The organism is Hydrogenovibrio sp., assembly GCF_965140365.1.
Classification (GTDB): domain Bacteria; phylum Pseudomonadota; class Gammaproteobacteria; order Thiomicrospirales; family Thiomicrospiraceae; genus Hydrogenovibrio.
Genome location: NZ_OZ223196.1, coordinates 980416 through 1038086, shown reverse-complemented (window position 1 = coordinate 1038086; position 57671 = coordinate 980416). Strand labels below are relative to the sequence as shown.

Here is a 57671-nt window from a genome sequence, read left to right as displayed (position 1 = left end):
CAGCAGCGCGGTGGCCATGGGCAAAAACGTGGAAATTTTCTTCACCTTTTACGGCATCAATTGCCTGTTGAAAGACACTTCCCGCCTCAAGGTTTCTCCTGTCGGCAATCCCGGCATGCCGTTGAAAAGCCCCATCGGCCCCAACTGGCTGCAAACCGTTGACTGGCGTTTTCTACCGGACATCGTCTGGTCTCTGCCCGGTATGACAACCACCGCTACCTGGATGTTTCACAAAACCATACAAAAACACGGCCAGCTGCCTTTCGATGAAATGCGCGCCCTCTGCCAAGAACTTGGCGTTAAGTTCACCGTCTGCCAGATGAGTATGGAATTGCTCGGCTACCGCCCGGAAGACCTCATTGACGGTTTAGAGTTTGCCGGTGCCGCCACCTACTTTGCACAAACCCCGCAAGAACAAAGTCTGTTCATCTAACGTTGAATTTCATTCATACTGGCTTGAATTAAATTTAATTGATAAACCACATCAAACCTTTTAATATTTGCCACTCAGGTGCGCGGCCATTCGCATGGATGGCGACGCGTTAAACGGGAAACTGGTGCGAAGATCACGTTTAAGTGGACTTTTAATCCAGTGCTGCCCCCGCAACGGTGATAGAGAAAACCAGACCCCATGCCATTGAAGCACTGCTTTGAGAAGGCGTCTGCGAATTGCTCTTCAGCCCGGATACCGGCCTGACAGTAAACGACAAAGATGTCACCAAACCGATTGCGGTGGGCAATACGGCAGGTATTTCAAGGCTTCGTTCGCAATGCTCCTTTAGCAACGACCCGTTATCTGTTTTTACGGCAATCCGTCTGATGCGGCCGCCGTAAACCGTTTTGCCTTCGTTATTAGAAGTCGCCATTCAAGAGACTTCTTAGCATCCAAACGAAGGAACTTTCCATGACCCCTAAACTAACATGCAAACTCAGTCCAATTTCCATTGGCCTAGCTTCCGTGCTATGCGCTGGCCAACTACAGGCCGCCGAAACTCAATCGCTCGATAAAATCATCGTGTCCGCCAACAACACCGACCAAAGTACCCATTCGGTCACGGCCAATTACGACGTCATCACCCGGCAGGAAATCGAAGAAAAACAATATAAAACCCTGGCCCAGGCCTTGAAAACCGTTCCAGGCGTCACAGTGAAAAGCAATGGCGGTTATGGCACTGCCACCTCCATTTTCATGCGCGGTCAAAGTAACAATGCCACCTTGATCATGGTGGACGGCATTGAAATGACCAATCCAATGGGCACCGGCGGGGCCATTATTTCCTCCTTGCTGTTGGGCGATGTGGAACGCATTGAAATCATCAAAGGTCCGCAATCCGGTGTATGGGGCGCCAATGCCTCGGCCGGCGTCATCAATATCGTCACCCGTAAAGCGCAAAACGTAGCGCAATTCAGCCTGGAAGGCGGCACTTACAATACCCAACGTTTAAACACAGTCTTGGGCGCTTCCAGCGACAAAGCCGATTTCCTCTTCACGCTTTCAGATCTTTCCACCGATGGCTTCTCCGCGGTACGCCCCTACCATCATTCCAACGACGGTTTGGAAGACGATGCTTTCCAACAAACCGACGTTTCCATGAAAATCGGTCTTAAACCGGTCAAGGGCCATCGCCTGGAAGCCTTTTTGAAAAACACCAGCTCTTCCAGCCAATACGACAGCAGCACCAATCCCGATGCGAGCGGCCCCTTTTATGAAAGCGACTACAGCAATACCATCAAAAAACTGAGCTACCGATACGAGCAAAACGCCCTCAACGCATCGGTCTACTGGCTGGAAAACGAAATCGACCAGTATAATGACGGTAAGCTCACCGAGTACGGTGCCAAGGGCCATTACGAATACGCCGCCAATCAACGCTTAGCGGCCAGCCTGACCTCCAAGGAATTCGAAGGCACCAACTCCTCCTCCGGCGACACCAGTCGTTATTACAATACCGGCGTAGCCCTGAACAACACCAATCAATTCAACGGCAACCGCCTGATCATTACCGAAGCCTTGCGTTACGACGAATTCAGCAAATTCGACAACAAAGTCACCGGGAAGGTCGGACTGAAAAACTACTTTACGCCGGACATTTATGCCAGCGCCAACGTCGGAACGGCCTATAATGCCCCAACGCTTTATCAAGTGACCTACGGTGCGACCCACGACTTGCAACCGGAAGAAACCGAAGCCTACGACATCACCTTAGGCGCTTACGGATTGGAAGTGACCTATTACCAAACCGAAACCAAAAATCTCATCAACTACGGCGGTACCTGGCCGAATGATTACTACGAGAACCTGTCCGGAAAATCGAAATTCAGCGGCGTGGAAGCCTCCTACCAAACTGATATCACCGCCATTCACACCGATTTAAAGCTCGGTTACACCTACCAGAGCGCCAAAAACGACGACGACCAATGGCTCAGCCACCGTCCGGAACAACAAGCGTCATTGCAAATCGACAACTACAGTTTGGCCGGGTTACACCTCGGCTGGGAAACCCGTTATATCGGCACCATGTACGACAAAGTGGATAAACAAGGCGCTCAAATCGGCGAATATTTCGTCACCGACCTCACCGCCGACTACGCTCTCAACACCCATTTCACCCTGTACGGAAAAGTCTTGAACCTGTTCAACGACGACTACACCAGTGCCGTCGCCAGCTACGAAAGTGACGGCACCACACCCGCCTATGTCTATGGCAATGGCGGCACACAAGTGTCGTTCGGTTTACGAGGGACTTTCTAACCGATGAACGCGCGTTGCTTGATGGTTCAAGGTTGCACCTCCGATGCCGGCAAAAGCACGCTGGTCGCCGGATTATGCCGCCTCTACGCCCGACGCGGCCATCACATCGCCCCGTTCAAACCACAAAACATGGCTTTGAACAGTGCCGTCACGGAAGACGGCGGCGAAGTTGGCCGGGCCCAAGCACTGCAAGCCCAAGCGGCCGGAGCGCCTTTATCAGTACACATGAACCCGATATTGCTGAAACCCAACAGCGATACCGGCGCTCAAGTCATTCTGCAAGGCCAAGCCATCGGCCAGCTCAACGCGCAAGACTATCATCGTTACAAACCCCGAGCCGCCAACGCGGTTTGGGATTCCTTTCAAAAGTTGTCCGACCAATACGACACTCTGTTTGTCGAAGGCGCCGGCAGCCCGGCCGAAATCAATCTTCGGCAAGGCGACATCGCCAATATGGGATTTGCCGAACAGGTGGATTGCCCGGTCATTCTCGTCGCCGACATCGACAAAGGCGGTGTTTTCGCCCACATCGTCGGGACACTGGCGTGTCTGACACCTTCTGAAAGGAAACGCATTCAAGGTTTTGTCATCAACCGCTTCCGCGGTGACATCACCCTATTACAAGACGGGCTCGACTGGCTCGAAAAACGCACCCGAAAACCGGTGCTTGGCGTCCTACCTTATCTGCACGACTTGAAGCTCGATGCCGAAGACGCCATCGCAGTGGCCGATGCCGCCGATACCCAATCCGCCAGGCCTGGTGATTTTCAAGATTCGACCCAACGCAAGTTCAAAATTATCTGCCCACTGTTGCCGCACATTTCCAATCATACCGATATGGACCCATTGCAATGGCACCCGGTCATCGACTTTCAGTGGGTCAAGCACAATGCTCCCATTCCCCCTGCCGACCTGATGATTCTACCCGGCAGCAAAAGCGTGGCATTTGACCTGGCCTGGCTCAAACAGCAAGGCTGGGAAAGCGCTCTGAAACGCCACCTTCGCTATGGCGGCAAAGTCATCGGTATTTGCGGCGGGTTGCAAATGCTGGGCTATAAAATCCACGACCCGGACCAACTGGAATCGTCTCAAGCCCAACTCTTCGGCTTTGGCTGCTTCCAGTACGAAACCACCTTAAAACCCCGTAAACAGTTGAAGCGCCACTCCGGCCATTTGAACTTCGGTTCGAACGCCCCGATTTCCGGTTATGAAATTCATCAGGGCGAAACCGATTTCAGCGGTTATGCGCCGGCCCTCAACTGGGCATACGGTCTACGGGACGGAGCCCTGTCCAAAGACAACCAAATCCTCACCACCTATTGCCACGGCTTATTCGACCACCCCGAAGGCCAAAAAAGCCTGTTAGAATGGGCAGGATTGCGCGACGCCGACGCCTTCCACCTGGACCAGCACAGGGAAACCCAACTGAACCGCTTGGCCGATACTCTGGAACAGCATTTGGACATTGAAAAAATCGACAGCATTTTAGGATCGACAGCATGACAAACGACGCCATATCCGATAAACAGAACCAATATCACAAAACCCGCATGGAGCGTAAAAAAGCTCAAATTGACGCCTCCATCGCCCGCGCACAGGATGAAAAAGGCGTATTGCTCGTCATCACCGGAAACGGCAAAGGCAAATCCACTTCCGCCTTCGGCATGGTCTCCCGTGCGCTCGGCCATGGCTTAAAGGTCGGCGTTTGCCAATTCCTCAAAAGCCGCACCGACACAGGAGAAGAAGCTTTTTTCAGCGCCCACCCTAACTGTGAATGGCATGTGCTGGGCGACGGATTCACCTGGGACACTCAAAACCGTAAACAGGATATTCAAACCTCTCAAAAAGGCTGGCAAGTGGCGACACGTATGCTCACCGACGCCCGTTATGATTTGGTGGTGTTGGACGAACTCACCTACTTGCTCAGCTACGACTACCTTGATAAAGATCTCGTATTGGATGCACTGCTCGCACGCCCGGAAAATCAACATTTAGTGGTTACCGGCCGTTCCGCCCTGGCGGAACTGCGAGACATCGCCGACACCGTGTCCGAGATTCGCGATGAAAAACACGCCTATACCGCCGGCATCAAAGCCCAAAAAGGCGTCGACTACTGATGCTTTCGCGCCACACGAGCTGGATTCACCTGCTGTTCGGCCTTCTGATTTATGGCCAGGCCTGGCCCATTTCAGCGGAGAACAGCGCGCGACGCATTATCTCCTTGGCGCCGCATTTGACGGAACAAGTTTACACCGCCGGAGCCGGTGACAAGCTGGTCGGCGTCATCGACTATTCCGATTACCCTGACGCCGCCAAAACACTGCCCTCGGTCGGGAATTTCGCGCACTTTAACATCGAAAAAATCGTCGCCCTCAAACCGGACCTGATTCTGGCTTGGCAATCCGGCAACCGCGAGAAAGATTTAGACAAACTGAAACAACTGGGCCTGAACGTCTGGACAACCGACACCCATCGCCTGGCCGACATTCCCCGCCAAATCCGCGCCATAGGACAACGCGCCGGAACCGAGTCTCAAGCAATGCCCGCTGCACAAGCATTGGAACAGACACTCGCCAAACTCAAATCTCGTTATCAAAATGCAGCGAAAATTCGCGTCTTCTACCAAATTTGGGCCAAGCCTTATATCACCATCAATCGCAAACAGTTTATCAGTCAAGGCATTGCACTTTGCCAAGGCCAAAATGTCTTTGGCGACCTGCCGGCCCTGTCGGGCGAAGTCAGTTTGGAAAGTATTTTAAAAGCCGATCCGCAAGTGATTCTGCTGGGTGGCTATCCAGAAAAACAAACCCTCTGGCAGCAGGCCTGGCAAAAAGTACCAGGCCTGGCGGCGGTTGAGAAGCATCAAATTTACCCGATGGTCAGCGATTGGCTACAACGCCCGACGGCGCGTTTTATCAACGCCTTACCGGCATTATGCCAAACATTGGACAAGGCGCGAGTCGCCTATGGATTGAAAGGGTCAAACTAAAAATCAGTGTTAAGGAACCTCTGTGTTAAAGAACCTCTGATTGAATCAGCTTGAACTTCTTTAAGAATTGGCTGACATTTGACCGAAAAAGAAATACAACATATAAGCGGCGTACATCACCACCATGACAATACTGAGCAGCGTGATGGGACGCATGCCTTCGTCCTTGATTTCAATGCCCTGCGCCGCCAGTTTTCGGCGTCGAAGATGGCGTTTAATCATCCAATAGATAAAGTAAATCACGCCCAATAAGGTGAGAATATTCAGTAACTTCCCCATGCGCCTTAAGCTCCGAAAACCATCGAAGCCATTTTGGCTCGCACGCGCACCAAGTCCGCTTCGGTATCCACCCCGACACCGGCATCGCATTCCGCATCCAAGACCAGAATGCGTTCGCCGTGCCAAAGCACTCGAAGCTGCTCCAGTTTTTCCACCTGCTCCAAAGCACATTCCGGCCATTCCACATACCGTTTTACAAACCCGGCACGATAGGCATACAAACCGATATGACGTTTATAAGCCCAGTTGGCAGGCAAGGTTTTCGGCTCGGCGCCAAAGGTATCGCGTGACCAAGGCATGGGCGCACGCGTGAAATTCAGCGCAAAATTCTGACAATCGCGAATCACCTTTACCGCGTGCGGGTCAAACACAGTTTCCACCTCTTCGATCGGCTCACAAAGCGTGGCCATCAAGGTATGCGGATGGCTTTCCAACCCGGCCGCCACTTGATGAATCAACGCTGGCGGCAACATCGGCTCATCCCCCTGAACATTGACGATAATCTCATTTTCCGACAAGCCCAACTGCGTCACCACTTCGGCAATGCGCTCGGTGCCGGACTGATGCCGGTCGGACGTCAAGCACACTTCCGCGCCAAAGGATTCACACGTCGCCTTGACCTGTTCACACTCGGTGGCGATCACCACGCGCTCGGCGCCGGATTTCTTAGCCTGCATCCAGGTCCAGGCAATCATTGGATGACCATTGATTTCCATCAAAGGTTTTCCGGGCAAGCGTGAAGATTCAAAACGGGCGGGAATAATGACAGTAAACGACATAGGTTGCGGCGAGTCTCTCAATAAAAAAGCGATTGGCTTTGGATTAACGTTTCAGTTTAATGTAGTGTTCTTTTTCTTCCGGCGTCAATTCGCGGGCTTCTTCTTCCAGCATAATGGGAATGCCGTCGCGAACCGGATACGCCAGATTGGCGGCGGTCGAAATCAACGCCTGCTTGTCCTTATCGAACTGCAAAGGGGTTTTGGTCACCGGGCAAACCAGTATGTCGAGTAATTTCGGATCCATAAAATTTCTTAGCCTCTTTTAAGCGTGAACAGTCGGCAGGAATGGTCGCATCGTTCAAATCGTAAAATCATAATGCCCCAGCCGTTGAAATAAACGGTGTGTAAAATCATCCGGGCATTTAGGGCGCAATTCGAGATACCACCAGTTCGCCTGTGCGAATGCCCGACATTTTACCGCATCTTTCTCAGTCATAAGCAAGGGTTTTGAACTTTCAAAAGATGCAAAATCATCCGGCTGGAAAGCGTGGTGGTCATCAAAGCCCTGCGTGTCGGCTCGAATCCCCAAATCCGCCAGCGTATTGAAAAAGCGTTCCGGCGAGCCGATCCCCGCCACCGCATTGACCCGGTCGCCCTTAAAGGCTTGCAAGGGCAAGGTCATTTCCGGTTTGGCCACCAAACGGAATTGATGCGGCACCAACTCCATCACCGTGCTGGTTTCAGCCTGAAGTTCGGCCGCATCGCCACCATTCCAGACCACATAATCGACTTGCCCCAAGCGTTTTTTCGGCTCCCGTAACGGCCCCGCCGGCAAACACAATCCATTGCCCAATAAACGTTGCGCGTCCATCAACACGATTTCAATGTCACGCGCCATGGCGAAATGCTGCAAGCCGTCGTCACTGATGATGACGTCCAGCTCGTGTTTCGATTCCAGCAGCGTAATCGCTTCCGGGCGATTCGGCGACACCGCAATCGGACATTGCAATGAATGCGCCAACAGCACCGGTTCGTCCCCGACCATCGCCGGATCGGAATGCTCAGTGACCCACTGCGGCCAATGGCGTGATTGACCGCCATAACCGCGACTAACGATGCCGTAACGGATGCCGTGCGCTTTCAGTTCACGCCCCAGCCATTGAATAAACGGCGTTTTACCGGTGCCGCCGACCACAATATTGCCGACCACGATCACCTGCGCGCGGCTACGACGAATCGGCGGTTTTCGGACAAATCGCGACAAACGATAGGCGGCCACGCCACAGGTCAACTTGCTTAACGGCCACAGTAGCGCTGTTTTCCACGATTGTGTCGGAGATTTCATCCAGAAGTCCGGCCAGCTCATTCTTACCTTTTCTCTCTTCTATCCATTGACTATTTTTCTCATTAATCGACTACAGCCCCTTTACAGCCCGGCTTTATCGCGCGTTTCGGCAAAGGCTTCGCACTCATTGCCATACCAACGCGGGTGGGCTTGCCGTGCGCTGTTTACAAAACGCAAAGGCGATGGGTGAAACCGTTCGGAATCGAGGGTTATTTTATACTGAATCGCGCCGCGACAGGCAGTATTTCGCCAGGGAATCCCCAGCTTTTCCAACCGGTTCAAGACCGTTTCACTTGGAAAATGAAACCGATTGGCAAAACCGCTGGAAAACACCGCCTCCTGCGGGGATACCGCTTTTAACCAGGCCTGGGATGTCGACGTTCGGCTGCCGTGGTGCCCGGCCACCAGCAAGTCCGCCTGCAATTCGTCTTCGTAGGCGGCCACCAGCGGTTTTTCCATGCGCTCGGTCAAGTCGCCCGGCACCAAGACCGTTCCCGCCCCATTGGTCACCCGCAACACACAAGACGCATCGTTATCATTCGTCGGTTGGGGCAAAAAATCCGCCGGTGACAAAATCTCAAAACGCACATCGGAAAACGACCAGGCCTGGCCGTTTCCGCAAGGTTGGAACACCCTTTGTTCCAGGCGATGATTCAACACCTTTGCCTGACCCGACACCGCTTCTTTTACGGCCACATCTTGCAATAAAGACGCCACGCCCCCGGCATGGTCCGAATCGGAATGGCTGACAATCAACAGATCCACCGTCGAACGGTTTTGTGACTTCAAATAAGGCAACAACGCCAGTTTTGCGCCGTCCATCTTGTCACTCCAGCGTGCGCCGGTATCGTACACCACGGTGGCGGTTTCCGTTTCAAACACCAGCGCCTGCCCTTGTCCGACGTCCAAAACCGTCACCCGAAACTCGCCGGGCGCCAACACCGGTTTGAACGGATGCCATAGAAAAACCGCTGTCAGCCCGACCAAAACCAAGCCTCCAAGCCATTTTCGAGCGCCGCCGGTACGGACGCTGACCGTCCAAAACAAAACGCCGTACAACAACACAACCTGCCAGGCCTGAAGTTGCCCCACAACCCAAAAACCAAAGGCGTCCGATAAATATTGCAACGCCCACCAAAGCGCGCTCCAAAGCTGGTCGTTCAGCCACATTAACGCATGCGCCGCAGTGTCTGACACAAAACTGACCAACACCGTCAAAAACAACAACGGCAGTCCGAGCAAGCTCACGAACGGCACCGCCAGCAAATTCGCTAAAAAGCTGCCCAACGCAATCTGATGATAATATCCGGCCAACGCCGGTGCCAAACCGACCGTCAACCCCAGTTGAATCCACAGCAGTTTTTGCCAGTTCGGTGCCCGTTGAACCCTTGGCCAGCGCAAAATAACAAAAATAATCGCCACTGCCATAAACGACAACCAGAACCCCTGGCTCAACACCGACGGCGGGTGCCACAACACAATCAAAAACGCCGCCAGCGCCAATGCCGACCAGGGTTGAAACTTACGACGAATCAACACAAATAACAGCACCGTCACCACCATCAGCCAGGCGCGCTGTGTCGGAATCGAAAACCCGGCCATCGCCATATAAACCGTGGCCATTAGAATGCCGCCCCAACTGGCGAACACAATTTTCGGCGTGAGCTGCCACCAGGTCCCATTCATCCAACGAACACCAACCCGCCAGACCCAGGCAAACAAAATAAACCCCAGGCCGGCCACAATAGCGACATGCAAGCCGGAAATGGCCATCAAGTGAATCGTGCCGGTTTGCTGCATCACACGCCAATCATCGGCACTAATATCACTTTTATCGCCATCAATCAAAGCTTGAAACACGCCTTGAAACGGTGAGCCGCCGAACAAATGCCGTAAATGATTCGCCAGATCGTTTCGCAACCCCAAGACACCGGCCTCGGAAAGCCGAACCGACGGGGTCCCCTTGTCCAATACATAGCCATAACCTTGTATGCCCTTTTGAAACAGATAGGTTTCGTAATCGAAAGCGCCAGGGTTGAGGCTGGCATGGCGCGGTTTCAACTTGATTTGAAATCGCCAGGTCTCGCCGCTTTTGGGCACCATCTCAGCGTCATACCAACTCAACTGAACGGTCGGTTGCCAAAAGGACCAGGCCTGGTCAAACTGGATATCCTGATTCGTCATATGCTGGAGCACAAATGAGAATTTGACGCGAGGCGGGCGGCCATTTTCATCCAACGAATGAACCTGTGGCAAATCAACCACTTTGCCCACAACGGTCATGGGTTTAAAATAAATGGAATTTGGTAATCTATCTGTCAAAAAAGAATGTAAAAATACCCAGATACAGCCCAAAATAACGCCTATAATAATAGGGCTAAAAACCGCTATAAGGACATGATTGACCGATTGTTTCAACGGTGCGAATCGTAAAACCATCCAACCAAACACCAGTCCTCCGGATAGCCAAACAAGCGACCAGCCACTCGGAAAGGTCCCTAGCTGATAAAAGGCATAGACACAACAGATAAAACCCAGTACAAAGTAACGAAACATATGCCGAAGAAGATATTTAAAAAATACGCACCCAATCCTGAAAAAATTAAAAACATGAAGGGGCTCGGCTTTTTGGCAAAATGGCTCGGAAACCCGAACTTATGGCATATTCATCGCCATAATACCGCTAAAGCCTTTGCCAACGGCCTGTTTTGGATGTCGATTCCGATTCCGTCGCAAATGGTCACGTCTGCGGTCACCGCCATTTTGATTCGTGCCAACCTTCCCTTGAGCGTCGCCCTGGTTTGGATCAGTAACCCGCTCACCATGCCGCCTATCTTTTATTTCAATTATCTGGTGGGCACTTGGATACTCGGTACCGAAGCCGAAGCTTCTCTGCATTTTGAAATGAGCTGGGATTGGATCATCACCACGCTCGACGAACTTTGGCTACCGCTTTACCTCGGCAGCGTCACCGTCGGAGCCGTCCTCGCCATCACCAGCTATTTCGGACTGCACCTATTCTGGAAAATTCATGTACGCCGCTCCTGGGAAAGACGCATGCAACAACGACGTGCCAAGTCACAACACGAAACCTAAGGAACCCTACCTAGGGAATATCTGATTCAATCAGAGGTTCCCTAAACTACCGAATGCATTCGACAGAGTCAGCGTTCCTCTGACATTCAGTCATGAGAGTGGTGGTCGGAATCCTTTTCGTTCATTTTTTCCAATGACTTCACCACGCGGGCATTGATACTGCCTTCCGGGAAGGTGCCGTCTTCTCGTTCCTCTCCCACCGGCATATCCGCCAGCAAGCCAAGCGCATCGTCAATATGACTCATCGCATACACATGAAAATCGCCGTTTTCGACCGCTTCACGGACTTCCCCGTTCAACATCAAATGCTTGGTATTGGCTTCTGGAATCACCACGCCTTGCTGCCGCGTCAAACCTCGCGCCTTACAAACTTTGAAAAAGCCTTCGACCTTCTCATTCACCCCACCAATCGGCTGGATTTCACCAAACTGGTTAACCGAACCGGTCACGGCAATGTCCTGACGCAACGGCACTTGTGACAAAGAGGAAATTAAGGCCAGTAATTCCGCCGAGGAAGCACTGTCCCCTTCCACGCCGTCATAGGTCTGTTCCATAACGATGGACGCGCTGAAACCAAGCGGTTTTAACTTCATATAACGCCCGCGCACATAGCCGGATAAAATCAACATCCCCTTGGAATGAATGGGCCCGGCCATTTCAATTTCGCGTTCGATATCGACCACACCTTCGTCTCCGGCCGAGGCTTGAGCAGTGATGCGCACCGGCTGGCCAAAGGACTGACGTCCGACGGTCAACACTGTCAAGCCGTTGACCATACCGATATGATGACCGGATACCTTAATCAGCACCTGTTCTTCAATAATGGCACGATGGTAATAATCTTCCATCAATCCGGTATGAAAATCACGCTGTTGAATGGTCGCTTCAATAATCTCGCGAGTCACCTCACCTTTATCATGGGCACGGGCAAAGGCATTGGCTTCGGCCAAAACATCCCGTAGGATGGCTTTATTGGTGTACAGGCGGCCTTGCGACTCCACCAGACGGGAGGCGTATTCAATCAAGCGCTCCAAGGCGGATGGGCGCACCGGCAAATCTTCCCAATCTTCGACTTCCGATGCCAATTGCTTGGCCAACACCAACTCATGGTCGGGCGTACGGTCTAACTCCACTTCAAACTCCACCTGCACTTTGAACAGGCGATTAAACTGCGCGTCGATTTCCTGCAAAGCATAGAAATGCTGTGCCTGACCAATCAACACCAAGGTCACATCCAATGGATAGTCCGGTAAATGGTATGGCACCACACTGCTGGAAGACGGAATCTCAAACGTCAGCCGCTTGCTCATCAAAGCGGCTTTCAAATGCGACCAGATTTCCGGGTCTTTCAACACCGACTGCACGCTCAGCATCAGAAAACCGCCATTGGCTTTTTGCAATAAACCGGCCTGGTGATTCATCGCCAGTGTTAAGGTGTCGGTCGCATTGGCACTGGCGGAGTTAATGGTGTAACCGAACAGTTTCGGCATCGTTGCGTTTTGCTCATAAATCACCGGCGCGTGTTTCAAACCGGAATGATCGATAAGCAAATTCACTTCGAACACCGACATACCCGATTGTTCCGCCAGCAATTCTTCCATCGAAGTTTGCGCCGCACTGGTCACCTGCTCCGCGGACTGATCCCAGAACAGATGCAATTTGGAAACAACCGCCTCTTTTAACGAATCGAGATAATCTTTGATTTTGGGGGTTTCACCAAACTCCATCTTCAAGGAATCAATCAAGGGTTCCAAATGTTCATTGGCCACTTGGGTGTTGAGTTTCTTACCGGCATCCATGAATTCATGCTGCAAAAACGGGAAATGCGTCAAACCTTTGTTGAGCGCTTCTTCCACCTGATCCAAACCGTCCATAAAATAACGTTGCAACGGCTCATCCAGCTTTTTTAAGTCCGCCATCCGCAAGCGTTCACCTTCCACCACGGCAAACAACACAAAGTTGTTTTCGTTCTGCTGCACTTCAATGTTCAGAGATTCCGCCAAATCCAGCGCCGGTTCCAAAGCACTTTCCTGTTTTTGCGCCAACTCGTTTTCCAGTTGCTGATTTTTCAACTGATAGGCATGGCCGTCAAAGACCACCGGCAATTGCGTTTTCAACTGAGTAATCAGTTCTTCCACCGCCTGTTTAAAACCATGTCCGTGCCCGGCTTGGAAATACAGATATTGGGTTTTATTGGCTTCGCTGAAGTCCGAGACCAATACCACATCCTTCGGAATGTCCTTACGCTTGGCCGCTTCGCGCAACATCGATTTGGTCATGCCGATGCGCCCGACGCCCGGTTCGCCCATAATAAAGATATGGTTCTGATTACGTTTCAAATGCAAACCGAAATTTAACGACTGGTAAGCGCGCGGATGAAAGCGTTGCATGAATTCCTTGGTATCGGATTCACTGACGTGAAATTCCTCGGAATTGATTTCGGTAAAACGGTAGAGTTCAGGTGCAGATAATTTACGCATAGATGTGAGTTATATTATGGATTCCACCGTATGAAACGGTTTTACATGGGTTGATATAAACAAGCGGGCGTTTCGTTTGAAACGCCCGCTCGAAAGGCCGAGATTCTTTCTATAAACGCTATTATAGAAGATACGCCCAAGTTTTTCGAAAAAGCCACCGTCTTTCTGTAACGCGATGCGTTCAAGACGGCTTGTGGGCTTTCTTAAAACTCTTCTCTTGGCGGGTTGGCGTGGATTTTATGAATCGACAAATCCGCGCCCTGATATTGGTCTTCATCACTCATTCGCAACGTCATCAATTTATTGACTAGCCAGTACACAATGAAGCCGCCAATCAAGGCCACGCCGACACCGGCCAAGGTACCGAGAAGCTGCGGCATCATCGCCACGCCGCCCAAACCGCCCAGCGTGGTGGTACCGAAAATGCCCACCGCAATGGCGCCCCAGACACCACACAAACCGTGCAGCGGCCAAACACCCAATACATCGTCCACTTTCAAGGTTTTTTGCGTCCAGGTAAACGCTTTCACGAACAAGGCACCTGCCACCAAACCGATGACCAAAGCGCCCAAAGGGCTGACCACGTCGGAACCGGCACAAATGGCCACCAAACCGGCCAAAGGCCCGTTATGAATAAAGCCCGGGTCTTTATCGCCCATGACCGTGGCCGCCAGAATACCGCCGACCATCGCCATCAGAGAGTTCATGGCGACCAGCCCCTGAATGCCTTCCACGGCTTGTGCCGACATCACATTGAAGCCGAACCAGCCGACCGACAGAATCCAGGCACCCAATGCCAAAAACGGGATGCTGGACGGTGGGTAAACGTGTTGCATTTGCCCTTGGGCGTTATATCGATTATGACGGGCACCGAGAATCAAAATCGCCGCCAGAGCAATCCAACCGCCCACGGCGTGAACGACAATGGAGCCGGCAAAATCATGGAAAGGCACGCCATAAGACGATTCCAACCAGGCCTGGAAGCCAAAGTTACCGTTCCACGCCATCCCTTCGAATAATGGGTAGATGAACGCCACCGTTAAAAACGTCGCCAACAAAACCGGATAAAAACGGGCGCGTTCCGCAATCCCGCCGGACACAATGGCCGGGATGGCGGCCGCAAACGTCATCAAAAAGAAGAACTTCACCAACTCATAACCGGATTTGTCGGTCATCGCCTGAGTCAACTGACCATCCAGATTAAAGCCCAGAAACACCCCGTAAGCCACGCCGTAACCGATGAAAAAATAAGCCACGGTCGAGACGCCCAAATCGGTCATGATTTTCACCAATGCATTTACCTGGTTTTTATGCTGAACCGTCCCCACTTCCAAAAAGGCAAAACCGGCGTGCATGAACAGCACCAGAATCGCCCCCAGCAAAATGAATAACACATCCAAACTTGTGGTCAATTGTTCCATACCCTTCGTCCCTGTTTTTGTTATATGAAATATATGTAAAAATGGTTATAAATAGTCGGCGTATTTTACCAAAACTTCCCAACCGAATAAGAGAAACCCTTTATGACCTCATCACCTATGATTTTATGACCCTAGCTGACCCTACCTTATCTGACCCTACCTGAACGTATCTCCGGATACTTTCGCAAAACGCATACGGTATCATATTCACATGAACAGAATTTCATTGCCCAATGACCAGGCGAATGTCAGCCCGATGGAGGCCCTGCATCACCCGTTATTCAACGACCACAATGTCTCAGTCTGGGTAAAACGCGACGACCTCAATCATCCGACCATCCAAGGCAACAAATGGCATAAACTGAAACGCAATCTGCAAGCGGCCAAAGCGGCTGGAAAAACAACCTTATTAACCTTTGGCGGCGCCTACTCCAATCACATCGCCGCCACCGCGGCGGCGGGCCAAGCGTTCGAGTTTAAAACCATCGGGTACATTCGAGGCGACGAATTCGCCAATCGACCGTCGCGCTGGAGCCATACACTTCATACGGCACGGCAAAAAGGCATGGAACTTCACTTTCTGTCTCGGGCGGATTATCGCCTTAAAACCCAACCGGCATTTTTGAAAACGCTCACAGCCGAGCATCCGGGCGCTTATATCCTGCCCGAAGGTGGTACCAATGAACTCGCTGTGCGCGGGTTTGACGAACTCTGCCAGGCGATTGAACACCAGTGCCCGAACTGGACACACCTATACACCTCTGTCGGTACCGGCGGCACCTTGGCAGGCCTGGTGAAATTTGCCACACCCACTCCTCAACGCCATATTTTAGGCGTCGCCAGTTTAAAACAAGCCGATTACCTGATTCCAGACATCGAAACCCTCAGCGGAGTCTCTCATAATACAACCGGGTCGCCCAATTGGCGCTTACTCACCGAGTATTGCGGTCCGGGATACGGCCGAATATCGCCAGAAATCGAAGCGGCTCAACACTGGTTTGAAACACAATTTCACATTTCCCTGGACCCGGTGTACACCAATAAACTGGTGTTCGGGTTTCTACAAGAACTGCAAGCCGGCCGAATTCCACAGGGTGCGAAAGTGGTGCTATATCATTCCGGCGGTCTTCAGGGAAACCCCAAAACGTAAAAAGCCCGGCAATGCCGGGCTTTCTTATTATTATCCGCTGACATTATCATCAGCGTTTCCTTCTAGCGTCAATCAATCGTTAAAGATTGGAATCTTAGTGGTTTTGCATGGATTCCTTAGTTTCTTCAACTTTTTCTTCGGCGGCATCCGCCGCGTCACCGGCCGCATCCTTTAAGTTGGACACGGCATCACCGGCCGATTCTTTTGCATCCTGTAGGCTTTCTTTCATATCTTCTTGTGGGTCGTCACTGCACCCAACCAAAGTCATTGAACCGAACGCCATGGCCAAGATCATTGCAAAAGAAGCCAGTTTAGATTGATTCGAACGCATAAATTCTCCTTTTGGTATTATGCCAAAGTTTCAAAGCGGTAAACCCAGAATACAGACAACCCGTTAAACGAGCTTACCTGTCGCGAGTATACCAAAAAAACTGGTCGATTAATATTGAAGAAAAGCTGACATTACAGCATTCAAGCCGAATGAAAAAGGAACCTTGCGCTTCGGGAAACAAAGCGCAAGGTGATCAGAAAAGGTTCAAGGGTTCTTGGTTTAAGGGTGCTTAAAACGTCGTGATGTATTCCGATACGGTGACAATTTCGTCATCCGAAAGCTGTTGCGCATTTGGAATCATCATCGCGCTCATGGCCCCTTTTTGCTTACCGGCTTTATAGTCCATCAAGCTGGCCACCAAAGCGTCTTTCGACTGCCCGGCAAGCTGCGGCCCAACGCCACCTTCACCGGAGCCGCCGTGACACCCTGCGCAAGTCGCATACAGTTCAGGGCCTGCCGGACTATTTTGAACCGCTTCCGTTACCGCTTCTTCAGCCGGGGCTTCTTCCGTGGTCATTTCAATTACGGTTGTCGCTTCATCGGCCGGTGCAGCGGCTTGCTCCGCCTCCTGTTGGGCGGCGGCCGCTTCTTCGGACAAGGGTTCTTTTTCCGGCTGCGCATCCATCAATTGTTTATCCTTCACGTCCATGGTGGAGGGTTGATTCGCCGCTGGCGGCTTGATATCCGAACCGGTTTCACTGCCAATTACCGGCTGATCGGTGGCGGTGGCTTCTTCAAGTTGCTTGGCGTCGTCACTGCAAGCGGTCAAGCCGATGGAAAGCAAACAGGCCAGAGAAACAGGCCCTAAAAAGGAGCGTTTAAACATAAGTCGATTCCTTATCACTATGAAATAGAAATGACGAGTCAACATCGTTGTATACTCCACTCGTCGCCAAAATAACCGATTTTTCGTTTATCTTAATCAAAATCGACCAGGCCTGGGCAATTTTTATCAATATCTCCAAGGTGCCTTCAGATTTCAAGCTTTGCTTGTGTATCTTGCGTATTAAGCGGCCACTTGGTTACGGCCGTTTGCCTTAGCTTCATAAAGCTTTTTATCGGCCGCGTTAAACAAATCAAAAAAGTCGTCTTCCTGCGACGGAATGCGACACGCCACACCAGCACTGATGGTTACATACGGCTTCACCTTGGAGTGTTCGTGCCGCAAAGCCTTGGCCTCGACTTGTTCCAACACCGTCTGCGCCAAATGAACCGCATCCTTCAATTCGGTATTGGTCAACACCACCACGAATTCCTCACCGCCGACACGGGAAACAATGTCGGTGCGACGATGCACACAAGCTTTCAATACCTCAGCCACTTCTACCAGGCAATCGTCACCGGCCAAATGGCCGTAAGTATCGTTATAAGCTTTAAAGTAATCGATATCGAACAAAATAACCGACACTGGCGTCTGATCTTGATAGGCTTGATTGTAAACTTTTCGGGAAAAGGTGTCGTATTTGCGACGATTGAACAGACCGGTCAGGGAATCGATTTCCATGAGCGTCCGCATACGTTGTTCCATGCCCTGATTCAAACTGATGAGAAAAAAGGTCAACATACCAATCATCAAATAAATAATCACCTGGTTAATGGTGTAATTCACTTGAACCAGCTCAGCCGGCATGGGCGTGATCGGCGGAAAATGGTTATGGAAATAATTCACTCCCAAATAAGTACAGAACACCGTAATATTCAAAATCATCGAAAAACGGTTCAGCCCGAGAAACAGGAAAATTGCAATCGGAGCTACCAGGAAAAATAAAGAATCCCCGCCCGCCTGTTGAAACAAAATGCCCATTAATGTGATGGTCAGCAAACCGGAAAAAACGATCAACAGCTTCGCGCTCCAGTAGCGATGCTGAGCATTCAGGTAAAAGACTCCAAACGCCATCACGAACTGAAAAAACGGCACCACACCTTGCCATAACGGCGCATGCAACTCCGGACGGCACACCAACACATACAGGTAAAACAACGGCCCGACAATCGCGGGGACCATAATGGCCGTGGCCGTCACATTCACAAAACGGAGCATGCGCAGCTCTTGATACCCCATATCGTCATGGGCACCGATGTCGAACACACGCGTCAATTTGGACAAAAAAGACATGATGAAATTACTAAACCTGACTGAATGGAATGGCGACCGAGCCCCTTCGGAAAACGGAAGCGTTGAATAAAGTGACAGTATTGTCACGTTTGGAACCCATTTTACTCCAGTCCGGCTGATTTGAGAAAGTGAAAAACCGTGAAGTCACAAAAATTTGATTTGAGTCAGCTTTGATGTCGTCAGCTTAAGACAACCTCAAGTCAAGACAGCTGAGACGATGCCAACCGGAACACAAAATGCAAGCTGTTGCTCTCAAAGCCTTCCCGAGCATAAAAACGATGCGCGCCATCACGTTGGCGCCCCGAATCCAAATGCAGTTGCTCGCAACCATTTTCGACGGCATGCATTTTCAACCAATCCATCAAACGCTTTCCGGCACCTTTCGAACGGTGTGTTTCCTCCGTCACCAGGTCGTCCACATACAACGCCTTGCCCCACGCCAATTTACGCACAAACACAAAACCGGCCAGCGCTCGAATGTCGCCATCCTGTTCTTCACATACCAATTGATAGCCTTCACTTTGCTGCTGTTGCATTCGCGCGATGATTTCCGTGACCGTCAGCGCCGGGCGCAATTGTTGCATCACGGTCGCGACGGCAGTCAGGTCATCACCGGGTTTCATTAAACGAATTGACATGGCAAATTCCTCCGAACCCAAACAGAGCCCCTCATCAATCTGGCCTCTGTACGAATCCTTTATCTGTTTTCAGTTATAGGTTTTTCAGTTGTTTCAATAAACGAGGCACCGAGACCGGCTTGACGGTTTTCATCGGTTGGGCAAACAAGGATAAACGCAATTCTTCCAGCAACCAACGCATTTCCACCAGGCCTGGGTGATTTCGATAGGCGGTATCCTGCGCCAGACGTTCATAGGCTTCCAACACCGGTTGCATTTCCCGAATCGCTTTCTGGTCTTTCGTCGGGTCGATGTCGATTTTTTCCAAGCGCTTTTCCAAGCCCTGCAAATAGCGAGGCATCTGACGGAACCAGGTTTCCGGCGTGGTGCGCACGAAATCTTTATCAATCAAGGCATCCAGTTGAGCACGAATGTCCGCTACGGACGCCAACCAACGCGGGTTCACCTTACCTTTGACCTGCTTGGCGATTTTCTGATGTCCGGTGAGAATATCGTTGACCTGCTTGGCAATGCCCTGCGCGGTTTCAATCCATGTCGAACGCACCGTTTCCAAAATCTGTTCATAAGCCACCTGAGTGCGGATGCTTTCCGGCTCCGGCACCAATTGACGCAGAGCCCGGTCGATGACCTGTTGCGTCAGGGCTTCGCAGGTACCGTAAGGCGCATAGCATAAGCAGGCTTTCTGCATCGGCAACTTCTTCTGCAAATACTTCACTTTATCCGGCAGATTCAACGCCAACAACGCTCGCACCGCTTCACCGTGTTCAGCCAGCGCGGTTTCCTCATCCCCGACCAAATCCAGTTCGATGACAACGCCCTCCCCCGAATCATTCGGCCGGCAGCGTAAGGCTGGATAAGCCACCATTTCCAGCCCTTTGGCGCGAATGGTCTGGGAAGGTGCCAAATCGCCGAAGTTCCATTCCTCGACCCGTTGGCTGTCGGTCGCGGTTTTGGCCTGATGTTTCTGAATGCGGTCATCCACCAGATGTTGATACTCGGTTTTCAGGGCTTCCAGATCGGCCTTCTCGGCAATGGTTTTGCCCTTGTCGTCCTGCAAGACGAAATAGGGTTGCAGGTGTTCCGGCAAGGCCTCCGGCAGACCGGCTGCCTCAAAGTCGGCACTCGACACCTTCTGCTGACCACGACGGTTCAGCGCCCACACCAACTGAGTGACGTAATCCGCCGCATGACCGTCCAGCTTTTTCGTGGGCGACATTTCCTGCAACACCCCGTCTGCGGTCTGCGGCGCGGGTATAAACTGTTTACGAAGTTGTTTCGGCAAGGCTTTGATATAAAACGCAGTTTTTTCTTTCAGCAACCCCGGCGTCAACCAATCAAAATCGGATTTTTGCACCAGATTCAACGCCGATAACGGCACTTTCACCACCAAGCCATCTTGCTGCTTGCCCGGTTCAAAATGGTAATCGACATCGAGTTCCAGTTGATTCTTGACCTGGACCTGATCGGGATATTCCGTCGCCAGCCCGGCATCCACCGACTGCTTGAGCAGAAAATCACGCGTCAGTTTCAAAGCGTCAATCGTGTCCGGTGACCGCTGTTCGGTTTTCTTGACCCACTTTTCAAACGCCGGTTGGCTGTAAATGTGTTCGGGAATCCGCGCCTGATAAAATTCATACAGCACATCTTCTTCCACCAGAAAGTCCGGACGCCGCAGTTTCGATTCGATGTCGTGGATTTCGTCAATCAAACGGCGGTTATGCGCCAGAAACGCCACTCGGCTGTGCATCTCCCCTTCCACCAGTGCGTGGCGCAGGAAAATTTTATGGGCTTCCTTGGGATTGATCGGCCCGTAATTGCAACGTCGTCGGTTCACAATCGGCAGCCCGTATAAGGTCACCGACTCAAACGCACCGACTTGCCCGGCCTTTTTCTGCCAGTGCGGGTCGGTGTAACTGCGTTTGACCAAATGCGGTGCCAGCGCTTCCACCCAGTGAATGTCGATAACCGCATTGTTGCGGGCATAGAGCTTCGAGGTTTCAACCAGTTCGCCAGACAGCATCCACTTCGGTTTACGTTTGAACAGCACCGAACTCGGGTGGATAAACAATTTGGTGTTACGCGCCCCCAAATAGGACTTTTCGTCGTCCCGCATGGCGATATTCCCCAACAGTCCCGCCATCAAGGAACGATGCACCGCCATCGAATGCATGTCCGATAAACGTTCGGTGACCGTCTTGCCCTGCTTCACTTCTTCAAACAGATGCAGGTCACCGACTTTGACACCGATGCGCTTCAAGCTCATTTCCAATTGGAAAAACAAGTCGTGCCATTCTTTCATTCGCAGATAGGACAGGAAATTGGTTTTGCAGAGTTTGCGCAGTTTGTTTTGGCTCAGGTGACGTCGTTTGTCTTCATAAAAACGCCACAGATTGAGGAAAAACAGGAAGTCGGAACGCGGGTCTTCAAAGGGTTTATGCGCCTGGTTGGCGGCCTGACGATTGGCTTCGTTCATATCACGCGGGTCTTGAATGCTGATGGCCGAGGCAATCACCAGTACTTCGGCCAAGACACCGTTCTTCTGCCCTTCCAACACCATCTTCGCCATGCGCGGGTCCAACGGTAGTTTGGCCAGCTGACGGCCACTGTCGGTCAAACGGCGATTTTCATCCAACGCGCCGATTTCGTGCAATTGACGATAACCGTCATTCACCGCTTTATCTTCCGGCGGTTCGATAAACGGAAAATGCTTCACCGCCCCCAGTTTCATTTGCGTCATCTGCAAAATCACCGTCGCGAGCGAAGTGCGGTGAATTTCCGGCGGCGTAAAGGCCGAACGACTGTTGAAATCGTCTTCGTCGTACAAACGGATGCACACCCCGGAGCTGACCCGGCCGCAACGCCCCGCCCGTTGATTAGCCGAGGCCTGGGAGATTTTTTCAATCGGCAAACGCTGTACCTTGGAGCGCACCGAATAACGGCTGATTCTGACCAGGCCTGGGTCAATCACGAACTTAATGCCCGGCACCGTCAAAGAGGTTTCCGCCACATTAGTCGATAAAATCACCCGTCGCTTTTGCGACAGCTGGAACACCTTGTTCTGCTCCGCCATACTCAAACGCGCGTACAAGGGCACGATTTCGGTGTTTTTCAAATGCTGTTTGCGCAAGTATTCCGCGGTTTCCTTGATGTCGCGTTCACCGACTTGAAACACCAGCACATCGCCGAACGGGTCGATTTCCGCCAGCTCTTCCAAGGCATAACCGATAGCGGTGGGAATGTCCTGCTCGAATTCGTTACCGTCGTCGTCTTCGATTTTCACCAAAGGGTTGTAGCGGACTTCCACCGGATAGGTCCGTCCGCTGACTTCGATAATCGGTGCCCCTTCAAAGAATTGCGCAAAGCGTTCGGTGTCGATGGTGGCGGAGGTGATGATGAGTTTCAAATCCGGGCGCTTCGGCAGCAGTTTTTTCAAAATGCCAAGCAGGAAGTCGATGTTGATGGAGCGCTCATGCGCTTCATCAATAATAATGGTGTCGTACTGATTCAAAAAGGGGTCGTTCTGGACTTCTGCCAGCAGAATCCCGTCGGTCATCACCTTCAACAAACTTTGCGGATGCACCTGGTCGTGAAACCGCACTTGATACCCGACCAGCTCGCCGAGCTTGGAACCGAGTTCCTCGGCAATTCGCTCGGCCACACTGCGCGCCGCCAAGCGTCTCGGCTGAGTACAGCCGATTCGGCCGAAAATACCGCGCCCCGCTTCCAGGCAAATTTTCGGAATCTGAGTGGTTTTCCCCGAGCCCGTTTCCCCGGCAATCACCACCACTTGGTGGTTTTGAATCAGCGCCAGAATCTCCTTGCGGCGTTCGGCCACTGGGAGTTTATCGTAAGAAATTTTCGGCACGGCTTGCCGGTTGGCCACGACAGCTTGCACCGACGCCGTCAAACGGGCCTGAAATTTTTGCCAAGCCGAATCATTCTGCAACGCCTCGACATCCGCGTCCGAATCGAGTTTGAAACGCTTGAACTGTCGCTTCAAGGCAAAACGGTCTTTCGACAAGGTTTGCTCAAGCGCCTCGATAATCGATGACTTGTCTTTGAATTGGATGGAATCGGCCATTAGGGGATTTGAATCGTATGAAAAATTAAGAAGGGAATTTTACGCTAGTTCGGCCCATTCGGCAAAAGACGCACCCGGCCAAGCACCTCCAATTTTAAAAATAACTAAATTTCATTAATAATTTATTGTAAAACGATAATAAATAATTATACTAATCCCTGAGTTCAATCATTTTTACGGAGTGCTACATGAACCAAACAAACCAAAACTTATCCCGCATTCAATCCTTCAGCCGTGCGTTTCGGCTGATCACACGTTTTTTAATGGCTGCCGTCCCGTTATATTACGTGGTCTACTGGGGGTTCATTAATCATCTGCCCCAAACCCTGATTAACGTCAATACCGCGCCGCAACCGATTCTGGACAATACGCTTACCACCCCATTACAATGGCTCGGCTTTCTGGCGGCCCTGCCGGTGATTCTGTCTTTGATTTACGGGTTGGTGAACATCGATAAACTGTTTCGTTATTACCAACAGGGCATTATCTTTTCTTACCAGCAGGTGCGTTTGTTCAAGCACATTGCCAAGGCTTTACTGCTGTGGGTCGTGACGTCCATGCTTTACGAGTCGGCTAAAAGCGTTGTCTTCACCTGGCAGAATCCGCCTGGAGAACGGCTGTTAACGGTTGGCTTCGGTTCTGCCGAATTGATGATTATGATTGTCGCCGCCATGACGTTTTTCATCGCATGGGTGGTGGAAGAAGGGCAAAACTTGTCTGAAGAACAAAAATACACTGTGTAAAAGGACATCGAATGGCGATTATCGTGAATCTGGACGTTGTACTGGCACAACGTAAGATGAAATCCAATGAACTGGCCAAACGGATTGGCATCACCGAACAGAATCTGTCGATTTTAAAAACCGGCAAAGCCAAAGCAATTCGGCTTTCCACACTGGAAGCCATTTGCGAACATCTGGATTGCCAACCGGGCGATTTGTTGGAATTCCAACCCAACGACTGAACCAGCCGACTTTATAGGCCAACCCTTCCCTGAAACGCCCAGGCCTGGGCGTTTCAAGCATTCACCACATCAATCACGTCAACCGGAATCGCTTAGGCCTAGTCACTATCGAAGAACTTTTGTTCCGGTACCTTCAAGGCTTTGGCAAGAAAACTCACCTCAAAATCCGTCACACGTCGAACTCTTGCTTCTATTTTTGCGAGTGTGCTTCGGCTAATATTCCAACCAATTAAATTGCACTTGGCAACCAATTGTTCTTGGGTAAAACCGAAACCTTCCCGAACGGTTTTGACTCTTGGCCCAATCTTATTCATATGTATTGCTCCACACTGGACCTTGATTTTTGCAAAACATGGCGACATAATTGCTCCCATAACAGAGCAAAGCAACTTTAATTCCGGCGAAGGGAAGTTCACTCAACCGTCGGGGTCTATGACGTAAAAGCATGCTCACAGCGGGTTAAAACAACCATAACAAGTAAACGATTATCGTTTTTTTCTCGCTTTAAAAATACGAATCATCAGCAGTCTGAAAACAAGTGGTAGAACAGTGGTAGTTTTTTTTAAGTAATTCTGGCGTTTTTAACGCAACCTAAGGCAACTCAATGGAATTAAACGGCATCTCTCTCGCAGTTTCCCTCAGCATCTTGAGCCTGATTCTCTTAGGGGTTGTGTTGTATCGCTACAAACAACTGCATTTTTTAGCCCTTGCCTTCGAACACCTTCCCAAACCCATTATCATCACCGACCAACGGGCGCGTATCCTCAATGTGAATCGCGCGTTTTGCGACATCACCGGTTACCCGCCGGAAGAGGTCATCGGGCAAACGCCAGCGGTTTTCAACTCCGGTCGGCAGGGGGATGACTTCTACCCCCGCTTGTGGCACGAACTGAAGCGCACCGGACATTGGCAAGGCGAAGTCTGGAACAAACGCAAAAACGGCGATGAATACGCCGAGCGCCTCACCATTTCAACGTTCCAATCCCCTTTCCGAAAACGACCTTACTATGTCGGCACCCTGACGGACATTTCTCAAAACAAGGCAGACGAAGCCACCATCGAACGCCTGGCTTTCTACGACACCCTGACACGCCTCCCCAACCGGCAACTGTTGGAAAACACCCTTCAAAAGGCACTCCAAAAACCGAACCAAGTCAATACCAGTGGTGCGGTCCTATTTATTGACCTGGACGATTTCAAAAGCTTAAACGACACCTGCGGTCACGGCATGGGCGACTTACTGCTGGTGGAAGTGGCGCGCCGCATTCATGCCTGCCTGGATTTCGAGGATGCCACCGTCGGTCGCTGGGGCAGTGATGAGTTCGTTGTCATCCTCGAAAGCCTGACGAGCAAGCTGGCATTAAATGATGCCATTCAACAAGCCGAATGGATTCAAAGCAAACTCAGTGAACCTTTCACTTTGAATGGTTTGGAATATTTCAGCGCCTGTTGCATCGGCATCGCGCTGTTCGACCACCGACATTCCGCGCAAGAGCTCCTCAAAAAAGCCGACAGTGCTCTTCACCACGCCAAGCGCTCCGGGCGCAACTGCATTTACACCTTTGACCCGTCCATTCAACAGGCGTTGGAGCAAAAACTTGAGTTGGAAAAAGACCTACGTCATGCCTTGAAAGAAGACCAATTCGAACTGTACCTGCAACCCCAACTCAATTCCGGCGGCTGCTTGGTCGGCGCCGAAGCTTTGATTCGCTGGAACCATCCACAAAAAGGCATGATTTCCCCCGCCGACTTTATTCCACTGGCTGAAAAAAACGGCTTGATTGTCGGCATCGGCGATTGGGTTCAAGAAGAAGCCTGTCGGTTATTGGCGGGATGGAAAACACACCCCATTTTGGCCAAAACCACCTTGTCGATTAATGTCAGTGAACAACAGTTGCGGCACCCTGACTTTGTCGAAAAAACCCTCAACTCTATGAAGCAATATCAGATTCGCCCTACCCAATTGAAACTGGAAATTACGGAAAGCGCCGTCATGTTGAACCTGGACGAATGCGCCGATAAACTCTGTCAGCTCAAGCAACATGGCCTGGAGTTTTCCATGGACGATTTCGGAACGGGTTACTCCTCACTCTCCAATATCCGCGCTCTGCCGCTGGACCAGTTGAAAATCGACCAGTCGTTCGTTCGCAACCTGCTGGAAGACAAAAGCAATCAAACCCTCACCCAAACCATCATCACCATGAGCGAAGCGCTGGACTTGGAGATCATCGCCGAAGGCGTCGAAACCGAAGGCCAGAAAATCGCTCTGGAGGAAATGGGCTGCCATTTTTTCCAAGGGTATTATTTCGCCAAGCCACTTGCTTACCCGAGTTTCATAACGTATGCCGAATCCATCAAAGAGTGACTTAAAAACGTTAAAACCGACGGAATTGTACGCCATCGACTAAGAAACCTTTGACTGTCCGGTCCAGTTTGATTATGTTTGTTTTAGTCAGCACTTCTTCCTAGCCACCAGGATTCGGCCAGATGAACAGAATCGAACTCAAAAACACCGATGATTACCATAACCAGCAAGCGGCGGATACGCTTTCCTACTTCGAAGTTTCGCCGGAACAAGGCCTGAGTAAAAACGAAGCTCAAACCCGTTTGGAAACCTTCGGCCCCAATGAAATCATTGAAAAAGAAGAACCACTTTGGCATCGTATTTTCCGGCGTTTTTGGGGGCCGATTCCGTGGATGATTGAAATCGCGGCCCTCTTGTCAGCCATCGTTCAGAAATGGGAAGATTTCATCGTCATCCTTATTATGCTGTTGATTAATGTGGTGCTGGATTTCTTTCAGGAACACCGCGCGCTCAACGCTCTGAAGGTTCTCAAACAACAAGTTTCATTGGAAGTTCGAGCCCTGCGAGACGGTCAATATTGTGCGTTACCCGCCAAGGAGTTGGTGCCCGGCGATATCATCCGCATTCGCATCGGCGATGTGGTGCCAGCCGACGTGCAACTGCTCAGAGGCGATTTTCTTTCCATCGACGAGTCTTCACTGACCGGCGAATCCTTGCCCGTGACCAAGCGCCAAGGCGAAGTCGCGTACAGCAACACGGTGGTCAAACAAGGCGAGATGGTCGCCGTGGTGGTCAATACCGGTCAACATACACGGTTCAATGCTGTGGTATCGCTGGTGGCAAAAGCGTCTCTGGAAGAACGCAGCCACTTTCAGAAAATGGTCATCAAAATCGGCAACTTCTTGATTTTGATGACCTTAGTGCTGGTCGCGATTATTTTGGTCGTCGGCCTGTTCCGTCACGAAGACATGCTGGAAATTGCCCGCTTCGCGCTGGTGTTGACCGTGGCGGCCGTACCGGTGGCCTTGCCCGCCGTTTTGTCGGTCACCATGGCCGTCGGCGCGGTGAATCTGGCGCGTAAACAAGCGATTGTATCGCGCCTGACGGCCATTGAAGAATTGGCGGGCGTGGATATTTTTTGTTCGGATAAAACCGGCACCCTGACCAAAAACGAAATGCAGGTGGCCAAGCCACTGGTGTTTGACGGCTATCATGAAGAGCAGTTATTCACTTACGCGGTTCTCGCTTCACGCCAGGAAAACCGGGACCCGATCGAACTGCCGTTATTTCACTATCTGGACGAACGCTTTCCCAACACCGACTGGAAACAATGGACACAACAGAATTTTACGCCCTTTGATCCGGTAACCAAATACACATCTGCCCAAGTCGAATACGGCGCGCAACAATTGACCGTGTTCAAGGGTGCGGCTCAGGTATTATTGGAAATGGCGGACATTCAGGGGAACGAACTCATTGCCATCAATCGAAGCATCGACACCTTTGCCGACAAAGGGTATCGGACGCTGGCCGTCGCAGTGCAAACCGAAAATAACGCCGTCCAACTGGTCGGCTTGATTCCGCTCATCGACCCGGAACGGGAAGATTCCGCCGACGTCATCCTCAATATGACTAAGAATGGGGTGCGCGTCAAAATGATTACCGGCGACAACGTGGCCATCGCCCGCGAAATCGGCCACCGCTTGGGCTTACGGCAACGCAGCATTCGCTCCGCCGAGTTATCCGGTAAAGGCAGCCATGAACTCATCGGGTTCGCCAAAGCGCTCAGTAACGCCCTCTATCAACGATTGCACCCGGAAGTCAGTCATCAGGCGGCGGAAGCCTTTGCCGAGGACGTCATGACCTCTCTGGAACAGAATTTTGATATGGAAATGCTGACCCGCGAATTCATTCACACTCACGAATCGGTGGTGATTGAAACGCTGGAAAGCGTGGACATCTTTGCAGAAGTACGCCCGGAAGACAAATACACCATCATCGACACCTTACAAAAGGCCGACCACATCGTCGGCATGACCGGCGACGGCGTCAACGATGCACCGGCCTTGAAAAAAGCCGACTGCGGTTTCGCGGTCTCCAACGCCACCGATGCGGCTCGGGCGGCGGCGGACATTATCCTCACCTCTCCGGGCTTATCGGTCATCAACCATGCCATCGAACAGGCCCGGATTACTTTCGAGCGCATGAAAAGCTACGCCACTTTCCGCGTGGCGGAAACCATCCGCATCATTCTGTTTATGGCCCTGAGCATCGTGGTATTCAATTTCTACCCGATTACCCCCTTAATGATTATCTTATTGGCGCTTTTGAACGATATTCCGATTCTGGCCATCGCCTATGACCACACCAAGGTTCAGAACAAGCCGGTGCGCTGGGAAGTGCACTCGCTGTTAACCGTTTCCACTGTATTGGGCATCAGCGGTGTGATTTCGTCTTTCGTGCTGTTCTTCGTCCTGCTGGAAATGGGCATCAGCGAAGATATGATTCAAACCCTGCTGTTCTTGAAACTGATTGTGGCCGGGCACAGCACCCTTTACATCACCCGCACCGAAGACTGGTTCTGGAAGCGGCCTTGGCCGTCGCCGTTACTGATGGCCGCCACCTTCGGAACCGAAATTCTCGCCACCTTCATTGCGGTGTACGGACTGTTCGTCACACCGATTGGCTGGGAATATGCGCTCTATATCTGGCTATACGCGTTGGTGTGGTTTGTCATTAACGACATCATTAAAATGCGCGTACGCAGGCTGCTCAACAACAAACCCGCCCTGGCCTGAAAACAACCAGGCCTGGGCACATTTGAAATTACTCAAATATGTGTCGGAGGGCTTATTAGTGGGATCATTTTCCCTGTTTAAACAACGAATCCACCATCTCCATCGGTAACGGAAACACAATGGTATTGGAACGATCGTTGGCGATTTCCGTCAAGGTCTGCAAATAACGCAACTGCAACGCCTGCGGCTGCTGGGAAAGAATTTGCGCCGCTTCGAACAGTTTTTCCGAGGCCTGCATCTCCCCTTGCGCGTGAATGACTTTAGCGCGTCGCGTCCGTTCGGCTTCGGCCTGTTTGGCGATGGCGCGAATCATACTTTCATCCAAATCGACGTGCTTAATTTCCACATTGCTGACTTTCACGCCCCAAGCGTCGGTCTGCTGGTCCAGCACCGTCTGAATATCGGCGTTCAACCGATCCCGTTCCGACAGCATTTCATCCAGCTCATGTTGCCCCAGCACCGACCGTAAGGTCGTTTGCGCCAACTGACTGATGGCGTCGTTGAAATGCTCCACCTGAATAATGGCTTTATCTGGCTCAATGACCCGGAAATACACCACCGCGTTCACATGCACCGACACGTTATCGCGCGAAATCACATCCTGACTGGGCACATCCATCACCACCGTCCGCAAATCGACTTTTTCCATTTGCTGGATGACGGGAATCACCAAAATGAACCCCGGCCCCTTCACTTTCCAGAAACGTCCGAGCATAAAAATCACCCCGCGTTCATATTCGCGCAGGATACGGATGGCACTGACGAAAAAAACCAGCACCACCGCCAGTACGATGTATAAAGCATAGGCCGTCATAATGTCGCCTCCTCTGTTGTGGTTGAATCCGTTTCAATCGGCGTGACGTGTAAAGTCAGGTGTTTCATGCCCGTCACGCGCACCGTTTGATTCTGTTTTAAAGGCACCTCCGACACGGCTTGCCAATGTTCACCATGCACAATGACCTGCCCCTTGCCGTCGAAATCCGCCAAAACCACCGCTTCACTCCCGACCAATTCCTGCAAGCCGCTGACCACCGGCTGACGATAGGATTTAAAGGCCAGATGCACCACGGCCGCCACGACCAACACACTCAGTACGGCAAAAGTCACGATGACCGACAAATCGATGCCGAACCCCGGCGCATCGGTATCCATCAAGATAATCGAACCGATGACAAACGCCACCACCCCGCCGATGCCGAGAATACCGAAACTGGGTTCAAAGGCTTCCGCCACCATCAAACCGATGCCGAGCAGAATCAGCGCCATGCCGGCATAACTGATGGGCAGCAGTTGAAAAGCATACAAGGCCAAAACGATGGCAATGGCGCCGATGGTTCCCGGTACAATGCCGCCGGGGTTGAGAAATTCGAAAATAATGCCGTACACCCCAACCAACAAGAGAATATAGGCCACATTCGGATTGGTGAACACACTCAACAACTCACTGCGCCAGTCCGGCGGCATATCAACCACTTCCGCATTGGCGGTATGCAGCACCAGCCGGCGCTGATTCAATTGTACTTCTCGGCCGTCAAGTTGTTGCAGCAAGTCCCAAGTGTTGTCGGCCATCAGGTCGATAACGTTCAAATCCAGAGCCTCTTGTGCGGGCAAGCTGGCGGCCTCTCGCACCGCTTTTTCCGCCCAATCGGCATTGCGCCCGTGTAATTCCGCCAACCCGCGGATATAGGCCACGGCATCATTGAGGGCTTTGCGCTTGGCGGCGTCTTGAGGCTGGCTGGGTTTCGCAGATTCTTCCGATGGGGCTTGGGAAGGTTTCGGCAATGAAATGCCGCCGATTTGCACCGGCGTGGCGGCGCCGAGATTGGTGCCGGGGGCCATGGCCGCCACTGGGCTGGCGAAAAGAATATAGGTACCGGCACTGGCCGCACGCGCGCCCGACGGTGCGACGAACGTTGCCACCGGCACACTGGACGCGGCAATGTGTTTGATGATGTCGCGCATTGACGAGCTCAAGCCGCCGGGCGTATCCAGTCGCAATACCACCAGTTCGGCACGTCGAGCATCCGCTTTTTCCAGAGAACGCTCAATATAATCCGCCGTGGCCGGACCGATGGCGTCGTTCACTGTCAATTGGACGACTTCCGGTGATTTGGCCTTAGTCGCCGTCTCCGCCAGCGCAGGACTCTGAACCAACAGAACCAGCGCCATCATCAGTAAAAACCACCGATAGAACTTTGCCAACCGCTGCATCGCGCCTCCTTTGCCCTCATAGCCGACCGCCGACCGGGTGCATCACAAGTGCCGAGACTTTTACTTTACGCCTCTTACTTAAAAATTTCTAATCAAACTTAAAACCTCAATACTTCCCTTTTTACTTTCCAGCCATCATCTTCATCAGTTCCGCCAAATGGTAGATTTTCCCAGCGCCTCCCCAGTTGCCGTCAGCCACTTCATGGAACAGCACCCAGACACGCGCGGCGTTGAGTACATTATGATCGGTGCCTTCCAACCGTAAAACGCACTCGGTTAATTCATGAGTCAAACGGGCTTTACGGTCGTCGTCCAAGGTGTTTTCAAACACCGTCACATCAAAACGGTAATGCGGTTTGTGCATCGGCTTGCCACCGACAAATCCGGTCGATTTCGGGTGTTTATTGAGGTAGGTCCAGGTCAGCATCCTGGCTTTAGGATTTTGTGCCATGCCCTCCAGCTTGAGTAACGCCTCTGTCGTCTCTTCGACCAATTGCGCTTCCTGCTCGGCACTGAATGTCTCTTCGGGAAAGGTAATTTGAATCAACGGCATAGGCGACCTCTTACAGAATTAAACAGGGCAGACTCCTTTGGGAGTTTCATTAAGTTTGCACAATAACCGAACCCTTCGCAACAATAATAACTTTAAGCTCGGCTCCCAGGCGCACGCATCGCTGAACGCGAACACAGGCACCTTGAATAACACCTCGACGCGCTAAAACGTAAAACGCCCAGGTCTGGGCGTTTTTTCAATTCAAGTAAAAGGCATAGAGTCACTATGCCTCTTTGACCCGTCAGGTTTTTTTCAGGTCATCGTCATGCACTTCCGGAATCCCCGCGGCCCGGTCCGGGTCCATCCCGAACAGTTTGGTTTTCACCCCTTCACGCAGGCTTTGGAAGAACACATACAACACCGGAATGAAGAAGACGGCAATCGCCGCGGCAAACAACATGCCGCCAATAACCGTGACCCCGACGAAATAACGACTGACCGCACCGGCACCGGTAGCGAACAACAACGGCAAGACCCCTAACAAGAAGGCCAAGGCGGTCATCATCAACGGACGGAAACGCAGGTGAGCCGCATCAATCGCGGCGTTGACAACGGTTTCCCCTTCTTCACGCCGCATTTTGGCGAATTCCACCATCAAGATGGCGTTCTTACTCGCCAAACCGATCATCAGAACGATACTGATCTGGGTATAGAGGTTATTGTCCATGCCCGGCAGCAAATACAACGGCAACAAGGAACCGAATACCGCAATCGCCACCGAGGTAATGACCGACATCGGCACCGACCAACTTTCGTATTGCGCCACCAAGAACAGATAAGCAAACAGAATGGCCAGCGCAAAGATGAAGACCACCAAATCACCGGCTTCCAACTCCTGTAGCGTCATCCCCGTCCAGGCAATCTCGTAGGTCTTCGGCATTTCTTCCTTGCCCAACTTTTCGAAAGCATCAATCGCTTGACCGGAACTGAAGTCATCTCCGGTTTGTGCGGAGAAAGACGCCGTACGATACATGTTGTAACGCGGAATCGACAAAGGCCCCATAATCGGCTTCGATTCAACCACGGAACTTAACGGCACCATATTGCCGTTACGGTTGCCGACTTTAATCAAATCCAAATCCGCAATGGCCATCCGTTCATCCGCATCAGACTGGATAATGACACGGTAAGTCTTTCCGTAAAGATTAAAATCATTGATATACAAAGACCCGAGATTCGACTGTAAGGTGTTGAAAATATCTGAAATCTCCACCCCTAACACACGTGCTTTTTCACGGTCGATATCGAGATAGTATTGCGGCACATCCGCCGAAAAAGTCGAAAAGGCCTGTTGAATGCCGTCCACCTGATTGGCCTTGAACATCAGCCCACGGGTGACCGAAGCCAACTCGCCGGAAGGCCCACTGGCCAAATCCAGAATTTGCCCTTGCAGACCATCCGCCACGCCAAGGCCGCTGATAGCAGGCGGCGAGAAGGCGAAGGAATCGGCTTCCGGGAAGGTGCTCAGGCGAATGTTGGCTTCACGTAAGATTTTCTTGGCCGGGTTGTCCGCGCGTTTGCTCCAATCTTCCAGCGACAAAACCACAAACGCGGCATTAGACGCCGAACCGGACATGATGCTGTAACCGTTGATCACGATGACGTCCCGCACCCCTTCGATTTGACTCAAACTGTCGGACACCTTACGGGTAAAGTCAGTGGTCCGCTGCAAGGACGCCCCATCCGGCAACTGAATATTCGCCATCAAAGCTCCACGGTCTTCCGTCGGCAAGAAACCGGACGGCACGTTTTGGAACATATAACCGGCCCCGAGCACAAACAGCAAAAACGCCAACATACTCATTTTATAACGGGAAATCATGCGCGTCGCCACAGCCACATAGCCGTCACGCGCTTTATCCACGCCCTTGGCAAACAGCCCCAGGAAGCCTTTCGGTTCGGCATCTTCGGGACGCAGCAACAAACGACACAGCGCCGGCGACAACGTCAAAGCGTTAATCGAAGAAATGACCACGGCCATCGCAATCGTCAATGCGAACTGTCGATAGAACTCCCCGGTGATGCCTGGCATAAAGGATACCGGTAGGAAAACCGACAGCAACACTAAGGTCGTCGCCACCACCGGCCCGGTCACCTGACGCATGGCCTCGCGAGTCGCCCGGCGGACATCGGTTTCACCTTCCGCCAGAATCCGTTTGACGTTTTCCACCACGATGATGCCGTCATCCACCACCACCCCGATGGCGAGAATCAACGCGAACAAGGTAATCATATTGATGGAAAAGCCGAATACATAGAGCAATGCCATCACCCCGATCAAAGACACCGGCACCGCAATCGACGGAATCAAGGTCGCGCGCCAATCCCCAAGGAATAGGAAGGTGATAATGACCACCAGCGTAAAGGTGATGAACAGAGTTTTCACCACTTCTTCAACGGATGCCCTTACCGACGCCGTCGTGTCATAAAGCACTTCATATTCCAGCCCTTCCGGGAAACGCTTGGACAGCACATCCAATTCTTTATAAACCTCATCGGCCACCGCCATGGAATTGGCGCCCGGCAACTGGTAAATGGCAATGGAAGCCGTCGGTTTATTATTTAGGTAGGTCGAACCGTCGTATTCTTGAGTGCCTAACTCAACGCGAGCGACATCTTTCATGTAAACGACGGAACCATTATCATTGGCTCGGACAATAATGTTTTCAAACTCGGAAACTTCTGCCAGGCGCCCTTTGGCCTGCAACGTATATTGGAAGGCGGGTTTCTTTTCGCTATAAGGCGGCGCCCCCACCTGCCCGACCGAGGCTTGAATGTTTTGCGATTCAATGGCGTTGGAAATGTCTTGCGGCGTGATCCCCAAGGCTTGCATTTTCAGTGAATCCATCCAGATCCGCATCCCGTAATCCAGCGTGATGAACTGAGAAACATTCCCCACCCCCGGTAAACGCGCTAAGGAATCTTCCATGTGGATGGACGAGTAGTTACTCAGCCAGATGCCGTCTTTATCGCCTTCCTTCGTGGACAGGTTGATAATCATCAACATACTGCTGGATTGTTTTTTCACCGAAACACCCTGACGCGTCACATCGGCAGGCAACTGTGGCTGGGCCAAAGCCACCCGGTTTTGCACGTTCACGGCGGCAATATCCGGATCCGTCCCCACATCAAAAGAGACATTCAGAGAGTAGTAACCACTGTTACTGCTGTTGGAAGACATGTAGAGCATGTTTTCCACACCGTTCACCTGGGTTTCAATCGGGATGGCAACGGATTCTTCCACCACCTCGGCACTGGCACCAGGATAAGTGGTGGTGACACTCACCACCGGCGGCGTAATGTCCGGGAACTCCGCCACCGGCATGAGTTTCATCGTGATGAAACCGACTAAGGTGATGACAATGGATATGACGAGCGCGAATTTAGGTCGATCGATAAAGAAAGCTGAAAACATTTATTTCGTTGCTCCCTTCGCCTCAACAACATTCACCTTCATATCCGCGCGGACTTTTTGCAGCCCTTGCACCACGACCCGTTCGCCTTTTTTCAGGCCAGACTTAATCGCCCAATTGCTGCCGACTTGACGACCGACGTCAACCCGCCGCTCCTCAACCGTATTTTTGTCGTCAACCACCAATAAGAAGTAACCTTTTTTATCTTTTTGCACCGATTCCTGCGGCACCACCGGCAGAATATTTTGCTTGTTCAAACCGATTGAAACAGTCACGTATTGTCCCGGACGCAAGATATGATCCGGGTTCGGGAAAGTAGCACGCACCTTAACCGTATTGGAAGTCATATCCACCTCAGGTCCCATATAGGTAAACTCGCCTTTTTGGTCATAGGTCGTCCCATCCGACAACACCAGCGTCGGCACGGCTTTGAGGTTTTCATCGCCGTTTTGCATTTGCAGGTTACGGGTTTGAAGCAGTTTCTTTTCACCGATTTCCACCGATACGTAAATCGGATCGACGCTGGTGATGGTCGCCAGCGGATCGCTGGTCGTTTTAACAAGGTTACCTTTGGTGTAGTTGGCAATGCCGATCACGCCGTCAATCGGGCTGACCACATCGGTGTAACTCAAATTCAATTTGGCTTGTTCCAGCGCCGCTTCCGACAACTTCACCTGCGCTTTAGCGGTATCTCGCGCCGCTTCGGCCGCATCCACATCCGACTGCGAAATCAAATCCTTTTTTAACATGTCTCTTTTACGCTCAAGATCGGCCGAGTTATTTTTTAAGGTCGCCTTGGCACTCATTAAATCGGCCTGACGCTCTTTTAACGCGATTTGGTAAGTGTCTTTTTCTATGTTGAAAAGAACATCGCCTTTTTTGACCATTGACCCTTCGACAAAGTTTCGTTTCAGCAGGAAGCCTTCCACACGGGCGCGCAAATCCACCGTTTGAATCGCTTCGACTCGGCCGGACTGTTTGATTTCAGGGGAAACGTTTTGGGTGTCCACCGTTTGCACCACCACACTGGGCAAAGGGCGTTTCGGTTTTGGGGAAGAATCCGCCGCGTGGGCGTAAGAGAACAGGCTTGTAGAAATGCAACAAATTGCCAGAAACAATGTTTTTTTAGACATAAAGATTTCCGTTTGAACTTCAGGGAGTTACACCGGCATGCCACGCTTATAGTCACTCGATATTTAAATGTCTAATACATGCCGGTAACGCACGTTAATATGCGTTAGTTTAACGGAAATTGATAAAGGATTGCTAAAACATTACGTTGCAATACGAAGAAACTTATTGCTTCATCATCTTGGCCGCTTTGGCACGCAATGATTCCAATTTTTTGATTTGTTTTTCCAAGTCCTCAACCAAAGCTTTACCCTTTGGACCGGAAGCTTCAATTTTCGATTTCAGGTTTTGTTGCAGGGCTTCAGCCTTAGCACGGATATCCGGGTCCTGAAACGCTTGCTGCTGACGCATTTGGAAAGCCTGTTGACGTTTTTGAAAATCCTGAATTTCAGCTTGAGACGGCTTTTCCTGACCACTATTGTATTTAGCGACCATGGCTTTCAAGGCGTCCAACTCTTTATCCGCATTGTAACCGTCAGAAGACATTTTCTGAGCGATGGCTTTTTGCAGGTTTTCTTTTTGTTTGACCAATTCCGGGCTGGATTGATAAACCTGATCTTGAATCGCTCGCAATTGTTGCTGAGTTTTCTGCAATTGCTGTTGGGTCTGCTGGACTTCCATCATTAATTGCTTCTGCTGTTCCGTCAACTGCGGCATCGCCCCACCACCACTATGCGGCATGGGTTGCTGAGCCAAAGCCTGGCCGCCAAACGATAACGAAGCCGCCAAGGCCATGCCCGAAACGAACTTGGAAAGAGAAAAATTCAATCGCATAGTGTATCCTTAAGAAGTAAATGGAATTTTTATGAAGTACAGGAAAGCACACTAGCATAGACCGCTTTAAAAAGAAACCGGCCAAGCAAGGATTCAGGCTTTCTTAAGTTTAGAGCTTCTAACCCATCCCAAACAAGACAAGTCGCCAGGCCTGGCGATTTTGGCTATTCCGGCAACTTCATTTCAATATCAATGGAATTCAAATCCGTGCGCTTTTCACCGGTCTGTACACCCACCCCGACATTGACTTTCACGTTCTCGTCCTGCACGCCGAGTTTGACATTGTATTTGTCTTCGTCGTCCTTATCCGAGCCTTCATAACTGTAATTAAACGCTCGTTTTTCAATCGGTTTATCGGGCAATAAATCGTTGATGGACGGCGCTTTTTCCGGCTTCGACAATGGAACATCAGCCGCTTTCATTTGCGGCCCGTCATGCGACGACATTGAAGCCTTGTTCGGCAGTTTCAAGTCCAAAGGGGCATCGAGCTCTTCTTGTGTCGGCGCTTCATCAATCGTGGGTGTCATCTTTACCGGCGCAACGGTTTCGTTCCTGGAACTCACACCGGTTGATTCACCCGAGCTTGGCTTATCAGGCACCGCAGTCACTTCCGTTTTACCGAACTCCTCACGTAATGACCAAGTGATAGCCACCACCCCGGCCAAAACCGTTATCAATACCAACCATTTTGAAAAACGCGCCATAACACTCACTCAAACCGTTACACAGTGGAATCCGCTCCACTCTCTTTTGAAGGTAAGATAAGGCCATTAAAACACCTTTTCAAGAGACGATTTTATTTACCGCTCTGCTAAAAACCGCTAATATGAAAGAGTGTCCAGCTCGAAACATGCGGAGGGACAAGATGAAACCGATGAATTCTCTTAACGATCACGATGTGATTGACATCAAACAAACCTTAAAAGCCCGCCAACTCTTGGAATGCTTTGACACCAACCTAAACCGTTTGAATGACACGGGGTTACGTGACGATGAAGAAGAAGCGGATACGTTGGAAATGCTGTCCGGCTGTTTGGAAGAAGCCATTGAAAACGGGCTGAATCCGGCGGAATTGCAAACCCGAGCCAATCAATTAGCGCATTACGCCCTGCAACAAGGGTATGACCAACATCAGGTGGAAAACCTATTGACCATGCGGCCGAACCCGAACGGCAAACGCCTGCAAAACGATTGAACCGCCTATAATGATTTTGCCAGTTTCCCAGCCTGTTCAATCCAGCGGGAACGTTGCGCCGCATTACTACCAATCACGGCACCAAAACGGCGGTGATGGCGTACTTTGACACCGCAAAACCCCATAATGGCGCGTTTCATCTGTAAGCGATCCCCGGCCAGAAAATACCACTGAGCGATTTTCGGCGTATCGCACGTATTGAGAATATCCGCCGTCTTACCTTTCAATAACGGCACCAAACGTCCTTTTTCGGTATAACGAAACGCCACACCGCTGGCAAAGGTCCGATCAAGAAACCCCTTCACCCTTGCCGGCATGCCACCCCACCAAATCGGGTACACCAGTACCAAATGATCGCTGTCTTGTAATAAGGCCTGGGCCTGACGAATATCGGGTTCAAGCTCTTCCGGGTTCTTAAGGCCGTTAGGTGTACTGTCGAAATCCAATTCAAACAGATTCAGCCAGTTGATTTCATGACCTTGCATTTCTGCTTCGTCTGCATAGGTTTCGGCCAGCGCACAGCATAAGCTGTCCTCTTTCGGGTGACCGTAAAGCATGAGAATTTTCTTTGACATCCACGACTCCAGAACTGACTGAGATATAATCAGATATAAATGTCAGGCATAATGTAAACACCGTTAACAATTGACATTATAATCATGCCGACTAAAATGTAAACACTGTTAACTTAAGTTTCTCAGCATCGCTCAAAAGGAGCCTCCGTGGCGCATTACCATCATGGCAACCTCAAACAGGCCCTGTTAAAAACGGGACTTCAGTTCATCAAACAGGAAAAGCCGTTGACCATTCGCGGCCTCGCCAAAGCCGTGGACGTCACCCCGGCCGCCGTGTATCGACACTTCACCAATAAAGAAGCCCTTCTGGCCCAATTGGCAGAGGAAGGCTTCAAAAAAATGCATAAGGCGTTTTCCGACATCGATGCCCCAACCGCCAAAGAACGCCTGTTTCGTATTGGCGAAGCCTATATCCATTTTGCGTTAAACCACCCGGAACACTTTCACATCATGTTCAGTCGTTTCGACTGGCACTCCGAAACCTTTGACGAATTGAACGAACTCGGCAACGCGACCTTTGAATCGCTGGCCTCTACCTGCCGAGAGCTGATGCCCGACGAAACACAAGCCGAATGGTTGATTGCCGCCACCTGGTCGCAAGTGCACGGCTATGCCATGCTCTCATTACGCAAATGCACCGACAGTTGCGAACAACCCGAACTTTTTCCAAACGATGCCGCCGTTATCCAGAACTTAATTGAAGCCACTTGGGGGCCCCACTTTCCAGACCCAGACCACTAAACTCTCAAATCAAACCCATCCTTTTCAAAAAAACAGAACCACCGTGGTAAAAATGCGACACATCGTAATTTTTGGCCGTACCCTTGCATTTCGATTGACCCGAAATTTCAAAACGTTTTATGATTTATACGTATTTTATGCAAATCTTGCTGAACTGATTCTCCCCCTTAGGTACGACACCTTTTGCTGAAATACAGGTCATTTCACATTCAGTAAGGAGTCAATCACATGAAACAGTTACTCATCACATCCACACTGGCCAGCGTATTGGCCTTATCCGGTTTGCCAGCCATAGCCATCGCCGCACAAGACGGCTCACAGCAAATGTACGGCAGTCAACTCATGACCCCACAGGAAAGAGCGGAACACCGTGAAAAAATGCGCAATGCCAAAACGGAAGAAGAACGTAACCAAATCCGTTCTGAAAATCACGCTCGAATGCAGAAACGCGCCAAAGAGCAAGGCGTCACCTTGCCAGACTCGCCACCGACTGGTGGCGCTGGCATGGGCTACCGCCAAGGCATGGGCGGTGGTATAGGACCCGGTAACGGCATGCGCCAAGGTGGCGGAAAAAACCAATAACCCCTGCTTCCCTCTGAATACGGCGTTTCAAACGCCGTATTTCACTCTCGTATTTTCCTGACCTTTCCTGCGCAATTTCGTACAATCTATCTAACAAGGCTTCTCATGCATTCCATTATGACACAGCCTTAAACCACGTTGATGACGCAAGGAAACCGCTTATGTCCGATTCATCTCAAAATGCCGGCTTTTTACATGCTTTTTTACTGGACGGCCACGGTGGTGGTCGGCATCTAACCTGGCAAGAAGCACAAGACTGGCAACCCTCAGACGGAAAAATATGGCTACACATGGATTATTCCGCCCCGCTTACACAGGACTGGCTACGTCACCATAGTGAACTGGACCACCTGATTAGCGACGCACTTTTAAGTGAAGAAAGCCGCCCGCGTACTCTTGGCATCGAAGATGGATTATTGATGGCCTTGCGCGGCGTCAACAAAAACCCCGGCGCCGACCCGGAAGACATGGTTTCCATTCGAATCTGGGTGGATGAACACCGAATCATCACCACCCTTAAACGAAACCTCTTATCGGTCAACACGCTCATTCAACGCCTGGAAAAAAATAAAGGCCCGCAAGACACGGCAGACTTACTGATAAACCTAACCGATCAACTCATTCGAATGATGAGCGACACCGTCGATGACTTTGAAGACCAGATTGCCGAACTGGAAACCCAGACACTCACGTCCGAAAGTCCATCCCTAAAATCCGAACTGGCCGCATTGCGCCGTCAAACCATCGCCATCAAACGTTACCTGGCCCCAAAACGCGAAGCCATGAATCGCCTACTGGTGGAAAAAGTCAGTTGGTTGACGCCGGATCATCGCATGCAACTGCGCGAGGTCAACGATCGTTTGATTCGCCATATTGAAGACATCGATGCCGTCCGCGAACGCACCGCCGTCGCCCATGAAGAAGTGCTCAGCCGCATTTCCGAACAATTGAATGAACGCATGTACGTACTGTCCATTATCGCCGCCATTTTTCTACCCTTGGGCTTTTTCACCGGGTTGCTCGGCGTCAATCTCAACGGCATACCCGGCAGCAATAGCCCCTACGCCTTTATCGTGTTCACCGCCGCGCTGATATTCGTCGTCGCGGTGCAATTCTGGCTTTTCAAACGTCGTAAGTGGCTGTAAGCGCAAACAACCAAAATGCCCAGACCTGGGTGTTTATGAGTGGCCGTTTAAGGCCTATCAACTGACCGGCCGCGCGGTCGGGTTGACTGCACCTGTAGGGTTTCTTGATTGATTTTCATAAAAAAGCAGAGAGCAACCCAAAAACAGCAAATATTGCAACAATGAAAAACAATACGCCAAATAAAGAATACAAACAGCCTTTTTCGGCACTGAAATTTGTTTTTTCTAATTCTTCATTTTTTATATCCATTACAAAATAGACTAGCAACGCAAAGCTTATTGAGTTTGAGATTACTTTGCTTAATCCTATTTCTTGAAGCACTAAGCTCAAAATAATCAATGGAATAAATGCGATTAAAAAATTTCTGAAATTAATTCCAGTTTTATAACTTTGGCCACAGTTTGGACATACTTTATTGGCTTTACCGCCTACTAAAATTCCTTTAGAAAAAAAGCTAATCTTGTTTGTACAATTTGGACACTTCATCTAATTTCTTAAAACCCTAACGTTAAGCTGTACGGCGAAAACGTAGCGCAGCGTAGTTTGCGTCCGAACGAGCGCCTTGTTATGCATCTTCAAGGTTTACACCGAACCTCTTAACTCGTATTTTATTAATTTCGCTCTCAGAGGCAATCCTTCGTAGCGCCTCGGTAGCCCTACTAGCAATCTCCTTTTGTTGAACACTAGCATTACCAAACTGCCCAAATTTTAAACAGGTCGTAACAAAGGATGACAGGTGACGACCAGTTTCGGTTTTAAATAGGTTGTAATAATCATCGACAGATGTATTTGCTAAAACCACTTCGTCGCTTTGGTTCCAACCATTCTTTCCTGCAATTCTGTCTAAAACCTGTTTCGCGGTCTCAGTAGTAACAGACTGATTATAAGTATCGTGAAATTTATCTATTACTTCCTGATCGCTAATGTCACCAAAGACGTTATTTTCCTCTATGTTAAAGAGTTCAGTTTCGTCTTTTCTATTTTCTATGTATATGTCAATGATTTCGGATGCTTTATCGTTTTCACCTAATTCCTTAAACAATGAAACAGTGCCATTTAAATTCGTAGGTGTTATGTATTTACAGTTTTCCTTGAAGCTTTCATACAGCCCATTTATTACCTCATCGCCATTATCATTAAATGTATCATGGTAGAGACGCCAAGCATTTGAGAAAGATCTCTCAGATTTAGAAGCTACTATTTGCTGGTTTTTAGTAAATGCTTTTTCTTTGAACTCTTCTTCAACGAAGTAGCCGGTCTTGACAGCTTCTGCCAACAATATATCTAGCTCATCCGTGAGCTGATAGTTATATGCTTGCAAGGTAGTTTGCCACTTCCTCTGTTGCTCGCTGACTTCTTCATCGCCTATACCGAGTAAGATATAGCCTTTGCTAGTTATAAACTCTAAAGGTGGTATTTCCTCATTTGAGTTTGAGCAGAAATAACTCCAGGCATATAGCACAAGCGAATGTAAGACTTGATCTGATATCTCCGGCTCAAAGCTTTCAGCCATAGGAAGGGCCAGAGTAACTAATCTCTCAATCTTTTTTAGAATACGTATATTTCGAATTCCAAGGCTTGTTGTTAGTTCTCTCAGCCTAAAATGGTTCGGTGTTTGTTCAGAATAAGCTATCGACGCACATTCTTCTGGATCAGGTGCAAACGCAAGCTCAATATCAATTACCTTTTCGCGGTATTTTTCATAATCTTCTAAGCCTTCCTCTCCGTCGTTAAGAAGCAAAACTACCTTACACTTCTTTTGCTCTTTTAGTAGTGACACTAACCCTAAAACATCTTTTATTTCTAGACCCCTTCCTTTTCTTTCTAAGTCATCAATGCAAATGAGTGTGCTATTTAGTGACAAGAACGAGATAGTCTCAATTGCTGGGCTAAATGACTTAACAATAGGAGCCCCCTTAAACAAATTGAAAGATTGCCTTCCTAATGATTCGATTAGACTTGCAGTATTATTCTTGAAAGTTTCAATACTTGCCTCAGTGCCAATAATTTCTCGCTTAACGACATTTTCAAAAATTGTATACTTAAAAGCTTCTAAAGAGTTGATGCCAAAAAGAGAAACATAAGAGTAGCGTTCGAGCTTTATTTTATTTTCAGAACGAGCCTCTTTAAGAAACCTCTTCCAGCTAAAGGTCTTCCCTACGCCCCACTCACCTTTGATAGCCATAACTTCTGGCTGATCTGAGGATAAAAACTGAAAGATTTGATCTTTAATTACTTCGACGGACATTGATGTTCCTTCAAAAATGCATAACGGGGTGGCGATAACCTGCGTGGCTTCGCGCACGAAAAATTTTAATTTTTAGGGCGTGGAACACGTCTGGTTGAGTGTATTGTTAGAGCACATTTACTCAGGCTCAGAAATAAATTCAAGAAACGTGTCGCCCAAACTAGTAGTGCGTTTCTGTCCTAAACCATGACTACTCATCATTGTATGCATACCGTCGGTATTTACCAATCCACGCGAATATAGATCTTTCCAAAGCTGGTCATACAGGTCTTGACGACCCCGCAAGTTAGGCATGTTATGTTCCAACACGCTACTCAAGCCGCCCATGCTCACATTCGGCGGAGGAGTTGGTGCCTGAAACAGCTTTAATATTTGAATGTGCAACTCTGTTAGAGTATCCACAAAATTCAAAAATAGGTGTTGCATCATCTCCTCTGGTGCTTGACCAGTTGCAATGTTCATGATGGCGTTGCGAAGAGCTGCCAGCTTTTCCTCTTGGTGTGTTCTCAATGCCAGCTGTGATGCATACATGGTTGCAGAAATGAATTGTTCGTTTTCATGAAGTTCCTCTAGATTAAGGCCTTTCTCTTCTAGTTCTTGTAGTTTTTCTCCAACTTGGTTCATCCATTCCGCACGACGCCTTTCAAGCGGAGGCTGTACAACGTTTTGGAAAAGCTCCACAGTTGCACCACCCAGTACTGGAATAGCTGACAATCCAGCTTTGACAACTGAGTGAGTAATGTCTCCTTTGGATCGCGATGGTGCTTCCAATTTTTCTTTATCCATTAATGTTTCTCACGTGCTCTAACGGGGTGGCGATAACCTGCGTGGCTTCGCGCACGAAAAATTTTAATTTTTGGGGCGTGGAACACGTCTGGTTGATTGCATTGTTATGCCCCTCTTTGTGAAAATACATATGAATCCGGCATATTAGGTTTTTCATTTGCATGTACCTCCACGATCTTCAGTTGGTAGCCGCATTCACTCATTGCATCCAGTGGCAACTCGATATAGCTGCTTGGGCCATTATTTATTGGTTGCGGTCCTAAACCCTCCCAAACCCGGTACAAAGCTCTATATTCACACTCAATTCCGTAATCTTTCCCAGACAGATAAAACGAGCAAAGCCGAGAAATCCCTTTTAGAATGAACTCTCGGTTGTATTTCTCACGAACACAGCTGGTTAAATCAGACAACAACTTGATTGGCGTACCTTCAGTTTGTTCATACTGAATTTTTCTTAGGTTTGGATTTGATGCCGTAATTTCGATCTTCAATCTAACGCCATCACAGGCAGCAAAGTTACTCCAGAAATATTCCTCTTGCTTCTCAGTTAATGCCACATCTGTAAAGGAGGCATAGAAAGTGTTAGGCATTATCAAATGTTTGTACTTCGGGTCTCCATTTTCATCTTGTTCGAGATAGCCTTGCAAATTATGCGTTTCACAAAAGGTGACGATTTCACCTTCATTGTAGCGCCCAGCAATATTACTAAGACGGAAAATCTTAGTACCAAGTATATTTTCAGCGGCAGATCGTGACGTGTAGTGGTAAACAGTTGCAGCCCCAATGCTGGGCCACAAGTGATTGGTTATAGCATCTGATAGCTTCGCATTGGGCTTAACCAAGTCGGAAACTGTTTTATCAGTAATCGTGATGTCTGAGAGGGTTATTTGTTCTTGAACACCATTTTCCACCAGAACCTTATTTATATCTGCTACCAGTTCGTTCATTCTTTGGATTTGTTCAAGAGGTGTCACAGGCTTTCCTTAAAGGCATAACGGGGTGGCGATAACCTGCGTGGCTTCGCCGCCGAAAAATTTTAATTTTTTGGTGGTGAAACACGTCTGGTTGATTGCATTGTTATGAGGCACGCAAGTGCGTCATGGCAAGGCGATCTTAGCGCCACCCCGTTATGAGCGCGCGCTTGCGTGCGCTCATAACGTCCAAGCTGTACGGCGCAAACGAAGCGCAGCGTAATTTGCGTCCGAACGAGTGCCTTGTTAGGCATTATTGTTACCAAGATATTCTGACACGCCATCTAAAAAAGGCGCTAAACGCCAATAAGCGTGCTTTGACTGCTCAATTTCAACATCAAGTTGCTTGTTTGCCTCGGTTTCTATGTGAGCCAAGTTCCGTAATTCATAGGTTCTCTTAATATCCTCCGAATAAGATTCCTCCAAAAAGCCTATCCGAACAGCACAATCAACTTTGTCTTTGAATGGGATAGAATTCTTTGGGGTTTTTGCGTCTCTGTAGACACAAGTGAATAAATCCTCATCACCGTACTGCATTTTAGTAAGACTACCGAATGCGTTCACTGGCTTATAGGCTTTATGTGTTTGCAGTTGAAGCACTTCTGCGTGATCTTTAAATACGCCCCATAAAAGGTTTGTAATTACAGCTTCATAAATTGATGCGTACTGCATTATTTGAAATTTCACAAATGGATGCTGTTCATCGCCCTGCACGAAGGTGGCCTCCATTAATTTGTATGTGTAACGAGCTGAATAGAATGCCCTTCCTAATCTATTGCGTAGTTCAATATCCTCTATAAAAAGGAACTTGTCGATGTGCCACTGAATGTTTCCTGGCAGGTCTCTGACGCAGTATTCATGTATCAAATTTCTTGTTGATTCTTCTAAAGGCATTTCGTTTCCTTGAGTTGCCTAACGGGGTGGCGATAACCTGCGTGGCTTCGCGCACGAAAATTTTAACTTTTGGGCGTGAAACACGTCTGGTTGATTGCATTGTTATGAGGCACGCAAGTGCGTCATGGCAAGGCGATCTTAGCGCCACCCCGTTATGAGCGCGCGCTTGCGTGCGCTCATAACATTTAGTATAAGGCACTTTTGCCTTGTTATTCGATATTGAAACGAGTTTCCAGGTCTTTTTCTAGGCTATTGTTTAAACCTGTCAAATTGACTGTTTATTGAGTACTGGGCTATTTTTCCTGTCAAAACCATCGTTCTGTTATTTCTGTAAATATACTAACTGAAACAGTCTTAATAATTAAACAAAAAATATAGCAACCCATCACTGTATGATGGATACATATAATTATTTTTCAATTAATTTAACCAGGCCTGGGCGTTTTTGACACTCTCGAACCGCTTACTTAATTAGCTGTTCGAGAGTTGTGGTTTTACGGTTCCAGCTTTCGGACTTCAATATGAGTTAGCCATTTCACCTGACGTGCGCCGGTGCGGAAATCGCCGGTGGGCATCAAGGCGAACTGGCCTTCTTTTTCGTCCAACAGCTTTCCGTCTCGAGCGTAATATACCATCACGCCATCGCCGTCTTGACGGTTGAAGATCTCTCCCCAGGAATAGGTCACCCAATAAGGGTCGGTGGCCTTGGCGATAATGGCGAGTTTACGGAAGTCTTTCGGATGGCTCACATTCAACCCGGCTTCCAGCAAAATCGTTTTCAACGGGACGCCGGTCAGGCTTTCCATTTGCCCTTTATTGGCACCGCTTTGACAGACAATGGCAATATCGTTCACCTGTTTGGATTGCTTCATGGCCTGCAAATCCTTCAAGCTGAGCGTCAACGGTTTTTTCACCGCACCGCTCACGGTCAGTACCGTGCTCATCTCGCCTTTTTCATCCACGGCCGATACGGTGTTCATCGCCATCATGCCCATCAATAACGCGGCGACACCCGCCACTTTCATACATTTTTGAAACAACATCGTTTTCATTTCTCCTCGTTCATTGTGTGGCGTAAAGCCACTTGCGCCTGCGCAAACCAACCTTGCGACATCAGCACAGTTTATCAAAATATACTTTAGTACATATCGAATTTTACAACACCACCGAAAAGCTTTTCATCCGGATGATAAGGCGGTATGCTAACCGACATCGCAACGAATGCCGTCCGACTATGCAAATTGAATTACAACAGTTTTGGGTGCTCTTCTATTTTGTCTACATCTTTCTGGTGCTGTCGGCCGTGGTGCACATGCTTTACCAACGGCGTTCGCCGCAAAACCTCACCGTCTGGCTACTGACATTACTGCTACTGCCCTACCTCGGCGTGTTCCTTTACCTGATTTTCGGTTCCCGAAAAGTCCTATACAAGCGCAATAAACCGAACATCATCATTCCGGCCAACACCAATAATGACACCATTCTGCCCGGCGATAACCGCTTGGCGCGTCAAATCGACCGTTTGTTGATTGCCGACCAAATCGCCAGCACCACTCGCCATAATCGGGTCGAGTTTTTCGACGATTCCTGTCGGACCTTCGAACGATTTATGCACGCTTTGCAAAACGCGCAACAATGCATTCACATCGAAACCTACATTCTCGAACTGGACGCCACCGGCCAGCGCATTCTCGACGCCCTGGTCGAAAAAGCCCGGCAAGGTGTGGAAGTACGCTTGCTGATGGATTCCATCGGTTCCTTCGCGCTCTACCGCAACCCCAAAGCGCTTCAAGCCTTGACCGATGCCGGCGGACACTATGCATTCTTTCAGCCGGTGTTCAAAAACCTGTTCAACAGCCAAGTCAACTTGCGAAACCACCGTAAAATCTATCTGTTCGACCACCACATCGGTTTCACTGGCGGCATGAACCTGTCCAACGACTACCTTGGCACCGAAGCCGACAAACCGGCCAATGACCGCTGGAAAGATTTGCTGTTCCGCATGGAAGGCCCGGTGCTGGCGCACTATCACATTGTTTTCAATGAAGATTGGTTTTACACCACCGAAGAAAAACTGCCGCTGCCGAACCAATGGCCCAAGCACGAGGCGCAAGGCGAACTGGTGCAAGCCATCCCTTCCGGGCCGGATATTCACAAAGATGCATTGTTCGAATCCTTGCTGCAAGGGCTGTATGCGGCGGAAGATGACATTCTCATCGTCTCGCCCTATTTCATTCCGGACAGCTCGGTGATGAACGCCTTGATGATTGCGATTAAACGCGGTGTGCGGGTGACGCTGGTGACGCCGGAGAAATCCGACCATTTGATTTTCGACCTCGGCCGCAGTTCGTATATGCGCGAACTCTGCGAGGCCGGTGGGACGCTGCATTTCTACAAAGGGAAAATGCTGCACGCCAAGCTGGTGCTGGTGGACCGAAAAGCGCTGATGTTCGGCACCGCCAACTTGGATTATCGTTCGCTGTTCATCAACCACGAACTGGCGAACTGGGTTTACGGGGAAGCCCTGATTGAACAAACCTGGCAATGGGTGGCGGAATTAATCGAGAATAGCCAGCCTTATCGACTGTCCGCCAGCCGTGGACGTCGCCTGTTTGAAAACTTCACCCGGATTTTCGCACCGATTCTCTAGTGTAAGCTCTGAAAAACCTGTCAGCGCAATAAATCCGCGGTCTTCCGGGAAGCGCGGGCGATGTCATCGGCACTGAGAATCCCGATAATGCTCTCAACCTTTTCTGAATGCGCACTGTCGTCGCTGACCAAGGCATAATCCACTTCTGCCAGATTCATACAATGCATGGCTTCCACCAGCCCTTCATTCGGCGAAACGACAACATAAGGCTTTGGAGACGCAGTGGTCGGCAAAGTGACTTGCGGCGGAATCACGCCTTGGATACGATTGTCTTGAAGCTGCAACCCAATTTGCGGTGACGCCTGAGCCGTGTCGCCGTCGGACACCACCCGAAATTGGGGCGTCATCACGTCCCGAACCTGTCGTGCCACATCGATGGCGGCTTGCAAGCCTTCCGGCACCGGCTGACCGCGCCGAATCAATTTCAAGGTATAAATACTTTCCGCCGACAAACGTTTGCGCACCGCATAGGCCGTAACCGCACTGAGGATAATCGGCAAAATCGCATTGTAATCCCGCGTCATTTCAAACGTCATGACCGTTGCGGTAATCACCGCGCCGGTCGCACTGCCGACCATCGCCACCATGCCTGCCAGCGCAAACGCCGCCGGTTCAATCGACAGTTCCGGGAACAACATCTGCGCAAACTGACCGATGGCCGCGCCCAGCGTGCCACCGAGAAAGAATGCCGGTGAAAACACCCCGCCCGATGCGCCCGACCCCAGCGTTAAAAACGTGGCCAGCATCTTAGCCGCGAACAGCAATAACAAAAACCAAGGGTTCCCGAGTGTGCCGTTCAGAAGATCGGTAATGGTCGCATACCCTACACCTTGCACATAATAATGGCCGCTGAAATGCTGGAACAGATAGAAAATCACCCCTACGAAAAACATCCCGGTGACATGACGGGTGTAATAATTGCCCGGCATGCTGTCGAAACGGTCTTCCGCCCAATAGATACCACGCACGAAAAACGCCGACACCACCCCCATCAGCAAACCGAATGGAATGAAAATCATCAACTCGCCAAACGGCACCTGATCGAATGTCGGCATTTGCAGCGCCGGAATATCAAACGCCGGGGTCATGCCCAGCAGAAACCGCCCAGTGTGCGTCGCCACCACCACCGCCAACGCGACCGGCAATAAGGTCGTGGCACTGATCGACACCAGTAATAATTCCACGGCAAAGACGATGCCGCCCAAAGGCGCGTTGAAGGTGGCGGCAATTCCGGCGGCGGCACCTGCCGCCACCAAGGTGACGCGCTGATGCACCGGCAAGGTCACCCATTGTGCGATCGCCGAGGCAAAGGCCGCCCCGATTTGAATAATCGGCCCTTCCCGCCCGACGGAACCGCCGCTCCCGATGGAGATGGATGAAGCAAGGGATTTGACAATCGCCACCACCGGCCGGATTTTGCCGCCTTCGTAATGAATGCTGTAAATGACCTCGGGCACGCCGTGGCCTTTGGCTTCCGGCGCAAAATTTTTCACCAACCAGGCCACCACCAACGCGCCTAACATCGGTGCCAGAATAATCCAAGCGTCCCACGGGCTGGCCTCGGTATGCACATTGGCATCGTAATACGGCGAGAATTCGCCTAAGAACAGGAAGTTGTGAATCAAACCGATCAGCATGCGAAAGCCCCAGGACGCAATGCCGCCCATAATGCCGATTAGAATCGCTAATAAGCTGAGGGTCAGAAGGCTTTGAGAGTCTCTTTCGTTGGGTTTCATGCCAAAAATCTTTCAGAAGGTTTGATTTACAAGTTTGAATTTACGAATAAGTTAATATCACTGAGAGTATAGCAAACCCGATAAAAAACCGTGTTGTTAAATCTCGACACTCCAGTTAAGGCTCAAACCGACATCATGCGTCAAAAAAACGTAAGGAAAACGTTATATTGCTCGGTCTCGGTTCGTCTATGATTAAAGATATCCTTTACCTTTAAAAGCCAACACCTATGACACAATTAACACAGTCAACCAACACGCCACAGCGAACACCGCAAGATTACATTGACGAATCGCCCATTTGGGCCGACGGCACACAAGTCCGCATGTCACCCATGACACAAATGCAATGGCGCATCTGGATGCTGGCGACCGCCGGCAAGTTTTTCGAAGGCATGGTGGTGTTCATGACCGGTGTTGCCTTGCCGTTGATTGTTCAAGAGTTTGACTTGGGCGCGCTGGAAAAAGGCGTCATCGGTGCTGCGATTCTGTTTGGCATTCTGGTCGGAGCCACCACGCTGGGCAGCCTATCGGACAAGTACGGGCGGAAGAAACTGTTTATTGTCGAACTGGTGTTGTTTGTGTTCTTTCTGGCGGCGCTCACCATCAGCCCCAGCTTTATTTTTCTGGCCATTGCGCTGTTCGGTGCCGGAATGGCTTTAGGCTGCGACTACCCCACGGCACATTTGGTGATTTCCGAAAGCATTCCCAGCCGAACGCGTGGCCGTTTGGTTTTGGGGGCCTTTGGGTTTCAAGCCGTCGGTGCCTTGGTCGGCACCATCATCGGTTTTTTGGTGCTCTACCTCAACCCGGAAGTCGAAGCCTGGCGCTGGATGTATGCGGCGGCCATCATTCCAGCGATACTGGTCATCGTCGGTCGCTTTTTTATCAATGAATCTCCGCACTGGTTAGTCGAAAAGGGAAATATGGCGCAAGCCGAACACGAGCTCGGCCGACTGCTGCAAAGAAGTCCGCAATACCCACACAGCATCAACCTAAGCCAACTTCCAGCTACGGAAGAAGATGAAAGCCACAAAAAATCGCACTTTTCAAAGCTGTTTAAGAAAAAACACCGTCGCGCCACCATTTTCGCGTCGGTGCCCTGGTTCTTGCAGGATTTGGGGACTTATGGCATCGGCATTTTCACTCCGATTATCCTCACCGCCACCTTCGGCCACAACACCATTGGAGACGATCGAAATATCGCCGACCTAGTGGAAAACACCCTGCAAAGCGCCAAACATGCGGCCTTTTTGGATGTATTACTGATTATCGGCATCTTGTTTGCTATTTTTCTGACCGATGTCGTCGGACGTATCAAACTGCAAATTATCGGGTTCATCGGCTGCGCCATCGGGTTGATACTGGTGGCGTTTTCGGAAAGCCTTTCCGGAGACTCGAAACTCTTCCTGATCTTTGTCGGTTTTATGCTGTTCAACTTCATGACCAATCTCGGCCCAAATGCTCAAACCTACCTGATTGCCGGTGAAGTCTTTCCCACCCGCATTCGTGGAATGGGCGCCGGGTTCGCGGCTTCTTTCGCTAAAATCGGTGCGGTCAGTACGGCATTTTTATTCCCGATTTTACTGGCCGATATCGGCACCGCGACCCTGCTGTATATTTTGGCGGGTACGTCGTTATTAGGCGCTTGGGTTACCTGGCATTACCGCATCGAAACTCGCGGCGTGAATCTCGACCGAATCGATTAAAACCCGACAATATTCAAGAAACGACCAGGCCTGGGGAAAATACGAAATGAGTCATAAAAGATTTCACCAGGCCTGGTCACTATTCTATAATCGGAACGGGAGATTCTTTTAATTTTCAGGCAGGCCTCTTAAACGCATGTACAAACCCAAGCTGACTCCGATTTCACACGATTTGTCGTCTAGCCAACTTGGCTTGGCGTTACCAAACCCGTTTCGCCTATTGACCTGGAACCTGCACAAAACCGACTTTGCGCATTACATTCATCGTCCTATCGAACAACTGCTCAACATTGAATCACCGCACTTGTTGTCTTTTCAAGAAGCCGCCACCCGCCCGATACAAAACCGTTTTTTCAATTTGCCGTTTGTGATGGCGCCCAACATCGAAACCCGTCAAAAGCATTTCGGCGTACTGACCGCTACTGAATTTGGCATGACGGCACAGCACCAATGCCTGACCCGCAGCCGTGAACTGGGCTGGACCACCCATAAAACCGCACTGGTGACCGAACACTGTTTACAGAACGGCGAAATGCTCACCCACATCAACATTCACGCGATTAATTTTGTGCCGAACCGGCTGTTTCAGCAGGAGTTGAATCTATTGTGGCACTTGATTGCCGAAAAGCCCGGGCCGATGATTGTCAGCGGCGACTTCAACACCTGGAATAAAACCCGGGTCGCCATGCTGGAAAAAGCCGTGCAACAACTCGGTCTCTCTGAAGTGTCCTATCCAGACACTCGGCCCATTCGTACCTTGAACCGACAAATTCTGGACTATGTTTTCTATCGCGGGCTGACGGTCAAATCGGCCCGTGCATTTCATGTCGAAGAGATTTCCGACCACAACCCGCTGGAAGTGGTCTTTGCGGTGTAATCAAATGATGCCTCCGGCTTTTTAGTGCCCCGGCGTACAGATATGACGATGACGAACCGCTTGAATCGTTTTCCAGGCGAACACCAGAATCATCAAACTCAACAAGCCTAACAACGCCATTCCGAGCCATTGATACAGCATGACATCGGTAAGATGAAACATTTTAAAAGAGGCAATGCTGATCGCCGCAATCGGAAACGTATAAGCCCAACAGGACAATGCGAATTTCACTTGCAGAAACTTCCCGGCTGACACCAGCATCAACAAGGTCATAAAGGCACCAAAGAAATACAATACACGCGCAAATCCATCCAGCACGCCACCGTTCAAAGCGATATACGAAATAAACCCAACCGCCGGCGGCGCAATGAAAATAAACAGCGTCGGAATCAACTTATCAATAATGGGCGGATGAAAGATAATGCGATTGAACAGAATCGCCATAATCACCGGCCAAAATACGATGCCGATTGAAAAGAAGAACCAACTGATTTCAGCCGGCGCGTGATGCACCCCCACAATCGGCACCAGAATGTTACCGACAATTGGAATAAACCAAGCTGGAGTGGAATGTTCAATCTTAAAGAAATCATGATGAATCCAGTGGTGCAACACCCATAAGGTCAATACGAGATGCGCCGCGACACCCACAGACCATAACCAGAAGGACAGTTGCGTTTGGCCAATGGCATAGAAAGCAATGCTCAGCAAAATCAAACTGATGCTGATGGCCGGCACAAAATTCATTTTAACGGGATGACGTATTTCCACCTGCACCGCGTCCGGGAAGCGCGCCACTTTTAACAAATAGGCGACCAGCAACCCAATAAACAACAGAGTGGCGATAGCCAATACCGCCTTCCCAGCCATTAAGGTCACCGATGCATTCACGGCCAAAAGCGCAATTGACAACCCGGTTATCCCCATCACCATACCGAAAAAACTGGCCGGGAAATACGGTAATCTGAATTCGTTATCAGTCATTTTTATACCCCTATTAGTTTAAGCTATCAACAATATAATACTCCTGAACTTTTCGATGAATCATGAATAAAAAATGACTCTCGATCGTTCGTAATAAACCCTTCATAAAGGCCAGTGACTGGCAAAACACTATTAAAACCATTAATTATTTCTATATGCATATCAGACGACCGCATGCCATAATGACTCACAATTCGATAAGGAGATCCGAGCGAACGACGCTTGTTTTAACGGAGTATTGAGAGCTTAAAATCTAATTTTATAAAAGATTATAAGTTGTTTTTATTATTAAACTTTTTTAGCCCAAACAGCATATTAGCGTTTGTTTATCCGGTTAAAAAAAGCGATAATCAGACCCGCGAATCGTTACGTTCGACATACGAACGAAAACGAAGACAAAGGAGACTTACATGAACATTCGACAACTTTTTGATTACGACACTTGGACTTACACCTATCTTATTTGGGACGAAGACACCAAAGAAGCCGCCGTAATCGATTCCGTACTTGAAAAAGTTGATCGTGACGAACAGCACATCAAAGAATTGGGATTGAACGTTAAATACCTGCTGGAAACACACATCCATGCCGACCACATTACCGGCGCTGGGCCGTTAAGAAAGCGCATCGGTGGTCAATTGGTGGTGCACAAGAACTCGGGTTCCGAGTGTGCGGACATTCTTGTGGTAGACGGTGACGTCTTCAAACTGGGTAACCAGGAAATTCATGTACTTCATACCCCTGGTCACACCAATAACGACATCACTTACAAAATCGACGGTGCGGTTTTCACCGGCGATACCCTGCTGGTCCGCGACTGCGGCCGTACCGATTTCCAACTGGGTGACAACGAGTCCATGTATCACTCACTGACGGAAATCCTGTTCAAGCTGCCGGAAGACACCATGGTGTTCCCAGCGCATGACTACAAAGGGTTCAGCCAATCCACCATCGGTGAAGAAAAATCCTTTAATGTCCGCGCCGGTAGCAATACGTCTTTTGAAGACTTCTCGACCATTATGGACAACTTGAATTTGCCGAACCCGAAACGCATCGACATCGCGGTTCCCGGCAACCTAAAATGCGGCAACTTGGACGACTGATTGATTTCAGCCAACACACGGCCATAAAAAAAGCCCCGGTTTCGGGGCTTTTTTGTATCCAGGGCTCAGAAGTTTAAATCAAGCGACTTCCACCACCTCAACACGGTATTCCAACGTTTGATTCGCCAATGGGTGATTACCGTCCAGATAAACTTTATCTTCATCCACTTCCACAATGCGGAATTGAATCATATTGCCTTCCGGGTCTTCGGTTTCCACCACTTCGCCAACCGCGATTTCCACTTGGTCATCGAAATTTTCCGGGGATGCATAGACAATCAAGTCTTCACGCGTCACGCCATAACCTTTTTCCGGCGGAATAGAGACCCTGGCTTCAAACCCCGGCTCTTCACCTTCCAAAAACTCTTCCAGCCCTTCGACGATTTCACCGTCACCGTGTACGTAATGCACCGGCTCACCACCAAACGTACTGTCGAGCAAGTCACCCTTTTCATTTTTCAACTCGTAATGAAACGTGACTTCACTCCCTTTTTTAATTCTCATACTCAGACTCTCAAAATTGCATTAAAATAGAAAACATTTAGCGTATTCTAACCGAAGAACTCTCAGAGATTAAGAGAAACAATTTAACCATGCGTCAAATACTACTGGATACGGAAACCACGGGCTTCGACCCAAAAACCGGCGACCGAATCATCGAAATCGGGGCCGTGGAACTGGTCAAACGAAAACTCACTCACAACAACTACCATCAATACATTCAGCCGGAACGCGACGTCCCACAAGACGCCATTGACGTTCACGGCATTACCAACGAATTTTTGACCGATAAACCGGTATTCGCTCAAGTGGTGGACGACTTTATGAATTTCGTCGCCGGGGCCGAACTCATCATCCACAACGCGCCTTTCGACGTGGGGTTTATCAACCACGAATTATCGATGCTGCCGGATAACAAATGGGGCACCATCGAAGCACACTGCAAAATTACCGACTCCTTGAAAATGGCTCGCAAAGCCTATCCCGGCCAACGGAATTCCCTGGATGCGCTCTGCAAACGCTTCGACATCGACAATTCCAATCGTACCTTGCACGGCGCCTTACTCGATTCCGAAATCCTGGCCGATGTTTACTTGGCCATGACCGGCGGACAGACGGATTTAATGCTGATGAATGAAGACCCCAACGCCAATCAAGCTCAAGAAGTTAACCTGAGCCATCAGCGGCCCCCCCTCAAGGTGCTTCGTGCGTCCGACACCGAACTCGAAGCCCACGCCAGCAAACTGGCCGCCATCAGCAAGGCAAGTGAACGCACCATTCAATGGTAGTCACCGGTCTTCACTTTTCCACTTAACACCCAAAACGGCCAGGCCTGGCCGTTTTTCAACCTGCGCTTCCAATATCTAAAAAAGCACACACAAGAGGCAACCATGCAACTGAGACAACAACTTTTCCGTGACGAACACACCAAAAGCATTTTTCTGGAACCCACCGCACAATGGCACCAGGTCGCTGGTAACGACGCCTCTCAACAACACGGCATCAACCATTTGTTTTTTTACGATGAAGAAGCCAAAGAGTTTTTCGATGCGTTTCAGGAAGATGACCTAACCGAACAATTGGATGCGTTGGGCGATATGCTGTTCGTTGCTTGGGGCATCACCCACCACCTAGCATTATCGGAACCGATGGCCGCCTCGCAGATGTCCATTCTCTATGTTCTGGACAAACTGCAACCGCAAGACCCCTTCGCGGTCAGCCAAGCGGTGTTTGAAGAAGTGGTGCGCTCAAACTTTTCCAAGTTCTGCCCCACGGAAGCAAAAGCGCAGCAAACCGTGCAGCACTATGCCGATACACTGGACGTTGACGTCCGCTACGACCAAGTGGACGACTTTTTCGTCATTCGCTGTTTAGCAGACCAGACCGGTCGAGACGGAAAACTTTACCGAAAAGATAAGATTTTAAAGTCG

General features: G+C 50.0%; 51 protein-coding genes and 1 riboswitch (2 of these 52 only partly in view). Of the genes, 21 read left to right on the top strand and 30 right to left on the bottom strand.

Going from position 1 to position 57671, the window contains the following annotated elements; all coding sequences use genetic code 11:
• From AC0KH7_RS04895 to AC0KH7_RS04875, 5 genes are all read left to right on the top strand, one after another.
• Positions 1 to 433 carry the 3' portion of a DsrE/DsrF/DrsH-like family protein gene (locus AC0KH7_RS04895; protein WP_472371232.1) on the top strand. Its footprint begins 95 nt before the window's first position, so 433 of the gene's 528 nt are visible here — the last part of the coding sequence; the start codon falls outside the window, past its left edge; the stop codon is at positions 431 to 433.
• Between the two features lie 59 nt (positions 434 to 492).
• Positions 493 to 711, top strand: a riboswitch (cobalamin riboswitch).
• A 193-nt stretch (positions 712 to 904) separates the two neighbouring features.
• Complete coding sequence (locus AC0KH7_RS04890; RefSeq protein WP_472371230.1) at positions 905 to 2752, top strand: TonB-dependent receptor plug domain-containing protein; 1848 nt, start codon at positions 905 to 907, stop codon at positions 2750 to 2752.
• Positions 2753 to 2755: 3 nt separating this feature from the next.
• Complete coding sequence (locus AC0KH7_RS04885) at positions 2756 to 4255, top strand: cobyric acid synthase (protein ID WP_472371228.1); 1500 nt, start codon at positions 2756 to 2758, stop codon at positions 4253 to 4255.
• Positions 4252 to 4869 carry a cob(I)yrinic acid a,c-diamide adenosyltransferase gene (gene cobO, locus AC0KH7_RS04880; RefSeq protein WP_472371226.1) on the top strand — a complete coding sequence of 206 codons (618 nt, stop codon included), beginning with the start codon at positions 4252 to 4254 and terminating at the stop codon, positions 4867 to 4869. The genes AC0KH7_RS04885 and cobO overlap by 4 nt, the downstream gene beginning before the upstream one ends.
• A complete protein-coding gene (locus AC0KH7_RS04875; RefSeq protein ID WP_472371224.1) occupies positions 4869 to 5741 on the top strand; it encodes a cobalamin-binding protein in 873 nt (290 codons plus the stop codon). The genes cobO and AC0KH7_RS04875 overlap by 1 nt, the downstream gene beginning before the upstream one ends.
• A gap of 60 nt (positions 5742 to 5801) precedes the next feature.
• On the opposite strand, the gene AC0KH7_RS04870 is transcribed toward AC0KH7_RS04875, so the two are convergent.
• From AC0KH7_RS04870 to AC0KH7_RS04850, 5 genes are all read right to left on the bottom strand, one after another.
• Entirely contained in the window at positions 5802 to 6020 is a 219-nt protein-coding gene (locus tag AC0KH7_RS04870) for a hypothetical protein (RefSeq protein WP_472371222.1), read from the bottom strand.
• A gap of 5 nt (positions 6021 to 6025) precedes the next feature.
• The gene (gene kdsB / locus AC0KH7_RS04865; RefSeq protein WP_472371220.1) at positions 6026 to 6799 is read right to left on the bottom strand and encodes a 3-deoxy-manno-octulosonate cytidylyltransferase; all 774 of its coding nucleotides are present in this window, start codon (positions 6797 to 6799) and stop codon (positions 6026 to 6028) included.
• A gap of 43 nt (positions 6800 to 6842) precedes the next feature.
• Positions 6843 to 7043 carry a Trm112 family protein gene (locus AC0KH7_RS04860; RefSeq protein WP_472371218.1) on the bottom strand — a complete coding sequence of 67 codons (201 nt, stop codon included), beginning with the start codon at positions 7041 to 7043 and terminating at the stop codon, positions 6843 to 6845.
• 54 nt (positions 7044 to 7097) lie between these two features.
• Positions 7098 to 8084, bottom strand: a complete 987-nt coding sequence (lpxK, locus tag AC0KH7_RS04855; protein ID WP_472371216.1) for a tetraacyldisaccharide 4'-kinase — start codon at positions 8082 to 8084, stop codon at positions 7098 to 7100.
• 81 nt (positions 8085 to 8165) lie between these two features.
• Positions 8166 to 10640 (bottom strand): DNA internalization-related competence protein ComEC/Rec2, encoded by a 2475-nt coding sequence (locus AC0KH7_RS04850; RefSeq protein ID WP_472371214.1) that lies wholly within the window; start codon positions 10638 to 10640, stop codon positions 8166 to 8168.
• 72 nt (positions 10641 to 10712) lie between these two features.
• On the opposite strand from AC0KH7_RS04850, the gene AC0KH7_RS04845 reads away from it, so the two are divergent.
• Entirely contained in the window at positions 10713 to 11180 is a 468-nt protein-coding gene (locus AC0KH7_RS04845; protein WP_472371212.1) for a DUF2062 domain-containing protein, read from the top strand.
• An 86-nt stretch (positions 11181 to 11266) separates the two neighbouring features.
• Here AC0KH7_RS04845 and AC0KH7_RS04840 read toward each other — a convergent pair whose 3' ends face one another.
• Positions 11267 to 13660, bottom strand: a complete 2394-nt coding sequence (locus AC0KH7_RS04840) for a Lon protease family protein (RefSeq protein WP_472371210.1) — start codon at positions 13658 to 13660, stop codon at positions 11267 to 11269.
• Positions 13661 to 13863: 203 nt separating this feature from the next.
• Positions 13864 to 15081 carry an ammonium transporter gene (locus AC0KH7_RS04835; protein WP_472371208.1) on the bottom strand — a complete coding sequence of 406 codons (1218 nt, stop codon included), beginning with the start codon at positions 15079 to 15081 and terminating at the stop codon, positions 13864 to 13866.
• A gap of 211 nt (positions 15082 to 15292) precedes the next feature.
• On the opposite strand from AC0KH7_RS04835, the gene AC0KH7_RS04830 reads away from it, so the two are divergent.
• Positions 15293 to 16231, top strand: coding sequence for a 1-aminocyclopropane-1-carboxylate deaminase/D-cysteine desulfhydrase (locus tag AC0KH7_RS04830; protein ID WP_472371206.1), 939 nt, complete (start codon positions 15293 to 15295; stop codon positions 16229 to 16231).
• A gap of 94 nt (positions 16232 to 16325) precedes the next feature.
• On the opposite strand, the gene AC0KH7_RS04825 is transcribed toward AC0KH7_RS04830, so the two are convergent.
• The 5 genes from AC0KH7_RS04825 to hrpA all read right to left on the bottom strand — a co-directional run bounded on the left by AC0KH7_RS04825 (position 16326) and on the right by hrpA (position 23397).
• Positions 16326 to 16562 carry a hypothetical protein gene (locus tag AC0KH7_RS04825; RefSeq protein WP_472371204.1) on the bottom strand — a complete coding sequence of 79 codons (237 nt, stop codon included), beginning with the start codon at positions 16560 to 16562 and terminating at the stop codon, positions 16326 to 16328.
• Positions 16563 to 16791: 229 nt separating this feature from the next.
• Positions 16792 to 17388: a c-type cytochrome gene (locus AC0KH7_RS04820; protein ID WP_472371202.1), complete on the bottom strand. Its 597-nt coding sequence runs from the start codon at positions 17386 to 17388 to the stop codon at positions 16792 to 16794.
• A 180-nt stretch (positions 17389 to 17568) separates the two neighbouring features.
• A complete protein-coding gene (locus AC0KH7_RS04815; protein ID WP_472371200.1) occupies positions 17569 to 18678 on the bottom strand; it encodes a GGDEF domain-containing protein in 1110 nt (369 codons plus the stop codon).
• A gap of 200 nt (positions 18679 to 18878) precedes the next feature.
• The gene (locus AC0KH7_RS04810; RefSeq protein ID WP_472371198.1) at positions 18879 to 19316 is read right to left on the bottom strand and encodes a GNAT family N-acetyltransferase; all 438 of its coding nucleotides are present in this window, start codon (positions 19314 to 19316) and stop codon (positions 18879 to 18881) included.
• A 73-nt stretch (positions 19317 to 19389) separates the two neighbouring features.
• Positions 19390 to 23397, bottom strand: a complete 4008-nt coding sequence (gene hrpA / locus AC0KH7_RS04805) for an ATP-dependent RNA helicase HrpA (RefSeq protein ID WP_472371196.1) — start codon at positions 23395 to 23397, stop codon at positions 19390 to 19392.
• Between the two features lie 188 nt (positions 23398 to 23585).
• On the opposite strand from hrpA, the gene AC0KH7_RS04800 reads away from it, so the two are divergent.
• Positions 23586 to 24140: a DUF2975 domain-containing protein gene (locus tag AC0KH7_RS04800; protein WP_472371194.1), complete on the top strand. Its 555-nt coding sequence runs from the start codon at positions 23586 to 23588 to the stop codon at positions 24138 to 24140.
• A gap of 11 nt (positions 24141 to 24151) precedes the next feature.
• The gene (locus AC0KH7_RS04795) at positions 24152 to 24361 is read left to right on the top strand and encodes a helix-turn-helix domain-containing protein (RefSeq protein ID WP_472371192.1); all 210 of its coding nucleotides are present in this window, start codon (positions 24152 to 24154) and stop codon (positions 24359 to 24361) included.
• 98 nt (positions 24362 to 24459) lie between these two features.
• Here AC0KH7_RS04795 and AC0KH7_RS04790 read toward each other — a convergent pair whose 3' ends face one another.
• The gene (locus tag AC0KH7_RS04790) at positions 24460 to 24675 is read right to left on the bottom strand and encodes a helix-turn-helix domain-containing protein (protein WP_472366513.1); all 216 of its coding nucleotides are present in this window, start codon (positions 24673 to 24675) and stop codon (positions 24460 to 24462) included.
• A gap of 290 nt (positions 24676 to 24965) precedes the next feature.
• On the opposite strand from AC0KH7_RS04790, the gene AC0KH7_RS04785 reads away from it, so the two are divergent.
• Complete coding sequence (locus AC0KH7_RS04785) at positions 24966 to 26726, top strand: putative bifunctional diguanylate cyclase/phosphodiesterase (RefSeq protein ID WP_472371190.1); 1761 nt, start codon at positions 24966 to 24968, stop codon at positions 26724 to 26726.
• A 122-nt stretch (positions 26727 to 26848) separates the two neighbouring features.
• Positions 26849 to 29464 (top strand): plasma-membrane proton-efflux P-type ATPase, encoded by a 2616-nt coding sequence (locus AC0KH7_RS04780; RefSeq protein WP_472371188.1) that lies wholly within the window; start codon positions 26849 to 26851, stop codon positions 29462 to 29464.
• A 64-nt stretch (positions 29465 to 29528) separates the two neighbouring features.
• Here AC0KH7_RS04780 and AC0KH7_RS04775 read toward each other — a convergent pair whose 3' ends face one another.
• The 7 genes from AC0KH7_RS04775 to AC0KH7_RS04745 form a co-directional block, all read right to left on the bottom strand.
• Complete coding sequence (locus AC0KH7_RS04775; RefSeq protein WP_472366516.1) at positions 29529 to 30278, bottom strand: slipin family protein; 750 nt, start codon at positions 30276 to 30278, stop codon at positions 29529 to 29531.
• Positions 30275 to 31675, bottom strand: coding sequence for an NfeD family protein (locus tag AC0KH7_RS04770; RefSeq protein WP_472371185.1), 1401 nt, complete (start codon positions 31673 to 31675; stop codon positions 30275 to 30277). Before AC0KH7_RS04770 ends, AC0KH7_RS04775 begins: the two co-directional genes overlap by 4 nt.
• Before the next feature lie 121 nt (positions 31676 to 31796).
• Complete coding sequence (locus AC0KH7_RS04765; protein WP_472371183.1) at positions 31797 to 32228, bottom strand: tautomerase family protein; 432 nt, start codon at positions 32226 to 32228, stop codon at positions 31797 to 31799.
• A gap of 241 nt (positions 32229 to 32469) precedes the next feature.
• The gene (locus AC0KH7_RS04760) at positions 32470 to 35643 is read right to left on the bottom strand and encodes an efflux RND transporter permease subunit (RefSeq protein ID WP_472371181.1); all 3174 of its coding nucleotides are present in this window, start codon (positions 35641 to 35643) and stop codon (positions 32470 to 32472) included.
• The gene (locus AC0KH7_RS04755; RefSeq protein WP_472371179.1) at positions 35644 to 36774 is read right to left on the bottom strand and encodes an efflux RND transporter periplasmic adaptor subunit; all 1131 of its coding nucleotides are present in this window, start codon (positions 36772 to 36774) and stop codon (positions 35644 to 35646) included.
• A 163-nt stretch (positions 36775 to 36937) separates the two neighbouring features.
• Entirely contained in the window at positions 36938 to 37546 is a 609-nt protein-coding gene (locus AC0KH7_RS04750) for a hypothetical protein (RefSeq protein WP_472371177.1), read from the bottom strand.
• Between the two features lie 164 nt (positions 37547 to 37710).
• A complete protein-coding gene (locus AC0KH7_RS04745) occupies positions 37711 to 38250 on the bottom strand; it encodes a hypothetical protein (protein WP_472371175.1) in 540 nt (179 codons plus the stop codon).
• A gap of 161 nt (positions 38251 to 38411) precedes the next feature.
• Between AC0KH7_RS04745 and AC0KH7_RS04740 the strand changes: the two genes are divergently transcribed.
• Positions 38412 to 38741 carry a hypothetical protein gene (locus AC0KH7_RS04740; protein ID WP_472371173.1) on the top strand — a complete coding sequence of 110 codons (330 nt, stop codon included), beginning with the start codon at positions 38412 to 38414 and terminating at the stop codon, positions 38739 to 38741.
• A 5-nt stretch (positions 38742 to 38746) separates the two neighbouring features.
• Here AC0KH7_RS04740 and AC0KH7_RS04735 read toward each other — a convergent pair whose 3' ends face one another.
• Entirely contained in the window at positions 38747 to 39316 is a 570-nt protein-coding gene (locus AC0KH7_RS04735; protein ID WP_472371171.1) for an NAD(P)H-dependent oxidoreductase, read from the bottom strand.
• Between the two features lie 147 nt (positions 39317 to 39463).
• On the opposite strand from AC0KH7_RS04735, the gene AC0KH7_RS04730 reads away from it, so the two are divergent.
• From AC0KH7_RS04730 to zntB, 3 genes are all read left to right on the top strand, one after another.
• A complete protein-coding gene (locus AC0KH7_RS04730) occupies positions 39464 to 40057 on the top strand; it encodes a TetR/AcrR family transcriptional regulator (RefSeq protein WP_472371169.1) in 594 nt (197 codons plus the stop codon).
• 228 nt (positions 40058 to 40285) lie between these two features.
• A complete protein-coding gene (locus tag AC0KH7_RS04725) occupies positions 40286 to 40639 on the top strand; it encodes a hypothetical protein (RefSeq protein WP_472371167.1) in 354 nt (117 codons plus the stop codon).
• Positions 40640 to 40800: 161 nt separating this feature from the next.
• Positions 40801 to 41784, top strand: coding sequence for a zinc transporter ZntB (zntB, locus tag AC0KH7_RS04720; protein ID WP_472371165.1), 984 nt, complete (start codon positions 40801 to 40803; stop codon positions 41782 to 41784).
• A gap of 115 nt (positions 41785 to 41899) precedes the next feature.
• Here the strand turns inward: zntB and AC0KH7_RS04715 are convergent, their stop codons facing one another.
• The 6 genes from AC0KH7_RS04715 to AC0KH7_RS04690 all read right to left on the bottom strand — a co-directional run bounded on the left by AC0KH7_RS04715 (position 41900) and on the right by AC0KH7_RS04690 (position 47736).
• On the bottom strand, positions 41900 to 42271 hold the full coding sequence (locus AC0KH7_RS04715; protein WP_472371163.1) for a hypothetical protein: 372 nt from the start codon (positions 42269 to 42271) through the stop codon (positions 41900 to 41902).
• A 79-nt stretch (positions 42272 to 42350) separates the two neighbouring features.
• Positions 42351 to 44033, bottom strand: coding sequence for a hypothetical protein (locus tag AC0KH7_RS04710; RefSeq protein WP_472371161.1), 1683 nt, complete (start codon positions 44031 to 44033; stop codon positions 42351 to 42353).
• A 117-nt stretch (positions 44034 to 44150) separates the two neighbouring features.
• On the bottom strand, positions 44151 to 44819 hold the full coding sequence (locus AC0KH7_RS04705) for a hypothetical protein (RefSeq protein WP_472371159.1): 669 nt from the start codon (positions 44817 to 44819) through the stop codon (positions 44151 to 44153).
• 104 nt (positions 44820 to 44923) lie between these two features.
• The gene (locus AC0KH7_RS04700; protein ID WP_472371157.1) at positions 44924 to 45793 is read right to left on the bottom strand and encodes a hypothetical protein; all 870 of its coding nucleotides are present in this window, start codon (positions 45791 to 45793) and stop codon (positions 44924 to 44926) included.
• A gap of 243 nt (positions 45794 to 46036) precedes the next feature.
• The gene (locus AC0KH7_RS04695; protein ID WP_472371155.1) at positions 46037 to 46684 is read right to left on the bottom strand and encodes a hypothetical protein; all 648 of its coding nucleotides are present in this window, start codon (positions 46682 to 46684) and stop codon (positions 46037 to 46039) included.
• Between the two features lie 494 nt (positions 46685 to 47178).
• Positions 47179 to 47736, bottom strand: a complete 558-nt coding sequence (locus AC0KH7_RS04690; protein WP_472371153.1) for a molybdopterin-dependent oxidoreductase — start codon at positions 47734 to 47736, stop codon at positions 47179 to 47181.
• A 182-nt stretch (positions 47737 to 47918) separates the two neighbouring features.
• Here AC0KH7_RS04690 and cls point away from each other — a divergent pair, with 182 nt between their 5' ends.
• Complete coding sequence (gene cls, locus AC0KH7_RS04685; protein WP_472371151.1) at positions 47919 to 49334, top strand: cardiolipin synthase; 1416 nt, start codon at positions 47919 to 47921, stop codon at positions 49332 to 49334.
• Positions 49335 to 49354: 20 nt separating this feature from the next.
• Here cls and AC0KH7_RS04680 read toward each other — a convergent pair whose 3' ends face one another.
• Complete coding sequence (locus AC0KH7_RS04680) at positions 49355 to 51070, bottom strand: chloride channel protein (protein WP_472371149.1); 1716 nt, start codon at positions 51068 to 51070, stop codon at positions 49355 to 49357.
• Between the two features lie 227 nt (positions 51071 to 51297).
• Here AC0KH7_RS04680 and AC0KH7_RS04675 point away from each other — a divergent pair, with 227 nt between their 5' ends.
• Complete coding sequence (locus AC0KH7_RS04675; protein ID WP_472371147.1) at positions 51298 to 52776, top strand: MFS transporter; 1479 nt, start codon at positions 51298 to 51300, stop codon at positions 52774 to 52776.
• Positions 52777 to 52912: 136 nt separating this feature from the next.
• On the top strand, positions 52913 to 53653 hold the full coding sequence (locus AC0KH7_RS04670) for an endonuclease/exonuclease/phosphatase family protein (RefSeq protein WP_472371145.1): 741 nt from the start codon (positions 52913 to 52915) through the stop codon (positions 53651 to 53653).
• A gap of 21 nt (positions 53654 to 53674) precedes the next feature.
• Here AC0KH7_RS04670 and AC0KH7_RS04665 read toward each other — a convergent pair whose 3' ends face one another.
• Positions 53675 to 54637 (bottom strand): SLAC1 anion channel family protein, encoded by a 963-nt coding sequence (locus AC0KH7_RS04665; protein ID WP_472371143.1) that lies wholly within the window; start codon positions 54635 to 54637, stop codon positions 53675 to 53677.
• A 410-nt stretch (positions 54638 to 55047) separates the two neighbouring features.
• Here AC0KH7_RS04665 and AC0KH7_RS04660 point away from each other — a divergent pair, with 410 nt between their 5' ends.
• The gene (locus AC0KH7_RS04660) at positions 55048 to 55740 is read left to right on the top strand and encodes an MBL fold metallo-hydrolase (RefSeq protein WP_472371141.1); all 693 of its coding nucleotides are present in this window, start codon (positions 55048 to 55050) and stop codon (positions 55738 to 55740) included.
• A gap of 78 nt (positions 55741 to 55818) precedes the next feature.
• On the opposite strand, the gene AC0KH7_RS04655 is transcribed toward AC0KH7_RS04660, so the two are convergent.
• On the bottom strand, positions 55819 to 56244 hold the full coding sequence (locus AC0KH7_RS04655) for an FKBP-type peptidyl-prolyl cis-trans isomerase (RefSeq protein WP_472371139.1): 426 nt from the start codon (positions 56242 to 56244) through the stop codon (positions 55819 to 55821).
• A gap of 89 nt (positions 56245 to 56333) precedes the next feature.
• Here AC0KH7_RS04655 and dnaQ point away from each other — a divergent pair, with 89 nt between their 5' ends.
• Together dnaQ and AC0KH7_RS04645 are read left to right on the top strand one after the other, a co-directional pair.
• Complete coding sequence (dnaQ, locus tag AC0KH7_RS04650; protein ID WP_472371137.1) at positions 56334 to 57029, top strand: DNA polymerase III subunit epsilon; 696 nt, start codon at positions 56334 to 56336, stop codon at positions 57027 to 57029.
• A 102-nt stretch (positions 57030 to 57131) separates the two neighbouring features.
• Positions 57132 to 57671, top strand: partial view of a pyrophosphohydrolase domain-containing protein gene (locus AC0KH7_RS04645; protein WP_472371135.1) — the 5' portion only. The gene runs 42 nt beyond the window's last position; the window shows 540 of its 582 coding nt (coding positions 1-540); its start codon is at positions 57132 to 57134; its stop codon lies beyond the right edge, outside the window.

What these genes read in the sequence shown, in the direction of transcription:
- AC0KH7_RS04890 (WP_472371230.1), top strand. Translation starts at nt 905, where the DNA reads ATGACCCCTAAACTAACATGCAAACTCAGTCCAATTTCCATTGGCCTA.
- AC0KH7_RS04885 (WP_472371228.1), top strand. Translation starts at nt 2,756, where the DNA reads ATGAACGCGCGTTGCTTGATGGTTCAAGGTTGCACCTCCGATGCCGGC.
- cobO (WP_472371226.1), top strand. Translation starts at nt 4,252, where the DNA reads ATGACAAACGACGCCATATCCGATAAACAGAACCAATATCACAAAACC.
- AC0KH7_RS04875 (WP_472371224.1), top strand. Translation starts at nt 4,869, where the DNA reads ATGCTTTCGCGCCACACGAGCTGGATTCACCTGCTGTTCGGCCTTCTG.
- AC0KH7_RS04870 (WP_472371222.1), bottom strand. Translation starts at nt 6,020, where the DNA reads ATGGGGAAGTTACTGAATATTCTCACCTTATTGGGCGTGATTTACTTT.
- kdsB (WP_472371220.1), bottom strand. Translation starts at nt 6,799, where the DNA reads ATGTCGTTTACTGTCATTATTCCCGCCCGTTTTGAATCTTCACGCTTG.
- AC0KH7_RS04860 (WP_472371218.1), bottom strand. Translation starts at nt 7,043, where the DNA reads ATGGATCCGAAATTACTCGACATACTGGTTTGCCCGGTGACCAAAACC.
- lpxK (WP_472371216.1), bottom strand. Translation starts at nt 8,084, where the DNA reads ATGAAATCTCCGACACAATCGTGGAAAACAGCGCTACTGTGGCCGTTA.
- AC0KH7_RS04850 (WP_472371214.1), bottom strand. Translation starts at nt 10,640, where the DNA reads ATGTTTCGTTACTTTGTACTGGGTTTTATCTGTTGTGTCTATGCCTTT.
- AC0KH7_RS04840 (WP_472371210.1), bottom strand. Translation starts at nt 13,660, where the DNA reads ATGCGTAAATTATCTGCACCTGAACTCTACCGTTTTACCGAAATCAAT.
- AC0KH7_RS04835 (WP_472371208.1), bottom strand. Translation starts at nt 15,081, where the DNA reads ATGGAACAATTGACCACAAGTTTGGATGTGTTATTCATTTTGCTGGGG.
- AC0KH7_RS04830 (WP_472371206.1), top strand. Translation starts at nt 15,293, where the DNA reads ATGAACAGAATTTCATTGCCCAATGACCAGGCGAATGTCAGCCCGATG.
- AC0KH7_RS04825 (WP_472371204.1), bottom strand. Translation starts at nt 16,562, where the DNA reads ATGCGTTCGAATCAATCTAAACTGGCTTCTTTTGCAATGATCTTGGCC.
- AC0KH7_RS04820 (WP_472371202.1), bottom strand. Translation starts at nt 17,388, where the DNA reads ATGTTTAAACGCTCCTTTTTAGGGCCTGTTTCTCTGGCCTGTTTGCTT.
- AC0KH7_RS04815 (WP_472371200.1), bottom strand. Translation starts at nt 18,678, where the DNA reads ATGTCTTTTTTGTCCAAATTGACGCGTGTGTTCGACATCGGTGCCCAT.
- AC0KH7_RS04810 (WP_472371198.1), bottom strand. Translation starts at nt 19,316, where the DNA reads ATGTCAATTCGTTTAATGAAACCCGGTGATGACCTGACTGCCGTCGCG.
- hrpA (WP_472371196.1), bottom strand. Translation starts at nt 23,397, where the DNA reads ATGGCCGATTCCATCCAATTCAAAGACAAGTCATCGATTATCGAGGCG.
- AC0KH7_RS04800 (WP_472371194.1), top strand. Translation starts at nt 23,586, where the DNA reads ATGAACCAAACAAACCAAAACTTATCCCGCATTCAATCCTTCAGCCGT.
- AC0KH7_RS04795 (WP_472371192.1), top strand. Translation starts at nt 24,152, where the DNA reads ATGGCGATTATCGTGAATCTGGACGTTGTACTGGCACAACGTAAGATG.
- AC0KH7_RS04790 (WP_472366513.1), bottom strand. Translation starts at nt 24,675, where the DNA reads ATGAATAAGATTGGGCCAAGAGTCAAAACCGTTCGGGAAGGTTTCGGT.
- AC0KH7_RS04785 (WP_472371190.1), top strand. Translation starts at nt 24,966, where the DNA reads ATGGAATTAAACGGCATCTCTCTCGCAGTTTCCCTCAGCATCTTGAGC.
- AC0KH7_RS04780 (WP_472371188.1), top strand. Translation starts at nt 26,849, where the DNA reads ATGAACAGAATCGAACTCAAAAACACCGATGATTACCATAACCAGCAA.
- AC0KH7_RS04775 (WP_472366516.1), bottom strand. Translation starts at nt 30,278, where the DNA reads ATGACGGCCTATGCTTTATACATCGTACTGGCGGTGGTGCTGGTTTTT.
- AC0KH7_RS04770 (WP_472371185.1), bottom strand. Translation starts at nt 31,675, where the DNA reads ATGCAGCGGTTGGCAAAGTTCTATCGGTGGTTTTTACTGATGATGGCG.
- AC0KH7_RS04765 (WP_472371183.1), bottom strand. Translation starts at nt 32,228, where the DNA reads ATGCCGTTGATTCAAATTACCTTTCCCGAAGAGACATTCAGTGCCGAG.
- AC0KH7_RS04760 (WP_472371181.1), bottom strand. Translation starts at nt 35,643, where the DNA reads ATGTTTTCAGCTTTCTTTATCGATCGACCTAAATTCGCGCTCGTCATA.
- AC0KH7_RS04755 (WP_472371179.1), bottom strand. Translation starts at nt 36,774, where the DNA reads ATGTCTAAAAAAACATTGTTTCTGGCAATTTGTTGCATTTCTACAAGC.
- AC0KH7_RS04750 (WP_472371177.1), bottom strand. Translation starts at nt 37,546, where the DNA reads ATGCGATTGAATTTTTCTCTTTCCAAGTTCGTTTCGGGCATGGCCTTG.
- AC0KH7_RS04745 (WP_472371175.1), bottom strand. Translation starts at nt 38,250, where the DNA reads ATGGCGCGTTTTTCAAAATGGTTGGTATTGATAACGGTTTTGGCCGGG.
- AC0KH7_RS04740 (WP_472371173.1), top strand. Translation starts at nt 38,412, where the DNA reads ATGAAACCGATGAATTCTCTTAACGATCACGATGTGATTGACATCAAA.
- AC0KH7_RS04735 (WP_472371171.1), bottom strand. Translation starts at nt 39,316, where the DNA reads ATGTCAAAGAAAATTCTCATGCTTTACGGTCACCCGAAAGAGGACAGC.
- AC0KH7_RS04725 (WP_472371167.1), top strand. Translation starts at nt 40,286, where the DNA reads ATGAAACAGTTACTCATCACATCCACACTGGCCAGCGTATTGGCCTTA.
- zntB (WP_472371165.1), top strand. Translation starts at nt 40,801, where the DNA reads ATGTCCGATTCATCTCAAAATGCCGGCTTTTTACATGCTTTTTTACTG.
- AC0KH7_RS04715 (WP_472371163.1), bottom strand. Translation starts at nt 42,271, where the DNA reads ATGAAGTGTCCAAATTGTACAAACAAGATTAGCTTTTTTTCTAAAGGA.
- AC0KH7_RS04710 (WP_472371161.1), bottom strand. Translation starts at nt 44,033, where the DNA reads ATGTCCGTCGAAGTAATTAAAGATCAAATCTTTCAGTTTTTATCCTCA.
- AC0KH7_RS04705 (WP_472371159.1), bottom strand. Translation starts at nt 44,819, where the DNA reads ATGGATAAAGAAAAATTGGAAGCACCATCGCGATCCAAAGGAGACATT.
- AC0KH7_RS04695 (WP_472371155.1), bottom strand. Translation starts at nt 46,684, where the DNA reads ATGCCTTTAGAAGAATCAACAAGAAATTTGATACATGAATACTGCGTC.
- AC0KH7_RS04690 (WP_472371153.1), bottom strand. Translation starts at nt 47,736, where the DNA reads ATGAAAACGATGTTGTTTCAAAAATGTATGAAAGTGGCGGGTGTCGCC.
- cls (WP_472371151.1), top strand. Translation starts at nt 47,919, where the DNA reads ATGCAAATTGAATTACAACAGTTTTGGGTGCTCTTCTATTTTGTCTAC.
- AC0KH7_RS04680 (WP_472371149.1), bottom strand. Translation starts at nt 51,070, where the DNA reads ATGAAACCCAACGAAAGAGACTCTCAAAGCCTTCTGACCCTCAGCTTA.
- AC0KH7_RS04675 (WP_472371147.1), top strand. Translation starts at nt 51,298, where the DNA reads ATGACACAATTAACACAGTCAACCAACACGCCACAGCGAACACCGCAA.
- AC0KH7_RS04670 (WP_472371145.1), top strand. Translation starts at nt 52,913, where the DNA reads ATGTACAAACCCAAGCTGACTCCGATTTCACACGATTTGTCGTCTAGC.
- AC0KH7_RS04665 (WP_472371143.1), bottom strand. Translation starts at nt 54,637, where the DNA reads ATGACTGATAACGAATTCAGATTACCGTATTTCCCGGCCAGTTTTTTC.
- AC0KH7_RS04660 (WP_472371141.1), top strand. Translation starts at nt 55,048, where the DNA reads ATGAACATTCGACAACTTTTTGATTACGACACTTGGACTTACACCTAT.
- AC0KH7_RS04655 (WP_472371139.1), bottom strand. Translation starts at nt 56,244, where the DNA reads ATGAGAATTAAAAAAGGGAGTGAAGTCACGTTTCATTACGAGTTGAAA.
- dnaQ (WP_472371137.1), top strand. Translation starts at nt 56,334, where the DNA reads ATGCGTCAAATACTACTGGATACGGAAACCACGGGCTTCGACCCAAAA.